This is a genomic window from Enterococcus hirae ATCC 9790 (assembly GCF_000271405.2).
GTDB classification, from domain to species: Bacteria; Bacillota; Bacilli; order Lactobacillales; family Enterococcaceae; genus Enterococcus_B; species Enterococcus_B hirae.
The window spans coordinates 57,672-115,342 of the sequence record NC_018081.1; the positions used below are offsets into that span (position 1 = coordinate 57,672).

Annotated in this window: 52 protein-coding genes, 1 tRNA gene, 3 pseudogenes and 1 other annotated feature (2 of these 57 cut by a window edge); of the genes and pseudogenes, 7 read left to right on the forward strand and 49 right to left on the reverse strand. The window is 37.0% G+C overall.

Annotation, left to right across the window (positions count from 1 at the left end):
• From EHR_RS00290 to sfsA, 4 genes and pseudogenes are all read right to left on the reverse strand, one after another.
• A protein-coding gene (locus tag EHR_RS00290; RefSeq protein ID WP_042969798.1) for a sigma-54-dependent transcriptional regulator crosses the window boundary here: on the reverse strand, window positions 1-2,367 show its 5' portion. It extends 336 nt beyond the left edge of the window; the window shows 2,367 of its 2,703 coding nt (coding positions 1-2,367); it begins with the start codon at window positions 2,365-2,367; its stop codon lies beyond the left edge, outside the window.
• 64 nt (window positions 2,368-2,431) lie between these two features.
• A pseudogene (locus EHR_RS00295) lies at window positions 2,432-3,722 on the reverse strand (DEAD/DEAH box helicase).
• Window position 3,723: 1 nt separating this feature from the next.
• Window positions 3,724-4,737, reverse strand: a complete 1,014-nt coding sequence (locus EHR_RS00300; RefSeq protein ID WP_010738192.1) for a Gfo/Idh/MocA family protein — start codon at window positions 4,735-4,737, stop codon at window positions 3,724-3,726.
• 16 nt (window positions 4,738-4,753) lie between these two features.
• Window positions 4,754-5,482 carry a DNA/RNA nuclease SfsA gene (sfsA, locus tag EHR_RS00305; RefSeq protein WP_010738193.1) on the reverse strand — a complete coding sequence of 243 codons (729 nt, stop codon included), beginning with the start codon at window positions 5,480-5,482 and terminating at the stop codon, window positions 4,754-4,756.
• Between the two features lie 161 nt (window positions 5,483-5,643).
• On the opposite strand from sfsA, the gene EHR_RS00310 reads away from it, so the two are divergent.
• From EHR_RS00310 to zwf, 3 genes are all read left to right on the forward strand, one after another.
• Entirely contained in the window at window positions 5,644-6,036 is a 393-nt protein-coding gene (locus EHR_RS00310; RefSeq protein ID WP_010738194.1) for a DUF4828 domain-containing protein, read from the forward strand.
• Between the two features lie 246 nt (window positions 6,037-6,282).
• Window positions 6,283-6,930 carry a transcriptional regulator EfaR gene (gene efaR / locus EHR_RS00315; RefSeq protein ID WP_010719768.1) on the forward strand — a complete coding sequence of 216 codons (648 nt, stop codon included), beginning with the start codon at window positions 6,283-6,285 and terminating at the stop codon, window positions 6,928-6,930.
• Between the two features lie 14 nt (window positions 6,931-6,944).
• Window positions 6,945-8,474 carry a glucose-6-phosphate dehydrogenase gene (gene zwf, locus EHR_RS00320; RefSeq protein ID WP_010738195.1) on the forward strand — a complete coding sequence of 510 codons (1,530 nt, stop codon included), beginning with the start codon at window positions 6,945-6,947 and terminating at the stop codon, window positions 8,472-8,474.
• Between the two features lie 219 nt (window positions 8,475-8,693).
• On the opposite strand, the gene ileS is transcribed toward zwf, so the two are convergent.
• The 17 genes and pseudogenes from ileS to EHR_RS00405 form a co-directional block, all read right to left on the reverse strand.
• Window positions 8,694-11,486 carry an isoleucine--tRNA ligase gene (gene ileS / locus EHR_RS00325; protein WP_010738196.1) on the reverse strand — a complete coding sequence of 931 codons (2,793 nt, stop codon included), beginning with the start codon at window positions 11,484-11,486 and terminating at the stop codon, window positions 8,694-8,696.
• A 57-nt stretch (window positions 11,487-11,543) separates the two neighbouring features.
• Window positions 11,544-11,761: a binding site (T-box leader), on the reverse strand.
• Window positions 11,745-12,449: a DivIVA domain-containing protein gene (locus EHR_RS00330; RefSeq protein ID WP_010719771.1), complete on the reverse strand. Its 705-nt coding sequence runs from the start codon at window positions 12,447-12,449 to the stop codon at window positions 11,745-11,747. Its footprint overlaps the feature before it by 17 nt.
• Before the next feature lie 20 nt (window positions 12,450-12,469).
• Window positions 12,470-13,251: pseudogene (locus tag EHR_RS00335) on the reverse strand (YlmH family RNA-binding protein).
• A 35-nt stretch (window positions 13,252-13,286) separates the two neighbouring features.
• Window positions 13,287-13,556 (reverse strand): YggT family protein, encoded by a 270-nt coding sequence (locus EHR_RS00340; protein WP_034686156.1) that lies wholly within the window; start codon window positions 13,554-13,556, stop codon window positions 13,287-13,289.
• Window positions 13,557-13,585: 29 nt separating this feature from the next.
• Window positions 13,586-14,182 (reverse strand): cell division protein SepF, encoded by a 597-nt coding sequence (locus EHR_RS00345; RefSeq protein WP_010719773.1) that lies wholly within the window; start codon window positions 14,180-14,182, stop codon window positions 13,586-13,588.
• Window positions 14,182-14,868: a YggS family pyridoxal phosphate-dependent enzyme gene (locus EHR_RS00350; RefSeq protein WP_010719774.1), complete on the reverse strand. Its 687-nt coding sequence runs from the start codon at window positions 14,866-14,868 to the stop codon at window positions 14,182-14,184. The genes EHR_RS00345 and EHR_RS00350 overlap by 1 nt, the downstream gene beginning before the upstream one ends.
• Window positions 14,869-14,882: 14 nt before the next feature.
• Complete coding sequence (gene ftsZ, locus EHR_RS00355; protein WP_010719775.1) at window positions 14,883-16,127, reverse strand: cell division protein FtsZ; 1,245 nt, start codon at window positions 16,125-16,127, stop codon at window positions 14,883-14,885.
• A 22-nt stretch (window positions 16,128-16,149) separates the two neighbouring features.
• Entirely contained in the window at window positions 16,150-17,478 is a 1,329-nt protein-coding gene (gene ftsA / locus EHR_RS00360) for a cell division protein FtsA (protein WP_010719776.1), read from the reverse strand.
• Between the two features lie 153 nt (window positions 17,479-17,631).
• Window positions 17,632-18,853 (reverse strand): annotated as a pseudogene (locus EHR_RS00365) (cell division protein FtsQ/DivIB).
• A 42-nt stretch (window positions 18,854-18,895) separates the two neighbouring features.
• On the reverse strand, window positions 18,896-19,978 hold the full coding sequence (gene murG / locus EHR_RS00370) for an undecaprenyldiphospho-muramoylpentapeptide beta-N-acetylglucosaminyltransferase (protein ID WP_010738199.1): 1,083 nt from the start codon (window positions 19,976-19,978) through the stop codon (window positions 18,896-18,898).
• 16 nt (window positions 19,979-19,994) lie between these two features.
• Entirely contained in the window at window positions 19,995-21,365 is a 1,371-nt protein-coding gene (murD, locus tag EHR_RS00375) for a UDP-N-acetylmuramoyl-L-alanine--D-glutamate ligase (RefSeq protein ID WP_010738200.1), read from the reverse strand.
• A gap of 13 nt (window positions 21,366-21,378) precedes the next feature.
• Entirely contained in the window at window positions 21,379-22,341 is a 963-nt protein-coding gene (gene mraY, locus EHR_RS00380; protein WP_010719780.1) for a phospho-N-acetylmuramoyl-pentapeptide-transferase, read from the reverse strand.
• A gap of 26 nt (window positions 22,342-22,367) precedes the next feature.
• On the reverse strand, window positions 22,368-24,560 hold the full coding sequence (locus EHR_RS00385; protein WP_010738201.1) for a penicillin-binding transpeptidase domain-containing protein: 2,193 nt from the start codon (window positions 24,558-24,560) through the stop codon (window positions 22,368-22,370).
• On the reverse strand, window positions 24,561-24,956 hold the full coding sequence (ftsL, locus tag EHR_RS00390) for a cell division protein FtsL (protein WP_010719782.1): 396 nt from the start codon (window positions 24,954-24,956) through the stop codon (window positions 24,561-24,563).
• 4 nt (window positions 24,957-24,960) lie between these two features.
• The gene (gene rsmH / locus EHR_RS00395) at window positions 24,961-25,920 is read right to left on the reverse strand and encodes a 16S rRNA (cytosine(1402)-N(4))-methyltransferase RsmH (protein WP_010738202.1); all 960 of its coding nucleotides are present in this window, start codon (window positions 25,918-25,920) and stop codon (window positions 24,961-24,963) included.
• Between the two features lie 20 nt (window positions 25,921-25,940).
• Complete coding sequence (mraZ, locus tag EHR_RS00400; RefSeq protein WP_014834189.1) at window positions 25,941-26,372, reverse strand: division/cell wall cluster transcriptional repressor MraZ; 432 nt, start codon at window positions 26,370-26,372, stop codon at window positions 25,941-25,943.
• Between the two features lie 171 nt (window positions 26,373-26,543).
• On the reverse strand, window positions 26,544-26,912 hold the full coding sequence (locus tag EHR_RS00405; RefSeq protein WP_010719785.1) for a DUF3397 domain-containing protein: 369 nt from the start codon (window positions 26,910-26,912) through the stop codon (window positions 26,544-26,546).
• Window positions 26,913-27,167: 255 nt separating this feature from the next.
• On the opposite strand from EHR_RS00405, the gene EHR_RS00410 reads away from it, so the two are divergent.
• Together EHR_RS00410 and EHR_RS13585 are read left to right on the forward strand one after the other, a co-directional pair.
• Window positions 27,168-28,124, forward strand: coding sequence for a magnesium transporter CorA family protein (locus tag EHR_RS00410; protein ID WP_010738203.1), 957 nt, complete (start codon window positions 27,168-27,170; stop codon window positions 28,122-28,124).
• Window positions 28,125-28,193: 69 nt separating this feature from the next.
• Window positions 28,194-28,310: a DUF4044 domain-containing protein gene (locus EHR_RS13585; RefSeq protein ID WP_010719787.1), complete on the forward strand. Its 117-nt coding sequence runs from the start codon at window positions 28,194-28,196 to the stop codon at window positions 28,308-28,310.
• Window positions 28,311-28,532: 222 nt separating this feature from the next.
• Here EHR_RS13585 and recN read toward each other — a convergent pair whose 3' ends face one another.
• The 18 genes from recN to EHR_RS00500 all read right to left on the reverse strand — a co-directional run bounded on the left by recN (window position 28,533) and on the right by EHR_RS00500 (window position 46,195).
• Window positions 28,533-30,212, reverse strand: a complete 1,680-nt coding sequence (recN, locus tag EHR_RS00415; RefSeq protein WP_010719788.1) for a DNA repair protein RecN — start codon at window positions 30,210-30,212, stop codon at window positions 28,533-28,535.
• Between the two features lie 17 nt (window positions 30,213-30,229).
• Entirely contained in the window at window positions 30,230-30,679 is a 450-nt protein-coding gene (argR, locus tag EHR_RS00420) for an arginine repressor (RefSeq protein WP_010719789.1), read from the reverse strand.
• 99 nt (window positions 30,680-30,778) lie between these two features.
• Complete coding sequence (locus EHR_RS00425; RefSeq protein WP_010738204.1) at window positions 30,779-31,597, reverse strand: TlyA family RNA methyltransferase; 819 nt, start codon at window positions 31,595-31,597, stop codon at window positions 30,779-30,781.
• A 14-nt stretch (window positions 31,598-31,611) separates the two neighbouring features.
• Window positions 31,612-32,496: a polyprenyl synthetase family protein gene (locus tag EHR_RS00430; protein ID WP_010719791.1), complete on the reverse strand. Its 885-nt coding sequence runs from the start codon at window positions 32,494-32,496 to the stop codon at window positions 31,612-31,614.
• On the reverse strand, window positions 32,496-32,720 hold the full coding sequence (locus tag EHR_RS00435; protein ID WP_010719792.1) for an exodeoxyribonuclease VII small subunit: 225 nt from the start codon (window positions 32,718-32,720) through the stop codon (window positions 32,496-32,498). Before EHR_RS00435 ends, EHR_RS00430 begins: the two co-directional genes overlap by 1 nt.
• Before the next feature lie 5 nt (window positions 32,721-32,725).
• Window positions 32,726-34,066, reverse strand: coding sequence for an exodeoxyribonuclease VII large subunit (xseA, locus tag EHR_RS00440; protein WP_010738205.1), 1,341 nt, complete (start codon window positions 34,064-34,066; stop codon window positions 32,726-32,728).
• A complete protein-coding gene (locus tag EHR_RS00445) occupies window positions 34,067-34,912 on the reverse strand; it encodes a bifunctional methylenetetrahydrofolate dehydrogenase/methenyltetrahydrofolate cyclohydrolase (RefSeq protein WP_010738206.1) in 846 nt (281 codons plus the stop codon).
• A 94-nt stretch (window positions 34,913-35,006) separates the two neighbouring features.
• Entirely contained in the window at window positions 35,007-35,456 is a 450-nt protein-coding gene (nusB, locus tag EHR_RS00450; protein ID WP_010719795.1) for a transcription antitermination factor NusB, read from the reverse strand.
• Complete coding sequence (locus EHR_RS00455; RefSeq protein WP_010719796.1) at window positions 35,449-35,874, reverse strand: Asp23/Gls24 family envelope stress response protein; 426 nt, start codon at window positions 35,872-35,874, stop codon at window positions 35,449-35,451. The genes nusB and EHR_RS00455 overlap by 8 nt, the downstream gene beginning before the upstream one ends.
• 235 nt (window positions 35,875-36,109) lie before the next feature.
• The gene (locus tag EHR_RS00460; protein WP_010719797.1) at window positions 36,110-37,174 is read right to left on the reverse strand and encodes a M24 family metallopeptidase; all 1,065 of its coding nucleotides are present in this window, start codon (window positions 37,172-37,174) and stop codon (window positions 36,110-36,112) included.
• Window positions 37,175-37,363: 189 nt separating this feature from the next.
• Window positions 37,364-37,609 (reverse strand): GlsB/YeaQ/YmgE family stress response membrane protein, encoded by a 246-nt coding sequence (locus tag EHR_RS00465; RefSeq protein ID WP_010719798.1) that lies wholly within the window; start codon window positions 37,607-37,609, stop codon window positions 37,364-37,366.
• Window positions 37,610-37,781: 172 nt separating this feature from the next.
• Window positions 37,782-38,156, reverse strand: coding sequence for a DUF956 family protein (locus EHR_RS00470; RefSeq protein ID WP_010719799.1), 375 nt, complete (start codon window positions 38,154-38,156; stop codon window positions 37,782-37,784).
• 116 nt (window positions 38,157-38,272) lie between these two features.
• The gene (locus EHR_RS00475; protein ID WP_010738207.1) at window positions 38,273-39,187 is read right to left on the reverse strand and encodes a PTS system mannose/fructose/sorbose family transporter subunit IID; all 915 of its coding nucleotides are present in this window, start codon (window positions 39,185-39,187) and stop codon (window positions 38,273-38,275) included.
• A 21-nt stretch (window positions 39,188-39,208) separates the two neighbouring features.
• Complete coding sequence (locus tag EHR_RS00480) at window positions 39,209-40,012, reverse strand: PTS mannose/fructose/sorbose transporter subunit IIC (protein WP_010719801.1); 804 nt, start codon at window positions 40,010-40,012, stop codon at window positions 39,209-39,211.
• A 32-nt stretch (window positions 40,013-40,044) separates the two neighbouring features.
• Window positions 40,045-41,034 (reverse strand): mannose/fructose/sorbose PTS transporter subunit IIA, encoded by a 990-nt coding sequence (locus tag EHR_RS00485; protein ID WP_010719802.1) that lies wholly within the window; start codon window positions 41,032-41,034, stop codon window positions 40,045-40,047.
• Window positions 41,035-41,132: 98 nt separating this feature from the next.
• Window positions 41,133-41,624, reverse strand: coding sequence for a mannose/fructose/sorbose PTS transporter subunit IIB (locus EHR_RS00490; protein ID WP_010738208.1), 492 nt, complete (start codon window positions 41,622-41,624; stop codon window positions 41,133-41,135).
• Window positions 41,625-41,818: 194 nt separating this feature from the next.
• On the reverse strand, window positions 41,819-44,644 hold the full coding sequence (locus tag EHR_RS00495; protein ID WP_010719804.1) for a sigma-54-dependent transcriptional regulator: 2,826 nt from the start codon (window positions 44,642-44,644) through the stop codon (window positions 41,819-41,821).
• Between the two features lie 441 nt (window positions 44,645-45,085).
• The gene (locus tag EHR_RS00500; protein ID WP_014834192.1) at window positions 45,086-46,195 is read right to left on the reverse strand and encodes an acyltransferase family protein; all 1,110 of its coding nucleotides are present in this window, start codon (window positions 46,193-46,195) and stop codon (window positions 45,086-45,088) included.
• 1,266 nt (window positions 46,196-47,461) lie between these two features.
• On the opposite strand from EHR_RS00500, the gene EHR_RS00505 reads away from it, so the two are divergent.
• A complete protein-coding gene (locus EHR_RS00505) occupies window positions 47,462-47,641 on the forward strand; it encodes a hypothetical protein (protein WP_010738465.1) in 180 nt (59 codons plus the stop codon).
• Window positions 47,642-47,655: 14 nt separating this feature from the next.
• Window positions 47,656-48,213 carry a GNAT family N-acetyltransferase gene (locus EHR_RS00510; protein ID WP_014834193.1) on the forward strand — a complete coding sequence of 186 codons (558 nt, stop codon included), beginning with the start codon at window positions 47,656-47,658 and terminating at the stop codon, window positions 48,211-48,213.
• A gap of 122 nt (window positions 48,214-48,335) precedes the next feature.
• Here the strand turns inward: EHR_RS00510 and EHR_RS00515 are convergent, their stop codons facing one another.
• The 10 genes from EHR_RS00515 to EHR_RS00555 all read right to left on the reverse strand — a co-directional run.
• On the reverse strand, window positions 48,336-48,533 hold the full coding sequence (locus tag EHR_RS00515) for a cold-shock protein (RefSeq protein WP_010718754.1): 198 nt from the start codon (window positions 48,531-48,533) through the stop codon (window positions 48,336-48,338).
• A gap of 344 nt (window positions 48,534-48,877) precedes the next feature.
• Window positions 48,878-49,027, reverse strand: coding sequence for a hypothetical protein (locus EHR_RS14150; protein WP_010718753.1), 150 nt, complete (start codon window positions 49,025-49,027; stop codon window positions 48,878-48,880).
• Between the two features lie 567 nt (window positions 49,028-49,594).
• The gene (locus EHR_RS00520) at window positions 49,595-50,092 is read right to left on the reverse strand and encodes a restriction endonuclease subunit S (protein WP_010738211.1); all 498 of its coding nucleotides are present in this window, start codon (window positions 50,090-50,092) and stop codon (window positions 49,595-49,597) included.
• 19 nt (window positions 50,093-50,111) lie between these two features.
• Window positions 50,112-52,850 carry an N-6 DNA methylase gene (locus EHR_RS00525; RefSeq protein WP_010738212.1) on the reverse strand — a complete coding sequence of 913 codons (2,739 nt, stop codon included), beginning with the start codon at window positions 52,848-52,850 and terminating at the stop codon, window positions 50,112-50,114.
• A 49-nt stretch (window positions 52,851-52,899) separates the two neighbouring features.
• Window positions 52,900-52,973, reverse strand: a tRNA-Ile gene (locus EHR_RS00530).
• Between the two features lie 233 nt (window positions 52,974-53,206).
• Window positions 53,207-54,244, reverse strand: a complete 1,038-nt coding sequence (locus EHR_RS00535; RefSeq protein ID WP_010738213.1) for a GH25 family lysozyme — start codon at window positions 54,242-54,244, stop codon at window positions 53,207-53,209.
• Entirely contained in the window at window positions 54,241-54,531 is a 291-nt protein-coding gene (locus tag EHR_RS00540; protein WP_010738214.1) for a holin, read from the reverse strand. The genes EHR_RS00535 and EHR_RS00540 overlap by 4 nt, the downstream gene beginning before the upstream one ends.
• Window positions 54,524-54,874 (reverse strand): hypothetical protein, encoded by a 351-nt coding sequence (locus EHR_RS00545; protein ID WP_010738215.1) that lies wholly within the window; start codon window positions 54,872-54,874, stop codon window positions 54,524-54,526. The genes EHR_RS00540 and EHR_RS00545 overlap by 8 nt, the downstream gene beginning before the upstream one ends.
• A 52-nt stretch (window positions 54,875-54,926) precedes the next feature.
• Window positions 54,927-57,359 carry an SGNH/GDSL hydrolase family protein gene (locus EHR_RS00550; protein ID WP_010738216.1) on the reverse strand — a complete coding sequence of 811 codons (2,433 nt, stop codon included), beginning with the start codon at window positions 57,357-57,359 and terminating at the stop codon, window positions 54,927-54,929.
• A protein-coding gene (locus EHR_RS00555) for a hypothetical protein (RefSeq protein WP_010738217.1) crosses the window boundary here: on the reverse strand, window positions 57,359-57,671 show its final stretch. It continues 737 nt past the right edge of the window; the window shows 313 of its 1,050 coding nt (coding positions 738-1,050); its start codon lies off the right edge, out of view — the gene reads right to left on this strand; the stop codon is at window positions 57,359-57,361. The genes EHR_RS00550 and EHR_RS00555 overlap by 1 nt, the downstream gene beginning before the upstream one ends.

Sequence of the window (57,671 nt, forward strand, 5' to 3'; positions counted from 1 at the left end):
TAATGAATCAACGATTTTGGCAGTTGGAACTTCATCATCAGCGATCCGCTTGAGCATATTCAATTTCTCATCGTTGAAGACATCATACGCTGAGAAAAACGGAATATTTTGGTAATCCACATCTACCGTGCCCGCAATGGCTTTGATCTCATATTCTTCTAATAATGCATCAATGTGTCGCTTAAATGATTCTCGTTCTAAAAACTGCATTTGGATCACTTCGACCTTTTTCTGGTCGATTACAGGAACAATCCGTTGGTATAATTTAGCTGCTACACCTTCCCCAGTAAAACAAGTAACGATCACCGCTTTTTTACGTTCATAGGTCTCAGTTTGTTCTTCTTTGAATTGGTCCTTGACGATCGTTTCAAAGGAAATCTGGATACTTTGATAGATATCTTCCAAGCTCCGCCCAACATTCGCCATCCGTAATGCCTCAATCACGATCATCGTACTACTCATTGTAATTGCTTTCGTTTTGATTCCAGTCTCTTCAAAAATCAAGTCAGCAAAGGTATTTAAAGAACCCATATCCGTCAGTAAGATCAATCCATTCGTCAGACTTGCCTGACGATTTTGAACATAAGCCAGCACTTCTTCATACATCGTTTGGACTTCCATGGCTAACGGCATATTAAATGCTGTACCTAATTTCGTTCCTAATAATTCTTGCGCCATTTCCAACATACTTGAGGCGGTTTGTCTGCCGTGCATCAAAACTAAGACCTCAACTTTATTTTCTTTTACTGGTTCACTTTCGCCAAGATTAATGGAAAGAAACATACTGATAAAACCAATTTCGTCAAACGGAATTTCAATTTGTTGTTCTTCTTCAATGATCGTAGATAAATCAATGGCTACTTGAAATTCCTTTTTAAAATTTTTGCGTACGTTGTTGAGATCAGGATGAACAATCATGTGTCCTTCTTTGACCCGATCCAATGTACTTTGCAAATGAAGGGCAAAGGCAAATCGAGCTTTTTCATTGTAGATTCGATCCAACCTAGCTTCTGCAACATCGTATAACTCGTTGGTTAATCGCCAAATGTCATCTGGCAACAGATCTTTTGGAATCGTACTCTTTGTCAACTCTTTGACATAAGTTTGGAAATAAGCATCCACATCTTTCGAGATCAAAATTTCTAAATCAATACTTTCGACACCCGTTTCTGATAAAGAAAGCATTTTTTCTTCGATATCATTATAGACCTGCATGTTTCGTTCTGGATCTTGTGACCAAACAACATCAGCAAAACCAGGCTCAAAAGTCAGGTATTGACTCTTACTATCCATAAAGCGATCCAAACGTTCAGGTACTTCTTTGATTTTCAACAACCCTTTTTGTACTTGGAGAGACAGTTCTTCTTTACGAATAATCAGTTTTTCTTCATTATGTGTCCGATAATGTAAAAATGACTTCGCACATACTAATTTCAAATCACGCTTGACTTGTCCGATATTTCCTTCTGCATCATAAAGCATAAATGCCAAAATGGCTTCTTTTTCGATATCTATACGTTGATTCAAACGATTGGCTTCTTGTTTGATAAATAAAGAAATGATTTCATAACGTTCATCTAATGAACGAGAAGCCAGATTTGGTAATGTGATTGCCATAGGAATTCGGCGATTAAAGGTTGTCAAAAAACTTTCGGATGACTCGGTGGTTGCTCCAATGATCTGAACAGATGCTTCATGGACGTGGGCGCTTTCTCCCAACGGACGATAGACCCCTTTATCAATAAAAGTAAACAACATTTCTTGTCCTTCTGGTGGTAAACGATGAATTTCATCAAGAAACAGGATCCCACCATTCGCTTTCGCAATCAACCCTTGACTATCTTGCGATGCCCCAGTATAAGCTCCTTTTTTGATTCCAAAAATATGTCCAAACAGTAACTGTGGATTCTGCGCATAATCCGCACAGTTAAATGAAACAAAAGGGGCATCTTCTGAGAGCATTTCAGAATCAATCGCAAAATGATACATACATTCTGCAAACATCGATTTACCCGTTCCTGTCTCACCAAAAATGATTGTATGCAATCCTCGAGGAGGATATAATATGGCTGCCTTAGCTTGCTGGATGCTTACTTTCAAAGAATCATTTTCACCAACTAGTGTATCAAACGTCACTTGGGTCGATGCATCAACGTGAACTTTGTCAGAGGCTGTTTTTTGCGGAGGCAATGAATAGACGACTGGTCTGCCGGAACTTTTGATAATATAGCGGTCTTTATAGAGATCGCTGAGATATCGACTTGCATTACTTCGATCGATTTTTAGATGTTTTGCCACATCACTTGCCGTCAATCCTTGCTGTTTCTCATGCAATAGATCCAATATTTCTTCTTGTCTTTCGTTCATACAATCCCCCACTATCCTCAAATAACGCTGATTGCGTTTTCAATATAATAACACAAAAAGGCGCTTATTTGCGCCTTGCTCCTTTATTTTTCTGTCTTTTTTTGTTTGTTTTTAAGCTTTTTCTTTGGCGTACTATTTTTTTCAACTTGTTCTTTTTTCGAAGGACCAAATGGAGCAGTTTTTTTTGTGTTTTTGTCATTGGCTTCTTCTTTTTGTGAGAGTTCTTTTTGTGGCAATTCTTTGACTAATTGTCCACCATGAAGAAAAATCTCTTCCATATCAATCGCCATATGACGTGTTAATTTTTTCAACTCTTTAACTGTATGATCTTGCACAAACGTGATCACGGTTCCGTCTTTCCCCATCCGTCCGGTTCGCCCTGAACGATGCAGATAAGCTTCTTCCGTTAAGGGAATTTCGGCATTCACAACATAAGGTAATTGTTCGATATCTAATCCTCTGGCTGCTACGTCAGTCGTGAACAACATCGTGATTTTCTTATCCTTGAATTGATCAAGTGCTGCTTTACGTAACAATTTATTTTGATCGGAAGCTAAGCTGCCAACTGAAACACCACGAAATTGTAATTTTTCTTCCATTGTCCCTAATTCATTGAGTTGGTTGAAAAAGACTAGTCCATGAAAATCTGTGACATAAGCAAGCCGTCTCAAATACTCTTCTTTTTTACGAGGTGGTATCCTTAAATAGTAATGTTGCTGACCTTTTCTAGAGTCATCGTCTTTTGTGACATCAACAACTGGGATGGAAGCATTTGTGATTTCTTCAATTTTACTGATTGAGCGATCAGCTGTTGCTGAGAAGAATACTAATTGATAGTCCACAGGGGCTTGTCGCAAAATTTGTTCCACTAATGAACGATTCCCCTCATCAAACAATTGATCTGCTTCATCAAAAACAATCGTTTGCAACTGATGAGCTTTTAATTTTTTGGTCTTCATCAATTCCAGCACCCGTCCAGGAGTCCCTACTAAGACTTCTGGTCGTTTTTTCAAACCTTCGATCTGCCTTTTGACGTTAGCTCCGCCCACAAGTGATTGGACTTTTAATGCCAATCCTTTTGACCACTCACGAGCCACTTCTGCGACTTGAATTGCTAATTCTTGTGAAGAAACAAGGATTAGTAAAGTACTTCCCCCCTCTTTAGGGACATTCAGCAGCAAAGGTAAAAGATAAGCTAATGTTTTGCCTGAGCCGGTTGGTGAAATACCAATAATTGATTCTTTTTCTTTAAGCGGTTGAAAAACAGCCTGTTGGATCAGAGAGGGTGTTTGAAATCCCTTTTCCTGCCATTTTTCTTGCCAAGCTTGTGGAAAGTTTTTTACAAATTCATTCATTTTAAAAATCGTCCTCATTATCGGCATCAAATTTGATGCCACCATTTATTCTAAGATCGTAAACTACTTGGTTCACATTGCGAGCAAGTTCGATCCATTCTTCATATCGTAATCCCCAAGCTGGATCGTTTGGATGATTGATCACATTGGCAAAATCAGCTGCCTCTTCTGCCATGGGATTTTCAGCTGCGGTAATTGCTAATGCATCAATTTCCTGATGTTCTCGATCATGGAACTCTGCTTTTTCAATCGCATTGACCCCGTTCATGACTAATGTTCCTGAATTAAAGTAGATTTCTGAAGGTAAGTAAGAATCCCCGATTTTACCAGGTTGAATCGTGACATCAAAGGTCTCATAACGCAAGATCCCCCAACCTAATCCATCAACACCAGTTGAGATCTTTCGTGGGAAATAGTGAACTTCTGAAGGCATCCCAAACCATCCTATCGTAGCATAAACGAGATAAACGCCCAGATCCATCAGCGCACCACCAGAAAAACGGGTAGAGAAAATATTTGGTACTTCTCCTGCTAGTACTTGATCGTAACGAGAAGAATATTTCATATAACTAAAGTTGGCACCGAGGATCTCATCTTTCAATGGAAGATAATCAGCAATTTTTTTGAATCCTGCTTCATGGATGTTTCGTGCAGCTTCAAAAAAATAAACATTTTTCTCATTCGCTAGATGAATGATCTCATCCATTTCTTTAGGCGTACTAAATGCCGGTTTTTCAACAATGACATTTTTCCCTGCTAAAATGCCTTGTTTTGCTTGTTGAAAATGCAGGCTGTTAGGCGAAGCAATGTATACCGTATCAAGATGTTCCAGACCAAAAAAAGTTTCTAAATCTGTCGCATAGGCAATATCTCCCTCATACTTGGCGCCAAATTCTTGTGCTTTTTCTAAATGTCTCGAATAAACTGCTGTTAATTCATATTGTTTCGTGCTTAATGCTGCTTGCACAAATTGATGGGTGATCCAGTTGGTACCAATAATTCCTAAATTGATCATTTCATTTACCTTCTTTCTATTTATTCGGGTCTTCAAACGATGCCTCTACATCAAATGGTATGGCTTGTTTCAAATTGACACAATCCGCTGTTACCTGACAATTATAGGCTAAAACATTCACGCCGTTTAACTGTCCGTAGCGTATGATATTGGCTAACTCCGGTTGCATTGCTTCGTTGATTGTTGCCAGATGAAGGTGTTCAAACTGTGCGATAAACAACACGTAAGTTTCATAGCCTTCCTGTCGCGCTTCCACTAATTCTTTCACATGTTTTAAACCTCGTAACGTTGGCGCATCAGGAAACGCCCCAATTCCTTTATTTTCTAAAGTCATTCCCTTTACTTCGACGAACACTTTTTGTCCTGAATCTGTTTCTAAATAAATATCAAATATGGACTGTCGATAGCGGACTTCACGCTTGAACTTAACGATTTTTCCGATCAACGATGGCAACTGGATTGTTCCAGATAAAATTCCTTCTAATGCCAAACGGTTGGGAAGTTGACTATCGATATTGAACCAGTTATCCCCTTTTTTCACAGCAATTAAATCATAATCTGTTTTCCGTTTTATACTAGGTGTATATGCAACCGCTACTTTCGCTCCTGGAAGCAGGACTTCTTTACCTCTTCCAGTGTTTTTCACATGGGCTACGATCACTTCTCCTTGTTGGTTCAAGCAATGAGCGATGAAACGATTCGGTCGTTCAATAAAAAAAGCGATTTCTACTTGCTGGTACTTCAAAAACGGTCACCTTTCTTCCTACTATGTATCCTACCATAATTTCACAAAAAACTCTTGAAAAACCAGTCGAAAGTCCTAGAGAAATCTTTATTTTTTTTAGGTACAATGAAACTGACAGAAAATGATCGTTGGAATTAAAAGAGGTTAGGAGTGACAATCGTATGATACGTAAAAAAACACTTTATGGAATCCTTGCATTTTTTGCTATTTTATTTGGAAAATTCTTTCTGAAAAAGAAACAGCCAACCACCAAAGACTTTGATCCAACGCAATATCATGGAACCTGGACCTTTATAGATAAAAATCAACAAAAACAACAACTACTGGTCACAGAAACGTTTGATTTATCTATCAACGGTCACTCCTTAGTAACGGAATTGGTCGAACTAACTCCACAGCAACTCGTCTTGCGAGATCAATATGGTTTTTATTTGATCCTATCATACAGTGATACGACCTTTTATGATGAATCATCCGATACTTCTTATACGTTGACAAAACAAAATAGTTCCTCAAAAGAGGGTGTGACAAGAGCGGCTAACTCTGAGAAATAAGTCGAAGAATTTCCAAAAATCTCCTCCTGTTTTTGGAATTCTTCGACTTATTTTTGATAGAGCCACTTCTTGAACGACTTTTAGAGCAAGTCCTGTATCCCAAACTCTTTTCATTCCCTTCATCATTGATTTACCTTTCTGTATTTCTTCGTTTATTTTACGTTTTTTGTCTAGAAAAATAGTCATTTGATGTTTTTTTGATAAACTTACTAATGATGGTTTCATACCATGAAAGGATGATTAAACATGACACCAAATCGAGAAGATTACTTGAAAATCATTTTGGAATTAGGCGGAGACACGACAAAAGTAAATAATAAACAAATCGTTTCCAGTCTTGCTGTGTCCCCAGCTTCTGTTAGCGAAATGATTTCCAAACTTGTGAAAGAACAACTCGTTGAGCATTCTCCTTATCAAGGAGTTCAACTTACGGAGACTGGCTTACAAAAGGCAAGTAGTTTGATTCGCAAACATCGTTTATGGGAAGTTTTTTTAGTCGAACATTTAGATTATAGCTGGAACGAAGTCCATGATGATGCTGAAGTGTTGGAACATGTGACTTCAGAACAACTTGCTGACCATTTAGAAGACTATTTGAATCATCCTATGCACTGTCCACATGGTGGAATTATTCCTAAAAAAGAACAAGTGGTTCATGAAGAACGTAGACAAACATTAGAGTCTTATCCAGTTGGTTCTAAAGTTCGCATCGCTCGAGTGTTGGATGAAAAAGAACTATTGGACTATCTTGTGACGATTGACTTAAACATTGATGAAGAATACGAGATTGTAGATGTTGCCGCTTATGAAGGACCGATCACAATCCAAAATCAACAAAAGAAAATCCCTGTCAGCTTTAAAGCAGCCAGTACGATTTTTGTCGACAAATTATAAAGGAGTACACCCATATGGCTAATGAAAAAAATGTCTTATTTACAATCTTTGGTGGTACAGGTGATTTAGCACAACGCAAATTGTATCCTTCCTTGTTCCGCCTTTATAAAAAAGGAAATCTAGGAAAACATTTTGCAGTAATCGGTACTGCTCGTAGACCTTGGAGCGATGAGCATTATCGTGAAGTGGTCGCTTCGACGATCCAGTCCTTGAATCCGACTGAAGAAGAAGCAAAAGAATTTGCTAGTCATTTCTACTATCAATCACATGATGTAAATGATTCTACCCACTACAATACTTTAAAAGACCTAGCTGACCGCTTAGATGAAACCTACCAATTAGCTGGCAATCGCATCTATTATTTAGCCATGTCTCCAGAATTTTTCGGTACGATCGTTTCTCATCTTAAATCGCAACATATCGTTACTGAAAATGGTTATAATCGCTTGATCATCGAAAAACCATTTGGTTCAGATTATCAATCTGCATTCGAGCTGAATGAAAAGATCCGTCAAGTCTTCCCTGAACAAGATATCTTTAGGATTGATCATTATTTAGGTAAAGAAATGATCCAAAATATCTCAGCAATTCGTTTTGCTAATAACATTTTTGAATCACAATGGAACAATCGCTATATCGATAATATTCAGATTACATTCGGTGAAGCTTTAGGTGTTGAAGATCGTGGTGGCTACTATGATCACAGTGGTGCTTTAAAAGATATGGTCCAAAACCACATTCTACAAGTACTAGCACTTTTAGCGATGGAACCTCCTGTCGCCTTTTCTGAAAAAGAAATTCGTGCAGAAAAAATCAAGGCACTGAAAGCTGTGCGAATCTATGAAAAATCTGAAGCATTAAAAAACTTTATCCGTGGGCAATATGCACCTGGTGAGTTAGATGGTAATACATTTAAAGGCTATCGTGAAGAAGATAAAGTAGATCCTGAATCTACTACCGAAACTTTTGTAGCTGGGAAGTTTGTCATTGACAATTTCCGCTGGTCAGGTGTTCCCTTTTATGTGCGCACTGGGAAACGTTTGACAGAAAAAGGAACTCGGATCAATATCGTCTTTAAACAAGTCCCAGTCAATGTTTTTAAAACTTCGGTCGAAGATGAACCTTGTGAAGATAGGACATTACCACCAAATGTTTTAACGATTTATATCCAACCAACGGAAGGTTTCTCTTTAACATTAAATGGAAAAGAGGTTGGACAAGGGTTTAACACTGAATTTAGAAGATTAGAGTACCGCAATAGCGCTGAAATGGTTGAAAACAGTCCTGAAGCTTATGAGAAGCTGCTTTTAGATGCTTTAAAAGGTGATGGTACAAACTTTTCACATTGGGAAGAAGTTGCTCAATCTTGGCATATCGTCGATGTCATTCGTAAAGCTTGGGATCAAGTGGAACCTGACTTCCCTAATTATAAAGCTGGAACAATGGGACCAGAAGGTGCATTTGAATTGCTGGAAAAAGATGGGTTTGAATGGATCTGGCAACCAGATGACTGGTACCGTGATCGTGGAAAGCTAGAAGACTAGCTGTGTAGAACGTTTAAAAGTAAAAATTTACTAATATTAAGAGTCTGGGATATTAATCAGTTATGTTCTGATTAATATCCCAGACTTTTTGGCTCCTCTCGGCTCTATATGGATAATGAAATCACTCTATTAAAACGAAAAACATCAAAGCTAGTAACTCTTACTAACTTTGATGTTTTTTAGATAACTTTCCTTTAGTCACCAAACATGACCAAATTTTTATTCAAATCCTTCTGCCACTGCTTCTGGATAGTTTTCTTCAACGATGTGCGCACAGCGTCCACATAAGTGTGGTAATTTTTCATCAACGCCTACGTCTTTGCGGATTTGACGACAACGATCGCATGTTTGTCCGTCAGCTTTTTCTACTAAAATGGCTACGTCATCAAATTTCACCGCAGCTTCTGGTACTTCTGCGTTAGCTGACATCACTTCATAGTAATCTGGTGACACGATCAACAATTGTGGAATATCCGCATCCACAGCTGTCAGCAATCCACGAACTTGTTCATTTGGATAGATCGTTAACTTCGCTTCCAAAGATTTACCGATCAATTTATTGTTTCGTGCTTCTTCTAAAGCTTTTAACACTTTATCACGGAAGTCCATAAATGCTGCCCAAGTATCCATCAATTCTTCTTGATTTGGATACTCTTGGTAACCTGGAAGTTCACTTAATTGAACAAACTCTTCTTCTTCTTTTAAGAAAGACCAAATTTCTTCTGCAGTATGTGGAATAATCGGTGTTAATAATTTTGTTAAAGCTACTGCTGTTTGATAAAACACAGTTTGCATACAACGGCGTTGGTAATCATTTTCTGATTCGATATAAACAACATCTTTAGCAAAATCCAGATAGAACGCAGATAGATCTACTGTTAAAAAGTTCATTACGGTACGATAGATGTGCATGAAGTTATATTTCTCATATCCTTCTTCACGAATTTCTTTAATCACTTCGTTCAATCGGATAGTCATATATTTATCTACAGAACGTAATTCTTCAAATGAAATCGTATCTTTTTGTGGATCGAAGTCTTCAGTATTTGCAATCAAGAAGCGCATCGTATTTCTGATTTTGCGGTAAACTTCTGCTACTTGGCTTAAAATATCCATGGATACACGTACATCTGCTTCATAATCCACACTAGCTACCCACAAACGTAAGATATCCGCGCCAAATTGTTTGATCACTTTATCTGGCAAGATCGTGTTACCTAACGACTTACTCATCTTACGCCCTTCGCCATCCAGAGTGAACCCTTGAGAAAGGACAGATTTATACGGTGCAACCCCATTGATTGCCACACTTGTAGTAATACTTGAATTGAACCAGCCACGGTATTGATCAGAACCTTCTAAATACATATCAGCTGGGAATGATAGTTCTGGACGTTGACGCAAGACTGCTTCGTGAGAAGAACCTGAATCAAACCAAACATCCATGATATCTGTTTCTTTCGTAAACTGTCCATTCGGTGATCCTGGATGCGTAAAGCCTTCTGGAAGAAGATCTTTCGCTTCTTTCTCAAACCAAATGATTGAACCATGTTCAGCAAACAATTGCGCTACGTGTTCAATCGTTTCCGGCGTAATGATTGCTTCCCCATTTTCAGCGTAAAAGATTGGCAATGGCACACCCCATGCACGTTGACGTGAAATAACCCAGTCGCCACGATCACGGATCATATTATAAAGACGTGTTTTCCCCCAAGGAATAATCCAATCTACTTTCTCTACTTCCTCTAAAATATTTTGTCGGAAATCGTCGATTGATGCAAACCATTGTGGTGTAGCACGATAAATCACAGGTTTTTTCGTACGCCAGTCATGAGGATAACTATGCGTAAAGAAGTCAAGTTTTAATAAAGCACCTTTTTCTTGTAACAAATCAGTAATCATTGGATTCGCTTTGTCGTAAAAGACCCCTTCAAATCCTGGTGCTTCTTCTGTATAAACCCCTTTTGAATCCACTGGAGAAACTACTGGCAATTTATATCTGTTTCCTGCAATATAGTCATCTTCCCCGTGACCTGGTGCTGTATGGACTAATCCAGTACCAGCGTCTAAAGTTACATGGTCACCTAAGATGACTAATGATTCCCGCTCATAAAACGGATGCCAAGCAGTCATGTATTCCATTTCCTGACCAGCAATCTCTTTCAACACCTGAACATCAGACCAACCGATTTCAGTTTGAACCTTTTCTAATAAATCTTTTGCAACGACAAATTTACGTCCATCTGCTTCGATTAAAACGTACGTATAAGTTGGATTTACTGCAATCCCTTGGTTTGCTGGTAATGTCCATGGCGTAGTTGTCCAAATAACGAAAGCTGTATCTTCATCTAACAACCCTTTGCCATCTTTCACATTGAAAGCCACAAAGATAGAAGGAGACTTCACATCTTTATATTCGATTTCTGCTTCAGCAAGTGAAGATTCACTTGACGGAGACCAATAGATTGGTTTCAATCCTTTATAGATATAGCCTTTTTCAGCCATTTTACCGAAAACACGGATTTGTGCCGCTTCGTAAGAAGGATCCAACGTGACATATGGATGCTCCCAATCGCCTGCCACTCCTAGTCGTTTGAAATCTTCTCGTTGTTTGTCGACTTGTGAAAGGGCATATTCACGACATTTTTCTAAGTACTCTGACATTGTCATTTCTTTTCGTTTGATCCCTTTATTGGCTAATACTTGTTCAATCGGTAAACCGTGAGTATCCCAACCTGGAACATAAGGTGCACGAAATCCTGACATTGATTTTGAACGGATAATGATATCTTTACTGATTTTATTTAATGAATGTCCTAAATGGATATTTCCATTTGCATAAGGAGGTCCATCATGTAAGATGAAACTTGGCTTTCCTTCATTTAATTCTTGTCTTTTTTGATAAATTTTATTTTCTTCCCATTCTTTTTGCCAATCCGCTTCACGATTAGGCAAATTACCACGCATTGGGAATTTTGTTTTACCTAGTTGTAAGGTTTCTTTCATTTTCATAAACCAGTTACGCTCCTTCTTTCATCATTTTAAAGAACACAAAAAAGCATGTTCATCCAAAGGGACGAACATGCCGTGGTACCACCCAAATTCAGTTACATGATCATGTAACTCTTAAAAACCAATAACGAGGTCAACCGTTGTTTCTTACTCCTATTTCAGAAACAATTTTCGTAGAGGATCTTTCACTTTGCAGGGTCTTGCCGAACTTCCACTATCATCGGCTCGCTGAAAAGAATGACAAAATGCTTTTCTGTTCTACTCTTCGTCATCACCAGGAATGATCGAAATATCGATCGCCTGTGTATCAAATGCAGTCATTGGTGCTTCCATGATGCCTGTGTCTGAGTTTACATCAGTTTGATTTTCATTGTCAAGTTGTTTTGCTAAAACTTCTTTGATCACTTCATGACTATCTGACACATAGCTTGAGAAAGGTTGTAAAATTTCATCCCATTCTGGACTTTTTACTTGTTCTAATTGAGATTCTAACATCAAGCTGATTCGTTGGTGGAAAACTCGTGTTTTTTTCTTTAAGTCTTCTGTTTCAACTGCTAGCTGTTTTGCTTTTTCAGTTGCATCTGTTAGGATTTGTCTTGCTTTTTCTTCCGCATCTGTCGTTAATTGGTGCGCACGTTTTTCAGCCGTAGCCACTAATTCATCCGCTTTGTTTTGAGCAGATGTCACGATTACTTCGGACTCTTTACTTGCACTTGTTTTAACTTTATCCGCTGTGTCTTGTGCCACGATGATTGACTGATTCAATGCATCTTTTAGTTCATTGAAATATTCTAATTTTTCTTCTGAATGTTTCACTGCTTTTTCAAGTTCACGGTTTCGTTGCGTGATTTCTTCATAGTCACGAACAACTAAATCTAAGAAATCATCTACTTCGTCTTGATTGTATCCCCGCATTTTTGTGGGGAATGTTTTGTTTTGGATATCTAATGGAGTTAAAGCCATGTGTAAACCACCTTTTTGTTTTATTTACGTAATACACCAAATAATACCCTGTATTTTTCTTTTTAGTTTTTCCTTCAAGTTCTTGAATTTGGATTCGACCAAATCCTCTGATCGAAACGATATCTAATAACTCAAGTAAAAAATCAGGGCGTGTATTTTCTGTCCAATTTACTTTTACTTTTCCAGACTCAATCAGCTGCTTCGAACGCTGTCTAGAAATATTATAAATCTCCGAGATCACGCTGTCTAGTCTCAATGAAGTCACTGTACCTCTTTCTTGTGTCCAACCATCTTTTGGCACAAGTAATTCCGTATACTTGATTGGCTCCATCCGAACAGAGACTTTGCCGATTTTTGTTACTTGCGTTGCTACAAACTGTTCAACTTCTCTTGCAATGAACACTTGCCAACGATCACCATCAGAAATGATATCACCAAAGTAAGCTCGTTTGATACCTGTACCAACCAATGTACCTAATACTTTTCCATGAGTCAAACTAGCAAACTTACTCGGATAATGGATTTCATAAAGTGACACCTCAAAATCTTCGTCAGTAGGCTCATAATAGTCAGGAAAAATCAAACATCGCTTCCGTTCTGCTTGCTCATAACCGCCATAAAATGAAAAGTGTAATTCACTATCTTGACGGATCAGCGTCTCTAGTATATAGGATTGTCTTGGATCAAGAAAGTCAGTAAGATAAGGTGCATATTGCCCTTGTACCTGTTCGATCCAATCACCTACTGAATCGATGAAAGAACGTTCATCTGCACGGAAATGCTGATAAACATTTGCGTCCATATTTTCCCCTCCTATCAGCTACTCCTTTGATCGTTTTAATAAATTGCCATGACTATCCATAAAACGATATGTTGAAGACCTTGTACTGCTAAGTTTAAAATCAAGATCGCAGCTAGAATCGTAAAATCAATTCCACCAAATCGAAGTGGAAGCCGATCAAATAACTGGATATACGGTTCACAGATTTTTGCTAAAAAGCGACCAATCCCTGATTGATATCCTCCTGGAAACCAGGATAAAAGTGCATAAACCATTAACAAAAGACTGTAAAAGTAGGCTGCTCGTCCCAGCAGATTAAGTAATATAAAAATAATATAAATTGTCGTTCCTCCTCTTATAGGTCAAATAGGTTCACGTCTGCAAAAGATTGTGCTGTTGAACTATCGATTTCCATTCCAGTTGGCGTGCATAGAAAAATCTCGTCACCTACTCGCTTAATGTCACCATCTAATGCATAGACAGTGCCAGTTAAAAAATCAACGATTCTTCTCGCTTGTTTTTCTTCTACTAAATGGAAATTTACTAATGTTGCTTCACCAGCAATGATTCGTTTAGCAATAGCCATTGCTTCAGAATAAGCTCGTGGTTCCATGACCGTAATTTTTCCAGCTAAATTTGTTTTAGGTGTAAAAGAAGTTTTTGCTGTTTCTTCTTTACGTGTTTTTTTAGCTGGTGTTTGATGTAATTCAATCACTTTTTTTGTTTCATTTGCCGCTACACTTTCACGAGCAACAGGACGTGTTGTTTGTTGCGCACGTGGCTTTGAGACAGCTCTTGGCTGGCTCATTTGAGATTGTGTTGGCTGTATTGGTTTCTTTTTTGTTGTAGGCTGTGCTACAGCCGGCTTAGATGTTTCAGGATACTCCTCGTACTCTTCCTCATCAGCTAATCCGAAAAAATTAGCAATCGCACCTCTATTTAAAAGTGGCATTATTGTTCCTCCTCGTCTTTGAATAGCGCTGTTCCTACACGGATGAATGTGGCACCTTCTTCGATTGCCAGTTGAAAGTCCTGACTCATTCCCATGCTTAATTCCGTACATGGTGCATGCGAAAAACCTTTCGAATGAACAAGATCACGCAATTCTTTCAGCGTTCCAAATACTTTGCGAATTTGTTTAGCAGAAGCCTCTTTAGGTGCCATCGTCATTAAACCAACAACCTTTATTTTAGACAAAGCAACTAAAGATTCGATAAAAGGAACCAGCTCTTCTGGCGAAAAACCATGTTTGGATGCTTCACCAGATACATTCACTTCCACAAAACAATCGAGGGGTTTTGTTGCCCTTTTTTGTATTTCTTCTGCTAATTTCAAACTGTCTAATGCGTGAAAGCAATCAATTTCATTTATAATCAATTTTACCTTTCTACGCTGCAAATTACCAATTAAATGCCACTTTACATCAGGATAATTAACTAAATCTTGTTTTTTTTGTAACAATTTATCTACGCGGTTTTCTGCGCAGTTTTTTACACCCTGTTCAATCAATTTTTCTGCCGTAGCAGAATCCACTGATTTGGTGACAGCGACTAGTGTGACTTCTTTCGGATCACGATGAACAAGAGCACACGAGTCCTGAATCTCTTGCTCGATTTTTAGCAAGTTGTCAGCAATCATGTGCTCTTCCTCCTTTATTTTTTACGACGGAAAAATGGTGGTGTACTTAATTCATCGTCACCTTTTGCTTTTGTTTCTTCACGATTGAATGTATCAAATTCTTTTTTTTCGATAGGTTCAAAATTCGTTTCTTCAACTCTAGGACGGACATTTTGTTCACGTCTGATGTCCCAGTCACCAAAACTGCTATTTTCTTCTTCAGCAGAGATTGGTTTTGCTTGATCCATATCTAAAACTGTTTTTTGAGTAGATGATTGCATTTGTGTTTGTCTAGCCGGACGACTAGACTTGCGTTCCTTTTTTGATTCGTCGATACCCGTTGCAATAACCGTTACACGGATTTCATCGCCCATTTCTTCATTGATTGATGTACCTAGAATGATGTTAACATCGCCTGTAGCAGCATTTGCTACGATATCTGAAGCATCTTGAGCTTCAAATAAAGTCATGTCTAATCCACCAGTGATGTTAAGCAAGACTTGCTCAGCTCCATCGATTGATGTTTCAAGAAGTGGAGAAGAAATAGCTTTCTTCGTCGCTTCGATCACACGTTCTTCACCGCTTGCTACACCGATACCCATTAACGCTGTTCCTTGGTTTTCCATAACAGTTTTCACATCAGCAAAGTCAAGGTTAACGTAACCTGGGGCTGTAATCAAATCTGAGATCCCTTGAACCCCTTGACGTAATACATTATCAGCTTCACGGAAAGCTTCTAACATTGGTGTTTTCTTGTCAACTACTTCAAGAAGACGGTTGTTTGAGATAATCAATAATGTATCGACGTTTTCTTTCAAACGTGCGATACCTTCAGCAGCAAATCTGCCACGTTTTGGTCCTTCAAAAGTGAATGGTCGAGTTACGACACCGACAGTCAAAGCACCAAGTTCTTTAGCAATTCCTGCTACGATTGGAGCAGCACCTGTACCAGTTCCGCCTCCCATACCTGCAGTAATGAAAATCATGTCAGCGCCATCTAAGGCTTCGCGTAAAGCTTGTTCACTTTCTTCGGCAGCTTTTTGACCAACTTCTGGTTGAGAGCCTGCGCCTAGTCCGCGTGTATATTTAGGTCCTAATTGGATAACTGTTTCAGCTTTTGAATTTTTCAATGCTTGGACATCTGTGTTGGCAGTGATGAACTCAACACCTTTTACATTTTCTTCAATCATACGGTTAACAGCATTTCCACCGCCGCCACCGACACCGATGACTTTGATTACTGCGCCGTCATTGATATTATTATCAATTGAGAATTCCATATTTTATTCCTCCCAGGATGAATTAATCAAAAATTTTTGAAAAGAAACCTTTAATTTTAGTTGTTACATCTTCGTCTGATTTCTTTTGTTCAGGTTCGTCGTAGACCGTTTCTTCTGGAACATCATAGCTATCATTATCATATGATGTCACTTCTTGTTCTACAGTTGTGTGATGCGCGACCACTGTTTCACCTGTCACAGCAATTTTAGCCAATTGATAGACTTCACTCAAGTTAGCTGAGTAATCCACGATGCTGATCACATTAGTAAAGACTGGATTACGAAGTCCCATTTGGTTAGGTACATATAGCTTAACATTCACACCAAAAATCTCTTGTGCCAGATCAACAACACCTGGAAGGCTTGCAGCACCACCAGTTAGTACGATACCACCAGGTAACTCTAGTGCTTCGATTTGGTCTAACGCTTCTTTGGCTTTATTGAAAATCTGTTCCATACGGGCTGAAATCACTTCTGATAAATAGCGTTCATCCACTTTGACAGGTTCAGATTGACCGATCACATCTACTGGAAACTCTTCATTTGCAGAAGTACGTTCTGGATAAGCATCCCCATAATTGATTTTTAACGCTTCAGCATTATTGAATGACGTATTCAACACAATCGAGATATCTTTTGTGACGAACTCGCCACCTTCTTGATCTAGACTAGTGAACTTCAATTGTTTGTCATGCATAACAGCTGTTGTCGTTTGTCCACCGCCCATATCAATCACGATCGTTCCAAAATCTTTTTCTCCATCTGAAAGGATTGTTTCTGTTAAAGCTAATGGTGTAATGACTAATTCATTGACAACCAATCCTGCATTTTCTACACATTTACGGATATTATGAACAATCGTCTTTGGCCCAGTAAATAACAAGCCATACATTTCTAATCTGACACCGATCATTCCACGAGGATCTTTGATTCCTTCGAATCCATCAACGGTAAAGTCTTGTGGCAAAATTGATACGATTTGACGTTCAGGAGGAATTGAACGAACAAGGGCAGCTGAAGCCACGTTTCTGACATCTTCATCGGTGATTTCTTTCGAATCCCCGTTTACTGCAATCATTCCTTGGCAATTTTCCACTTCAAGCAAGTTTGCTGGTAGACCAACACTAACCCCTTTGATCTGTATCCCTGCTTTTTCTTCTGCTTGTCTTACTGCTCGTTGTATCGCTTGGACCGTTTTATCGATATCAACGATAATGCCGCGGTTAATCCCTTCTGATTTTGCGTTTCCTACTCCAATAATATTCATTTGGCTGTCGATATATTCAGCCACGACAACTTTGACAGATGTCGTTCCAATATCAAGGCCTACATACATTCCTGTTTTTGCCATGAACGGGATTCCCTCCTACTTACTATTCCATATACAAGCGAACAACTAACGTCCGTTTTTAAATATACTTTAATAGATATATTCACTGCCTTCAATTCTACCATAAATTACCGGTTTTTAGAAAGTAGATTATCACTTTTTAAAACTGTTTTATTAATTTTCGGTTAAATCTGAAGACGATGAACTTGAATTGTCATCGATTTGGCTAGATTCACTTGTATTCTCTGACTGACCTGCTTGATTTGACTCAACTGATTCCGAAGATTGGTCTGACTGATCACTTGATGCTCCCGATTGTCCTGTGAGATTTTCGGTAGAACTTGTCTGCACAGATGAATCTGTTGCTCCGCCATTCTCCTTCTTGCTTTCACTGTAAGGATAAGAGAAAATCCCTACCTCCATATCAATGACGCCCTTTTCCTTCATCTCTTTAGCGACTTGTGGATAATATTTCATTTGACTGGCTAGATTTTGAATATTGACGATCACTTGGTTCCCATCATTCATATTTAGTTGGATCAAATTTTTATTGCTCTCTTTTGGTGTATATTTGATTTCTGAAATTGCTTTTTGTAATTCTGAAGTTAATTGATTATATTCTTTAACCAATTGACTAATTTTGGCGTTATCTGTGAAATTCTCTAGAATTGGTAAATTCTTAGTCGGATTTGCTACTTTTTCCTTTAAGACTTTTCCATTTTCGATTACAGGAAAATATTCGCCGTCCTTCATCACTAAAGCAATCTCTTTGTATTCTTTGATAGCCAACTCAAAAGTATTGATTGACTTAAAATGCAATTGTGCGCTCTCTACTCTTGGTTGTTCTTTTTTCAATGTATCAAGATATTGGTTTTTATGGAAATACTGACTCCAAACATTTCCATCAATTGCCAAATGAGAGTCGGCAATGGCTATTTGACTCGTAATCATTTGGTTCCCTGAAACTGTTATCCCTTGCAGTCGACTATAAGGGGAAACATAATAAATCAAAAAAATCAGTGGGATCGTTAGGATTGAAATAATAAAAGTCAGTCTTCGATAAAGAACTTTATTTCGTTGATTTTTCAGATTCGGTAGCCGATTTAAAAAAGAGCCATTATAAGGACTACCAATTTTTGGTTGTTCAATTTTTTCAAATGGCTCAGAGTCCCCTTTTTTCATTGGATCAGAAGCGGTTGCTTCTTGCTTCTCACCTTCCGCTGAGTCTGCTTCTTTAGTAGCGGAAGTGGATGCTGCCGGCTCATTTGTATTTTCTATTTTTTTCTTCTTTTTGCTCTTCTTTTTGTTCTTCCTTTTTTTCGTGTTCTGCCAAATATTTCCGGTTGGCCTTTTGCCAAGGAGTTAGATTTTGTTCACCCTCAGATTCATTTGGCAGCTTGTCTGGCTTTTTTTCTTACTCACTAAGACCACACCACCTTTATTTTTGAATTAATGATTTTACTAGCTCGTACATTCTTTCTGATGCGTCTGGGATTCCTTGCTGTTTAGAAGCTAAAGACATTTGTTTTTGTAATTGATCATTAGTCATGATCTCTTCAATCGCTTGTTTTAGGGAACGTCCATCTAATTCGTCATCTTTGATCATCTTCGCTGCATTGTTTTTGACTAAGCTCATTGCATTTTTTGTCTGATGGTCATTCGTCACATAAGGACTTGGAATTAGAATAGCTGGCAAACCTAAAGCTGTTAATTCAGCAATCGAAGTCGCACCTGCTCTACCAACCAATAGATCGCTTGATGCCATTACTTCTGCCATTTTATTGATATAAGGCTGTATGCTGACATTGGCACAAGCAGGAACTTTCGTTTGGATATCTTTATAATAGCGTTCGCCTGAGGCATACAGAACCTGGTATTCCTGATCGAACGACATTAAAAATTCTGTTACTGCCTGATTGATTTTTAAAGCCCCTTGACTACCACCAAAAATCAAGACTGTTTTTTTCTCTGGATCAAGTCCATAAGTGGCTAAAATTTTCGATTTATCCATATCCGCAACTTCTTGCGCCCGAGGATTACCGATCAAAGACGATTTTTCTGCAGGAAAAAATGGAGCAGCATCTTCAAAAGAAAGTGCGATTCGATCCACATAGCGACTTAAAAATTTATTGGTGATGCCAGGCACACTATTTTGTTCATGGATGATCGTAGGAATCGCTAACTTAGATGCCGCATAGACTACTGCACCCGACACGTAGCCCCCAGTCCCAATCACCACATCTGGTTTAAATTCTTTTAAAATTTTTTTTGCTTCTCGAATACTTTTTAAAAAAAGTTGGATAGTCTTCAGATTATGTAGCGAAAGTTTCCGCTGAAATCCTTGTATTTCTAGCGTACGAAAAGGCATCCCGGTCTCAGGAACAATTTTATTTTCTAAGCCTCTTTGCGCTCCAACGTACATAAACTCAGTATTCGGCTCTTTTGTTTTTACATAATTGACGAAGGCTAGTGCTGGATAAATATGCCCGCCAGTTCCGCCACCAGTAACCAAAATTTTCATTCATTCTCGCTCGTTTCTACTTTTGTATAGTTAGTTTATTGACAGCTTCCATAAACCGTTCGCCTCTAATTTCAAAATTAGGGTATTGATCCCAACTTGCATTTGCTGGGGACAATAAGATCGAATCACCCTCTTCACTCAATTCAAGGGCGATCGGTACAGCGGCTTCTGCGTTTTCAGCTGCCTTGATCACAGGGATACCTGCTTTCTTGCCGGCATCCGCTAATCTATTTTGAGTTTCCCCAAAAGTGATCAACGCTTTGATGCCTTTTAAAGCTGGTATCAACTCATCAAATGAATTTCCCCGATCCAGACCTCCAGCGATTAATACTAATTGATCTAACTGAAAACCACTTAATGCCATTTTAGTAGCTAAAATATTAGTGGCTTTTGAATCGTTATAAAACTTCCTTCCTTGAAATTCCCCCACATACTGTGTACGATGCGGTACTCCATGGAAATGGTGTAAAGCATTTTTGATCGCTTCATTTGAGATACCATATAATTTAGCAACTGAGATGGCAGCTAGTGCGTTCTCAACATTGTGTGAACCAGGAACACCCAATTCTGTAATATCCATGATTTTTTCTTGGTTATAGTAGATACTACCATCTAAAGAATAGGCACCTTTAGGTAGTTTTTGTTCCGTCGCAAAAGGTAACACCGTTGCTTTAGTCTTTTTGCTGAGTTCTCTTAGCTCTTCTTGATTCCAATTCAAAATCAAATAATCTTTCTCTGTCATATTCTGTTGTAAATGCCATTTTGCTTTTACATATTCTTTTCTCGTTTTGTGGTAATCGATATGAGCCTCATAAATATTGGTTACTACTGCTACATGGGGACGAAAATCAGTGATTCCCATCAATTGGAAACTAGATAGTTCCATAACGATTTTATCGTCAGCTGTTGCTTCTTGCGCCACACTACTAGCTGGATAACCGATATTCCCGGCTAGGCGAGCTGTTCCTGGCAAATCACCAGCGTTCAATAACAAGCCTGTCATAGTTGTTGTTGTTGTTTTACCATTTGTTCCTGTAATCCCAATAATCGGACATTCCGCTACCTCGTAAGCTAATTCCACTTCCGTAATTACTGGAATACCCAGTTCTTGTGCTTTTTGAACAAATGGATGACTATACGGAATCCCCGGATTTTTCACCATCAAAGAAAATTCTTCATCCAATAATTCAATCGGATGGCTTCCAGCAATCACTTTGACTCCCAGTGATAGCAACTCTTGTGCTTCTGGATTTTCATCAAACGGCTTTCCGTCATTAACAGTGACAAGTGCGCCCAACTCATGTAACAGTTTGGCCGCACTAAATCCACTTTTCGCTAATCCAAGAACAAGGACTTTTTTGTTTTCATATATTGAAATTTTTTTCATTTCCTGTCATCTCCTACCAAATGAACCATAGTGTTATTAAAGAAGTTACAATACTTACTAACCAAAAAATGATGTCGATCTTCCATTCTGACCAACCACACATTTCAAAATGATGATGGATAGGAGACATTTTGAAGATACGTTTTCCTGTTAATTTGAAAGAAGTAACTTGAAGCATTACACTTGCTGTCTCCATAACATAAATCAAACCAACTAATAACAATGTCCACTCTTGGTTTAGCATAATAGAAATTGCTGCCAATAATCCACCTAATGCCAGAGAACCAACATCGCCCATGAATATTTTGGCTGGTTTACGATTATAAGCAAAAAAGCCAAGTAACCCACCAAGCACACTTAAACAAATAACTAAGACATCATATTGTTGCTGATGCCAAGCAATGATTCCGTACGTTGCAAAAGAGATCGTTCCTAGTCCAGCAACTAATCCGTCAATCCCATCTGTCAGATTAACCGCGTTTGAAAAACCAACAAGCCAGAAAATAGCAAATACCCCATAGAATAGTCCAAGTGGCAACTCTATTCCAAAGAAATTTAACGTACCAGGATAGCCTTCTGAACGATAGACAAGATAAAAAATGATCCCGCCAATGATCTGCCCTAGCAGTTTTTGTTTAGAGTTTAGCCCCATGTTTCGTTTTTTAAAGATTTTAATGAAATCATCTAAAAATCCGATCACACCATATAAAGCTAAAACAAATAGTAGGATGAAAAGAGTAGGCGTCAACTGATTTTGCCAAGCGCCAACCCAAATTCCGGTTAATATTGCTGCAACTAAAAACACCAATCCACCCATCGTTGGAGTTCCGGCTTTTACATTATGCCATTTTGGTCCTTCTTCACGAATCGCCTGCCCTTGTTTTTTCATTTGAAAATACCCAATAAATAGTGGCATTGCTGCAATAGTCATTGCACAACTACTAACGATAGGAATCAATGCTTGTGTCCACTCCATACTCTTTTTCTCTCCCAATTCTATTCTTATTCTTCTAATGTAAAACTTAATTTTTTATCAGTGATTTTTTCATAGGGTGCTAAACTTTGCTCCTTACAGTAACCATCGCCATGGAAGGTGACTTCAACCCCTAAGATTTTCCCTAACTTCATAATATCTGCTTTGGACCAATCGGTGACATCAGGCATTAGCTTTTCTCCGCCTGTATACAAGATCAGTTTTTCGCCAGAAATCAATTGATCACCATTTGCAGTAGATTGTTTCTTCACTTTTTCCCCATCACCTACAACGATAGGTTGCAATCCACTTTTCTGTGCATCTGCTGCGGCAACGTCAGCACTTAGATTACGGTAATCTGCTACAGTGATTTTTTCTGTTTTTGCTTCTGGTGAATTTTCTTCTTCACTTTCTTGGAAGTCCATCGCACGTTTCATCAATGGATTAGCGATTTTAGCTAAAGCCATTCGATCGTAAGTCTTAGGATGTTTCATCGTAATGTATAAAACATACTCTGGATCTTCAGATGGAACCATTTCGACGATGGAATATAAGTATGCTGTATCACCAGTTTGGTACCCACCTTTATCAGAAGCAATCTGTGCCGTACCAGTTTTAGCTGAAACATTATAACCCGGCACACTATATACCCCATATGCACTACCATAATTTTCGCTTTCAACTACGTCACGCATATATTCTCGTACTTTTTCGGTCGTTTCTTTTGAAAATGGTTGCCCTAATACTTCCGTTTGCGTTGTACGCTCTTCATTCGTTGCAGGATCTACAACTTTACTGATGTAGCGTGGTTGGATCATCGTTCCATTATTTGCGACGGAAGTGAAAGCTTTCATCATTTGGAAATTTGTAACACCAATCGCTTGTCCATAAGAACTCATTGCGCGGTCAACGATATTTTCCGTTGGCAAAGCACCATTTACTTCATCATCTAGACCTGAATGAGTACTTTGACCAAAACCTAATTTTTGTAGGTAGTTGTACCAAGTACCGCCCATTCGTTGCTCTAGCATTACCATCCCAACATTACTTGACCAAGATAACGCTTGTCGCATCGTAAGAACTCCTTTTGCTCCAAAATCGTGGTCGTTGATCGTCGCATCAGCAACTTTTATTTTCCCAGATTGGTACGTTTCATTCTCATTGAATTTCCCTTCTTGGATCGCTGCTGCAGTCGTGAAGACTTTCATAGTTGAACCAGGCTCATAGCTATCTTGCACTAAGAAATTACGCCAAACAGCATCCTTGCCGGTTAAGCCTTCCATCGTTTCAGGATTAAAAGTAGGTCGTTGACCCATTGCTAGAATTTCTCCAGTTTTCGCTTTCATCAACATGGCTGTTAATTCTTCTGGTTGGTATTCTTCATTCACTTGATCCATAAGCGTTTCAAGATAACTTTGTAAACGACTATCCAACGTCGTATAGATATCTTGTCCGTCAACTGCTTTCACTTCTTCTGCCACTGTTCCTGGTAGAGGATTTTGGTAGTTGTCTTTTTGGTAAACGATCTTCCCATTTTTACCACTTAAAATATCATTATAAGCAGCTTCTAGTCCGAGCTTTCCAACTAAGCCATTTTCATTTTTATCTGGAACAGCATAGCCGATAAAGTGGGAAGCAAATTCGCCGTTAGGATACATCCGTGCGGGATGATCTTCAAAATACAGACCGACTACTCCTGCTTTCTTCATATCGTCTTCTATATTCTGTTTGGTCTCTTGACTGATATTTTTTCCATAAGAACCAAATTCAACTTGATATAGATTATTTTTGGCGCCATCTTTTAAGATTTGTAAGGCATCGTTCTTTTCTATAGAGAGATTTTTATTTAGTATCTCGGCGATTTTGTCAAAGTTCTTTTCTTCGGCATACAATTTTTTGTCACCAGAAGTATAAGTTTTTGAAAGGATTGCTTTGATTGAGTAAGAAGTGGCATCTTCTGCCAAAGCGACCCCATTCCGATCATAGATCGTTCCTCGTTTTGCTTTTACGACCTCGCTCCCTTTGTAAAGTTGTTCGGTCTTTTCTGCCAAAGAGGTTCCTGCCACGTGACCACCGATCACGATATAAGAAAAACGAACGGCAAATAAAAAGAACAATCCAATACTCGTAGCAAATAAAATGATACCTACTTTTTTGCGATTGTTCGTCGGATTTAGATTTTTCTTTTCCATAAACCGCCGGAATTTATTTTTAAGACTCATTTACTTCACTTTCCTTAAATTGTCGTCATTGATTGACAACCCTTTTTCTTCTGCGATTTTTTTGATTCGTTCAGTACGTGATAATTCATTTTTTTCCTGTACTAAACTAGTTTTTTCTTGATTTTTTTGAGTGATCTCTGTTTGAATCGTTGTGATTGCTTTTTCGACACCACTAATATTTGTTCGTAACATGACTGTTAAGACACATAGTGCGATCACTGAAAAAATAATACTTACTACTGCTAATTTTTCTAAAACAGAAATATGTTTTAGGCGTTTAGCCGGTGATTGAGGGCGTACGATTTCTTGATTTGAATCTGGCAATTGTTGTTCTGGTTGATCAACCACTTCTGGTAAATCATATGGATATTCTTGGACTTTTTTTAATTCTGCCATTACGCTACTCCTCTTTCACTCGTATTTTTTCAGCAATCCGTAATTTTGCACTACGTGATCGATTATTTTCACTTAGTTCTTCTTCTGATGGAAGAATCGGTTTTCGATTAATCAACTTCAGCTCTGGCTGAAATTCTTCAGGAACAACCGGTAATCCGGGTGGTAAATCTTGAACGGTACTGTATTCTTTGAACATACTTTTGACAATCCGATCTTCTAATGAATGGAAGGTGATCACACTGATTCTTCCATTGATTTTTAATAGCCGAATCGCCTGTTCTAATGAAGCTTCTTCTGCACCTAATTCATCATTTACTGCAATTCTTATTGCTTGGAAAATTCGTTTAGCTGGGTGTCCACCTTTTCTTCTTGCTGGTGCAGGAATCACATCTTTAATGATTTCTACTAATTCACCAGTTGTTTGGATCGGATGGATTTTTCTTACTCGTTCAATTTCTCGAGCAATTTGTTTAGAAAATTTTTCTTCGCCATAACGAAAGAAGATTTTTACTAATTCATTATAGGAATACTCATTAACAACGTCATACGCTGACAGAGGTGCTGATTGATCCATACGCATATCCAAAAGAGCATCCTGATGATAACTAAAACCTCTTTCAGCTTCATCTAATTGTGGAGAAGATACGCCTAAATCATACAAAATACCATCGACTTGAGGAACATGCTCTTTTATCTTTGCTTCTAATTCACGAAAATTCGCTTTGATAAAAGTAACCATACCTTTTTCAATGTATGGGGCTAACCGTACTTTTGCATGATCAATGGCTTTTTGATCCTGATCGAATGCATAAAGGTGCCCGTTTGTATTTAATTGGCTCAAAAGATATTCACTATGTCCGGCACCGCCTAGTGTACAGTCTACATAAATGCCATCTGGTTTGATGTTCAAGCCATCTACCGTTTCTTTCAACATGACTGTATAGTGTTGAAATGTCTCAGTCATTAGTCAGCCTCTTCCTATTCTTATAGTCCAAAATCAATCATATTTTCAGCAATTTCATCAAAGTTTTCTGCTGCCACTTCAGAAAATTCTTGCCATCGTGCCTCATCCCAAATCTCGATTCGATTGGATACACCAATGACAACACATTCTTTCGTTAAAGCAGCGTAGTTTCTTAATGTACTGGGAATGTTGATCCGTCCTTGTTTGTCTAATTCACATTCAGTGGCCGCCGAGTAAAAAAAACGCACAAAAGTTCGAGCATCTTTTTTCGCTAAAGGCATGTCGTTCAGTTTTGTTTCTAAATTCGCCCACTCTTTCATTGGATAGCCAAAAAGACAGCCATCTAATCCACGCGTGAGAACGAATTGTTCACCTAACTCTTCACGAAGTTTTGAAGGTACGATCATACGACCTTTTGTATCAATATTATGCCGAAATTCGCCCATGAACATTGAAACTACCCCCATCTCTCCACTAACTAAAATTAGTCTACCACAATCCCCCACTTTCTACCACCTTTTATGGGAAATCAGAGAATAACTTTTTTATTAGTAAAAAAAATTTTAAGAATCAAGCTGTAAAAAGTCTTTAAAAAGTCTTTTTACAGCTTGATTGGCTTTTTATCAAAGATACGAGAGAAGATTTAAGACGATTAAAACGACATAAAAACCACTTGTTAACAAGAAAGCAAGACGCCAAGTCATTTTAAGATAACGTGAATAGATAATTTCATCATAGTAATACGCCTGGAATACAGCGATACAAATCGCCATCAACAAAAGTGAAATCATAAAGAAAGGAAGGAAGGAAACTGTCGCAGAATTGCGTGACAATGCATGCATCCCTCCCCATAAAAAAGGAACGGCAAGATCAGGCGCTTTGATTTTAAAACGACGATCTAATGAAAAAATTTTCACTAAAAAATTACAGCCAAACAACACGATGGCTGGAAAGATATACCAAAATAAAACAAGTGGCGTAAAAGTGCCCATCTAACAAAACTCCCTTTCATAGTTGGTTCAAGTATACCTGATGTATTTTACACAACTATTTCATTTATTTTAAATTTATAAAGTTTTCTACTATTTTTACTTCTTAGATAAAAATCTAATCCAAATTGTATGAGTCCACTCCTTTAATACTACCTTTTTCCTGTTCCTAGCAAATCCCATTTTCCAAGCTCTTTCACTGTGTTCTATTCTGATATTCGTTATAATAGATGAAAGAGCGTATTAGGAGGTTCAAAAATGATCAAGTATTTTTCTATCGAGGATCGACAATTGGTCAATACTCAAAAAGAAACAGCAGATACGATTTGGTATTGCGTCGAACGTCCAAGTGAAGATGAAATCCAACAAATCACACACCAATTTCAAATTCCGTCTGATTACATTACTTCTATTTTAGACGATGCTGAAAATTCACGAGAAGAAGAATTTAATCAGACCAAATTAACAAAACCAGCGTTATTATTATTGCAATACCCGTTTCCAAAAACAAGCCCAAGCGGCTATTTTCAAGTAGATACTTACCCTTTTTCTATTATTGTGACACCTAAAAAAAAGCTTATCACAATTACGAATCATGAACCACTCTTTTTGAAAAAAGTATTTAGTCAAGCTTTTGCTGAAAATGATTTACCAGCCAACTTAAATATCTTCATGCAATTATTGTGGCAAATTACTTTTTCCTACAATACTTATCTCAGCACCTTACAATCGCAATGCGATGTTTTGGAAAAACAATTGCGTGTCTCAACAGAAAATAGTCAACTGTATCAAATCATGGATATCCAAAAAAGCTTGGTTTATTTCAAAGAAGCAACCACGGCTAACTTGACCACTTTAAAAACCTTAGTAAAAAACAAAACGATTCAAGAAAACCACGCTTTAAAAAATCATCTCCATGATGTGATTATTGAAACCGAACAATCACGCACTACCGCTCGAATTCAATTAAAACTAGTTGAACAAATGAATCAAACCTTTTCAGCGATTGTTTCTAATAATCTAAATAATATTATGAAAATTTTAACTTCTCTAACGATCATCTTAACGATCCCGACCATCATTGGTAGTCTATATGGAATGAATATCAAGCTTCCTATTGCAGGAAGGGACGATGCGTTTTTATGGATTATTCTACTGATGATTTTTATCAGTATCGCTACTGCTTATTATTTAAAAAAGGGAAAGTTTTTGTAACCGTCCCCTTGTGAAGAAAAGTAAAAGGAGTTAAACTAAAGACAACTAAAAAATTTCGAGGTAAAAATTATGCGCGAGAATAAACAAACAAGTACTTTTTCAAAAATCACTAAATTCGTTGTTTGGACCATGTTGATCTTAACGATTGGTTCAGTTGTCTTGACTGCAGTTATGAGTGTCATGTAAGAATGGCTTAAAAACCAACAAGTCCCGCACTTCCCAAAAAGAAGTGCGGGACTTGTTTTTTACCTTGCTAGGAAAGAATGTTCGCTTGCTAATGGTTCGTTTTTTATAAGAAAGCCAAGTGTCGTTTTAGTTGCTGCCATACAAGTAGCATCTCTGAGTCAAATAACTGTTCATTCTAAGATATCCTCTTCTCTTAGACTGCTCAGGCTTCTACCTATTTTTCTATTTACTTGCTAAGCGTAATAATTCTTTGGCATGCTCGACTGTTAGTGGGGTAATTTCACTTCCAGCTAACATTCGGGCAATTTCGGTTTCTCGTTGTGTGGGTTGTAGTTCGGTAACCGATGTTTGGGTACGCCCATCAATGACTTCTTTTTGAATATAGTATTGAAAATCGGCAACTGCAGCGACTTGTGGTAAATGGGTGATACACAAAACTTGTGAGTGACATGAGATCTGTGAGATCTTATCTGCAATCGCTTGGGCAACTCGGCCGCTTACTCCTGTATCCACTTCATCAAAAATGATACTAGTCACACCTTGTTCTGAAGAAAAAATAGTTTTTAACGCCAACAACATACGTGATAGTTCCCCACCCGAGGCAACTTTTACTAATGGCTTCAATGGTTCTCCAGGATTTGTGGTTATGTAAAATTCCACTTGGTCCAATCCATTAGCATCTAATTGTCCATTTTTTTCAGATGAAAAACGGACTTCAAACTCAGTGTTTTCCATATATAGACTTTTTAATTCCGTTAAGATTGATTTTTCTAGTTCTTTAGCAATTTTTTTTCTTGTTTTATGCAGTGCTAATGCTTGTTCTTGCAAGAACGTTTCTTTTTTAGTTAATTCCAGTTGCATTTTTTCTAGTTGACCTTCTGAGAAATCAGAAGAATCCAGTTCTTTAGTGATTTCTTCGTAATAATCAAGGATTGCTTCCACTGACTCCCCATATTTGCGTTTCAACTGACGAATCAATTCAAGCCGTTGATTGACTTCTTCTAATCGGTTTTCATCCAATTCCAACAGATCGATTTGGCGACTCATGTCACCAATGGCATCTTGAAGTAAATAATAAGCACTTTGAACATTCTCAACGATTGCTTCATATTCATTATCTAGATGAGCAATGCTTTGTAGTTCAGAAACAGCTAAACCAACGTTATCCACACTACTGGGTTCTCCCGCACTCAATGCACTATAACCACTAGCAAAACTATCCACGATCTTTTGATAATTGCTTAATTTTTCTCTTTCCTCGCTTAACTGTTCCTCTTCGCCAACTTGTAAATCAGCTGCTGCGATTTCTTCTTGTTGAAAATGAAGCATGTCGATCCGTTGAACAAATGATTTTTCATTTTGTTGGACTTTCCGCATTTTTCGTTCGAGCTCACGATAGATAGCATACTCTTTTTGATATTTTTTCTTTTGTTGTTGAAAAGTACGATCACCAAAACGATCCAATAAATTTAAATGGGCTTCTGGTTGTAATAGCTCCTGGTGTTCATTTTGTCCTTGAATATCAACTAGATAACTTCCGATCCTTCTAAGGTTTGCCAGCGTAACAATATGTCCATTGACTCGGCAGACATTTTTACCCGTTAATGCCATATCACGACGAACAATCAAGTTATCACCATCTGATTCGATGCCCAGTTCTTCCATCAATTCAGTAAATCCTTCTTGACTTGGCCATTCAAACAACCCTTCTAAGATACACTTATCGGCTCCTTGGCGAATATAATCACTGGAGCCTCTACCACCAGCCAGTAATCCAAGGGCATCAATGATAATCGATTTACCTGCCCCGGTCTCGCCAGTTAGAGCTGTCATTCCTTTATGGAAAGACAAATGCAATTCCGGAATAATCGCAAAATTAGTAATACTGATCTCTTGTAACAAGGCAACCACTCCTCAACTCAAAGGTAATGTAAAAAATCCATTTTCAATGCAACTGCATCTTCTTCTGTTCGTGTGATCATCAACACATTATCGTCATCATTAATGATGGAAAACAATTCTTTTTTATATCGTTTATCAATTAAATTAGCCGCAGCAGAAGCGTTGCCTGGTAAAGTTTTTAAAATGACAAATTTTTCCATTTGATCAACAGCCACAAATGCATCTTTCAATAACTTTTCTAATTTTGTACTAACGTCTTCAGTAGTTTCTGCAGGAAGACTATAGCGATAACCTCCATCAGCTGCAGGAACTTTGATGAGTTTGAGTTCTTTGATATCTCTGGAAATCGTTGCCTGCGTCACTGAAATCCCTTTGTTTTTCAGGATCTCCACAAATTCTTCTTGTTTTCTGATATCATTTTCATTTAGTAGCCGGGTAATCAAACGATGCCGATCTTTTTTTCGCATACGTTCTTCGCTCCTTTACGTATTCTTCCTTACTATGATAGCTCAATTCAAACGCTTAATAAAGAAGAATCCGCTGTCTTCTTTATTGCTTGCCCGTCATTATTTGTGGTTAAACTGGTTGTGGGCTTCTTGGACGATCTTTTCGGGTGCCACATCTGGTGATAACGTTCCTTGATCAGAAACTTTTTTCAAATGGGCTAAAAATTCAATGTTCCCTTCTCCACCGGTTATTGGCGAATAACTTAAATCTAATACATCATACCCATGCATCGCAGCAAAGTGTAAAATATCCTCAATCACTTGTACATGCGTTTGAGGGTCACGAACGATCCCATTCTTGCCAACTGCTTCTTTCCCCGCTTCAAATTGTGGTTTGATCAAAGCAATCACTTCGCCACCGTCAACTAAAATTTCGTGTAATGGTACTAACATCAAACGTAAAGAAATGAATGATACATCGATGACGGCAATCTCTGGGGTTCCTTCTTGAAAATCTTCTGGTTTGGCATAACGAAAATTCGCTCTTTCCATTACTACAACTCGTTCATCTTGTCTGATTTTCCAAGCTAATTGATTATACCCAACATCCAGAGCATAACTCATTTTTGCACCATTTTGTAAAGCCGCATCGGTAAAACCACCCGTTGATGCTCCAATATCCAATAATATTTTACCTTCTACAGATAAATCAAAGACCTTTAGTGCCTTTTCTAATTTCAATCCTCCACGAGAAACATAAGGTAATTTTTTGCCTTTGATCTGTAATTCACTACTTACAGGGATTTTTTCCCCTGGCTTATCGAAACGTTCATTTTTTTCGTTATAGATCAAACCAGCCATAACTGAACGTTTGGCTTGCTCTCTCGTTTCAAACAAGCCTTGTTTGACTGCTAAAACGTCTACGCGTTCTTTTTCCATTTTTTTCTCCATTTCTATACACTGAATTGCTGAACTAATTGACGTAAAAGTTGTCCATCGAATGAACATACCGTTTGTTCTAACTGATCAATCATTCGATTCGCCGCATCAATCTCATTTTCAAGTGCGCTTTTTGTTTCTTCGATACCTAATAAACCTGGATAAGTCGTTTTTTCCATTTTAGCATCTTTACCAGCTGTTTTACCTAATACTTCAGTCGTGCTAACCACATCGAGCAGATCATCACGAATTTGAAAAGCAAGGCCTAGATGACTGGCTAATTTTTGTAGGCTAGCTAAAACTTCCTCCGGTTGGTTTGCTAATACTCCTCCCGCTAATAAAGCGTAGTGCATCAAGCGACCAGTTTTTCTTTCGTGGATAAACATTAATTCCTCTAATGTTAATTGTTTTGTTTCTCCCTCGATATCCGCTGCTTGACCAGCAACCATCCCTTGGGTTCCCGCATTGATTGCTAATTGTTGCAGCAGTAAAAGTTTTGGTGAGTTTGCTAAATGAGCCATACTGATGAGTTGAAAGGCACCTGTCAATAACCCATCTCCTGCTAAAATAGCCAGTGCTTCCCCGTAGACTTTATGGTTTGTTGGTTTCCCGCGGCGTAGATCATCATTGTCCATTGCCGGAAGATCATCGTGAATCAACGAATACGTGTGGATCATTTCCAAAGCAGCTGCTACTTGATAAGTTGTTGTATTGATCGATTCGCCAAACGCAGCTACTGTACTAAGTAAAAGCAAAGGACGAATCCGTTTGCCTCCAGCGCGAACGGAATAAAGCATACTTTCTTTCAACTGTTCATCAGAAGTGTAGTCATTTAGAAAAGAAACAATTTCTTCTTCTACAGAAGATAGATGGATCGTTGAAAAATCAGCCAACTTCATTATGCTTCCTCATTTCCTTCAAAAGTAACTTCTTCATTTGCCTCTGACATCATTTTCGTCAAAGTTTTTTCAGCTTTAGTTAAAGTATCTTGGCAATGCTTACTTAATTCCATTCCTCGTTTAAAAGCATCTAAAGCAGATTCTAAAGGTACATCACCTTGTTCTAATTCCATGACAATTTTTTCTAATTCTTGTAATGATTCCTCAAATGTCGGATTTTCCATATTGATCATTCTCCTTCTTCTACTTCTTGTACCGTAGCAATTACTTGTCCGTCTTGGTAATGGATCGTGATCGTATCCTCAGGCTTCATCTCTGTCACACTTTTCACGACACGACCTTCGATTGTTGTGTAATTGTATCCTCGCCCCATGATTTTCAACGGACTAAGTAAATCTAATGATTGAATCGCTTGTTGGAAACGTTGCTGCTGGCTCTGCATATATTGTTCCATTTTTTCAGCTAACCGCTTCTCTAAGTAGTCTGTTTCTTGCTTGGCAGATTTCACTCGATAAGTCGGTGCAACTTGTGCCAACTGATGGTTCAAGCGAACCGTTTGTTTTTCTTTCAAATGATAAATTTGTTGTGTCGCTTGGAACAAGCGCTGTTTGAACTGATCAAGCTTAATTGTTTGTCCTTCATACAGACGTTCCGGTTGACGGAAAACATATGATTGTTTTGCTCGTTCAAAACGTTCTTGTTTGCGTTGAATTTGACGCAAAAAGGCCTGTTCAAGCCTTGCTTGCCGTTCTTTCAGCTTCAACAATACTTCAGATAAAACAGGAACAGCTAATTCAGCTGCCGCCGTCGGTGTGGCTGCTCGTACATCTGCTGCTAAATCAGCAATAGTAGTATCCGTCTCATGCCCAACTGAAGAAATCACAGGTGTTCGTGCCTCAAAAATGGCACGTGCTACTCTTTCTTCATTAAATGGCCACAAGTCTTCAATCGATCCGCCGCCACGTCCAATGATCATCGTGTCGAAATCTCCCAGTTCTTCAACACGACGGATATTTTCAACGATATTGTCAGCTGCTTGATTTCCTTGCACCACCGTTGGGAATAGGACGAGTTGGGCGATGGGGTAACGTCTTTTGACAGTTGTGATGATATCTCGGATAACTGCACCACTTGGACTGGTCAAAACTGCAATTCTTTTTGGAAAACGTGGAAGAGCTTGCTTATGTTCCGGCTTAAAAAGACCTTCTTTTCGCAATTTTTCTTTTCGTTCTTCTAATTCTTGATATAGCGCTCCTACACCATCAGGTTCCATGTGTTCAACGTAAATCTGATAAGAACCAGAAGCTTCATAAAGAGAGATCCGTCCGACAACTAATACTTTCATCCCTTCTTTAGGTTGAAAACGTAATTTTTGAAATGCACCTTTGAACATGATTGCTGAGATTTTTGCATGGTCATCTTTTAAACTAAAATATTGATGTGCATTTGCTCTCAAACGAAAATTCGAGATTTCACCTGTTAAATAGACCCTTTCAAGATAAGGGTCTACATCAAATTTCCTTTTTAAATACTTGGTTAATGTGGTTACTGTTAAATATTCTTGTGTCATCTACTCACCTGCTTCAGCAGCCAGCACGGTTTGATACATCAGCATCGTAATCGTCATAGGTCCTACTCCTTTAGGCACTGGAGTGATATAGCTTGCTAAAGGTTCTACTTCATCAAATTTTACATCACCGATCAATTTCCCATGCTCATCACGATTCATACCAACATCGATCACCACTGCGCCTGGTTTGATAAATTCCTTAGTAACAAAATGGCCTCGCCCAATCGCTACGACTAAAATATCAGCTTCTTTTGCAAGTTCAGCAAGGTTAGCCGTTTTTGAATGAGCAATCGTTACTGTAGCATCTGCCATCAATAATAATTGTGCCATTGGTTTCCCTACAATATTGCTACGTCCGATCACCAGCGCCCGCTTCCCTGCCAAATTGATATCATAAGCTGCGAACATTTTCATGATGCCATATGGCGTACAAGGAATCTTATCGGGGTTACCAGCTAATAATCGTCCTAAATTCATTGGATGAAAACCATCTACATCTTTTTTAGGATCAATTGCTAATAAGACTTTTTCTTCATCAATGTGTTTTGGCAATGGCAACTGAACAAGAATCCCGTGAAAATTTGGGTCTTGATTATATTTTTCGATTTCAGCTAACAACGTTTCTTCAGAGATCGTGCTTGGGTAACGTTCAACTTTTGAATGGATCCCGATTGATTTTGCGGAACGTTCTTTATTACGTACATAAACCTGACTGGCTGGATTTTCTCCTACTAATAAAACGACCAATCCGGGGGAGATCGATTTTGTTTTTAATTCGCTCACTTTTATCGCAATCTCTGCTTGCATTTTTTCAGCTAGTTCTTTTCCATTAATCAATTCTGCCATACGATCACTCCCAGATTTTTTTGTGCTTTCATTCTACCATAGATAAACAAGCTTTTAGAACCTGTTTCCTTGTTTTCATAGAAAAAAGCTGGGACTATGCCCCAGCTTCAATCTCTTTTAAAACATTAGATAATACACCGTTGACAAACTTACGTGATTGATCATCACTAAAAGTTTTGGCTAATTCAATGGCTTCATTCAATGCGACTGCGGATGGTACATCTTCAATGTACTTCATTTCAAAGATGGCGATACGCAAGATGATCAAATCCATCTTAGAGATACGATTGATGCGCCAGTTTCCTTTGAGGTGCTTCTCAATGGTTTGGTCTAATTCGCCTTTTTTCGCACACACACCGCCAACCAATGTATCTAAATAAACAGGAACAAACTCTGACTCCTCTTCATTGATCATTTCTTTGTGATCCAACTCAATTGCATGGAAAATTGCGTCTTCTTTGGTCAAATCAGCATTAAAATCTAATGGAAATAATGCTTGTAAAGCCATTTCACGAATTTCGTGTCTTGATAATTCTTTATTCATTTTCTTCCTCTTCGTCTTCAAAAAGTTCTTCAATTGCTGGTTGTTCTAGTTTTTCCGGTACGACTGCTACCACATGAACATTGACTTCTGCTAAAGCAATGTCTGTCATGAAAAGAACTTGCTGATTCACGCGTTCTTGCATTTCCATCGCTACTCTGGGAACAGAAACCCCATATTCTAAATAGCAATAAAGATCTACTTTTAACCCATCTTCATCATTTACTAAATAGACACCTTTACCATGCGCTGCACGCCCTAATAATTCCGTTACGTTGCTGGCAAATGTTCCACGCATCCCATAAACGCCTTCTACTTTTGAAGCAGCGATACCAATAATCACTTCAATGACTTCTGGCGCAATGACAATTTCACCAAGCTCTTGAGTCGCATTCAAAACTAAATTTTTGTCCTCTGCCATTTTATCTATTCCTCCTTTTGCCTCTACACAGATTGTTGCCTACGAATGAACCGTTCTTTCACTTATTCTTCATTCGAAACGTATAAAGGTAAACTGTTCACTTGCCTATTTGAGAGTCTTTTTCTCAAACAAATTACGCTTTGTTTTCAAAGCTTGCTGTCTTCTATAGTGTATCATTAAATCAAGTGATTTTCTATAACAAAGTCTGAGTGAATGATGCTTTAGGCTACGCTCATCATAAAATAATCAACTCTTTTGGTGAATGCGTCAACACGCGATTTCCATCAGAAGTAATCAATAAATCATCTTCGATTCTAACGCCACCGATACCTGGTAAGTAAATGCCTGGTTCGTCGGTAATAATATTTCCTGGAACAAATTGTTTCTCAGCTCGAACTGAAACATTGGGTCCTTCATGGATCTCTAAGCCAATTCCATGTCCTGTTGAGTGTCCAAAAGCTTCGCCATAACCATGTTTCGTAATGTAATCTCTAGCTACAGCATCTAGTTGCTTACCGGTAACTCCTGGTTTAGCTACTTCCAGAACTGCTAGTTGGGCTTCAAGAACGATTTGATAAATTTCTTTTAATTGTTCTCCTGGGTCACCAATCGCAAATGTTCGTGTCATATCAGAAACATAACCTTCATAGTAGCATCCAAAATCTATTGTGATCAAATCGCCTTGTTCAATGATTTTTTTGCTAGCAACTCCATGTGGCATAGCTGAGCGTAAACCACTAGCAACGATTGTTTCAAAAGAAACACCTGACGCTCCAAGTGAACGCATATAAAAATCTAATTGGTTGGCAACTTCGATCTCTGTCATTCCCGGTTGAATCATCTTGAGAATATGGTCATATGCCAAATCTGCAATACTACAAGCTTTTTCAATAATCGCAATTTCTTCTTCGTCTTTGATTTCTCGAAGTTCTTCAATCATGCCCGAAATAGGAATCAGTTGCGCATCAATGATCTCTTCTAATACCGAATATTCTAAGAAGGAAACAGTTGTTTCTTCAAAACCAAGTTCACGTAGTCCTTCTTTTTGAACTAAGTCAGCTACTTCTTCAAAAATCGGTCCTACATTTTTGATGATCTCAAATCCTTGAGCTTGAGCTGCTGCTTGCTCGGTATAACGAAAGTCAGTAATAAAAAAGGCTTTTTCCAATGTGATGACCGCTAAGCCTGTCGTACCAGTAAAATTAGTCAAATAACGAAGATTGTATGGACTAGTGATCAAAAATGAATCTAAATTTTCTTCTTGCATCTTTTTACGCAATTTTTCTACTCGTAGCATCATAAATGAAATTCCTTCTTTCTTTGCTCTCTTTTTTCTATTATAGCAAATTTTCTTTCTGACACAGCAGATAAAACAAATTTTCTTAATAAACTTAGTAAAACAAAAATAGTTAAGACAAATCAGTTTCAGATCTGCCTTAACTATTTACTTCTATCTGCAAAACTATTGGCTAAGCGTTAATCTATTTGATTATGATCGTTTCCCAAAAAAGAATGAAACAACTGCCACTAAAATAACTGCGCCTAAAATTGATGGAATAAGTGCCATACCAGCTGCATGTGGTCCCCAGTTACCAAAAATTGCTTGACCGATACTTGAACCAATCAATCCAGCAATGATATTTGTGATACAACCCATAGAATTTCCTTTACTGGTAATTGCTCCAGCAATGGCTCCGATGACTGCACCAACGATTAAAGTCCATATCCAACCCATACTAATAACCTCCTTCTTTACAGTTTCATTCTAGCATAGGAAAATTATTAGGAGCAAATGATTGAACCAGCGTTGAAGCTGACCTAGATAATGACACCGCACACAAAAGAAAAAGCGAAACACAAAACAAAACACGAATGACATGCTGCGAAGAGCATCCATTCGTGTTTTTCTACTTGCGTTTGAAGATACTTTTGACACCACGTTTCACTACATCAAAAAAGCTCAAGGATTGAACCATACGACTAGGATCTACGTATTTTCTGATAGCGCGAAGTACTTTTTTGGGTTCTTTAGAAGAAAATGTATATGTACCATTTTTCTTTGTTTGAATGGCATAGCGCGGAATCCATTTTCCTTTGAACATAACGGATGCGATGACGTAATCAATCTCTTCCCAAGGGATTTGAACAAATTTCCGAGTGTCTCTTGCATGATAAAATTCGAATCCTCGGTCTCCAATCATGATTTTCCCATAATCAGTCAAACCAGTAAACGCAGTGGCATCAATTACCAAATCAACTTTTGTATTGATTGATTGAACCATTTAATCACTCCTATTATTTTATCTATCTAGTATACTATCGTTTCAATGTTGAAATCTCAAGCAGCATCCACTTTTTGATAAAAAAAGCTCGGGGCTACGCCCGAGCTAGATTCTTATTATAAAAGACCAACAACATGGCCAACTACACCGACAACGAATAGACCTAAGATAATGACAATTGGAGAAACTTTTTTCTTCAATAACCACATGCATAGTAATGTCAATGCTAAAGCAGCTAACCCTGGGATCAATTGATCTAAGTTATCTTGTAAAGTTGTTACTTTTTCAGGACTAAGTGCTAGACCACTGTTTACTTGTTCAAAAGCACTCTTGATTCCTTCGCCACCAGCAGGTAATTTATCCCACTCAATGTAAGCACCTTTATCTAACTTAACAGTTGATACAACTGGCAAGAATTTAATCGATACCCACCGCTGTACTAAGGCGGCTAATACGAACATCCCTAAGATAGATGCACCTTTTGTTACGTCTTGCAATAATCCACCAGATAAATCATCTGTGATTTTAGAACCAGCTTTGTAACCAAATTCTTGTGTATACCACATGAATGACCAACGAATAATGTTCCAACCTAAGAAGAAGATGATTGGTCCAAGAATATTACCACCCATTGCTAGAGAAGCACCAAGAGCTCCTAACATCGGACGAACAGTAAACCAGAATACTGGGTCACCAACACCAGCAAGAGGTCCCATCATACCAACTTTAACCCCTTGGATCGCTACATCGTCAACAGGAGCGCCATTTGCGCGTTCTTCTTCTAATGCTAGCGTAACACCCAAGATAGGTGAAGCAATATATGGATGTGTGTTGAAAAATTCTAAGTGACGTTTAAGAGCTGCTGTGCGCTCTTCTTTCGTTTTGTATAATTTTTTGATTGCTGGGATCATTGAGAAAGCCCAACCACCATTTTGCATACGTTCATAGTTCCATGAACCTTGAATGAAGGTAGAACGCCATGCAACAGCTAAACGGTCTCTTTTAGATAAAGTAATTTTTTCTTCTGCCATTTTTATTTTCCTCCTTCAAGATTAATAGTCATTCAAAATGTCGCCTAGAGGGTCACCTGAGTTGCTTCCTCCGCCACCATTTGAAGAGCCTCCCATTTTAGAAAGGTTCAAGTAGATAAGAGCTAAAGCAACACCTAAAGCACCTAGGGCAATCAATGTTAATTGAGTAATTGCAGCTACAACAAAACCGATAACGAAGAATGGCCATACTTCTTTAGTTGCCATCATATTGATTACTAATGCGTAACCTACAGCAACAACCATTCCCCCACCAATAGCCATACCGTCTGTTAACCATGCAGGCATTGATTCTAAGAAAGATTGAACAGTTTGAGCTGGGATGAATAATAATGCTCCAGCAGGAATTGCAATACGGATACCTTGTAAACATACTGCAATGATGTGCCACATTTCAACTTTGCGGATGTTACCTTCTTCAGCAGCAGCATCCATCAAGTGAACGATAGGAACAGCGATTGTACGTACGATCATTGTTAAGAACAAACCAGCAACAGCAAGTGGTACTGCGATAGCAATAGCTGATGGAACGCCTCGAACACCTTGACCACCTAATACTAAAATAATTGCAGATGCAACTGATGCCAATGCAGCATCTGGTGCTACAGCAGCTCCGATATTTGCCCAGCCAAGAGCGATCATTTGAAGAGTACCACCTAATACGATACCTGCTTCAAGGTTACCTGTTACTAAACCTATTAATGTACATGCCACTAGAGGTTGATGAAATTGGAATTCATCCAGAATCCCTTCCATCCCTGCTAGAAAGGCAACGAATACGACTAAAATCATTGAAATAATAGACATGATAAGCCTCCTATAAATATTAGTTTTTTGAATTATGCTTTAGATAATTCAGACTTAGCTTTTTTAAGAATTTCGTCCATATTGTCGCGAGAGTCATTTGGTACTTTACGTACATCAAATTTAACTCCTTTGCTTTCTAGTTTTTCAAACGCCTCTACGTCTTCAGGGCCCATTGATAAAACTTTACTTACGACAACTTTCCCAACTGAGTGGGCCATTGAACCTACGTTTAATTCTTGGATGTCAACGCCGCCTTCAACAGCTGTCAACACGTCTTCAGGATTTTCAAACAATAGCAAAGCTTTTGTATTCCCAAATCTTGGATCTTTAGCAACTTCGATCATTTTAGAAATTGGGATAACGTTTGCTTTAACCCCTGGAGGAGCAGCTTGTTCGATCAATTTCTTACGTAAATCATCTTTTGATACAGCATCTGAAACAACGATGATCCGATTTGGTTGAACAGCTTTTGTCCATGCAGTAGCAACTTGACCATGTAATAAACGTGAGTCAACACGTGCTAAAACATATTTAATCTTACCGTCGCCAACTACTGTTCCTTCAGGTAATGCACCTTTAGGTTGTCCATCAGAAACTTCTGCTTTTGGTGCTTCTTGTGGTTCAAGCTCTTCTGGCTTCACTTTCACACCATCTTTTGCTGTTTCAATGATATGTGCTGCAATTTCTTGAGCAGATTCCATTGAAAAACGTGACGCATAAGCTTCGATCAACATAGGCAAGTTCAAACCACTAACAATTGCCCATTTGTCTTTGTGTTCTTCAAACAATGTGTTTGATTGATTGAACGGTGTTCCGCCCCATAAATCAACTAAGAACAATACTTCGTCTTGATTATCAAAAGAAGCAACAGCCTCTTCTAATTTGGCTCTCAAGTCATCTGGACCTTCGCTTGGTTTTAAAATGACTGCTTTGACGTTTTCTTGTTCGCCAAAAATCATTGAACCTGATTGCAAGATACCTTCAGCAAATTGTCCATGACTTGCAAGGATAATCCCTACCATATTTATACCTCCTACTTCTTTTTGTTGTAACAAATCAAATATTAAAATAATTGCTAACCATTACAACAGATGAATTTGACCATTTTCCAACAACAATATTATGCCTTTTTGGCTTTTGCTAGTAATTCCATCAAAAGGATCTTTCTATCTGCGGGTACTTTGCGAATTTCTAATTCTACACCTTGCTGATTCAAGAATTGGAACGATGCAATATCTTTATGGTCGACTGACACAAAATTTGTAATCATCGTCTTCCCCTCAGAAAAACTCATCCCACCGATATTCAATGAATCCAGCTGTACACCACTTAAGACAATTTTCTCAACGTCTTGAGGATTAGTGAATAAAAGCATCACTTTCGTCGTTGCTAGTAAACCGCTTTGATAAACTTGAATCATTTTTTTCACCGTGATCACATTTGCGATGATCCCCGGTGGAGCAGCTTCTTTTAAAAGAAACTTTCTCAATTTATCTTGGGCTACTGAATCACTAATAACAATGATGCGTTCCACGCCGGTCAATTTTGACCAGACCGTTGCAACTTGTCCATGGATCAAACGATCATCTATACGCGCTAACCGAATATCCATCAGCAAATCTCCTTTTGTTAAACTACTTCACAGAAACCCCTCTCATTTTCTGTGTGTATAACCATCTATTGGCACATTTATATAAAAGCAAGAACCGTGCCAACTTTTTATCAATACACTAAAGGGTTTTAAGGCGTTTCGAAGCAATACACAAAAAAGATACACTAATAACAGTGTATCTTTTTGTGTATTTTTCATTTAGTGTATTCATTTTTTGCCAATTCATTACGAATCAGCTTTAATGAATAATAAACTTCAGATGAAGGTGTTTCAAATCTGATGGTCTTTTCCAACGGGGATAACAATTGTTGGATAGACGAAAACAATGGATCTTCCATCGCTTTTTCCAGTTCGTCTGATTCAACATTCAATGGCTCGTTTAATAAAATCCGTTCAATCATCCCCACTGTGTGTAAAACTAAATTGATTTTAAAACTATATCCATGATTCTCAATCGATAGCTTCTCAGACACTTGATCACTAAAATTCCATAAAGGATCAATCAATTTGGTTCCATTGATAAATGTAAAATTTTGTTCAATAAATTTCACACAAGTCTGTTTTGCAGTTTCTTCACTCAATGGCACTTCTTCTGTTTCATCTAATTCTGCCTCAAGCAATAATTGATCTAAAATCAACTCGATATTTTGATCGATAAACCGCTCCAATGGAATAAACGGCGCAGCAATCTGTGGATCTGTAATTCCAGTAGTCGCAATGACTTGGTAATTTTCAATTAATTTAGGCAATTCTTTTTCCAATTCTAAAACAGAGAGTGCCAAAACAGTCAACTCGACATCTTGCCGTTTACTTACAGAACGTTCGATCAATTCTTTGATTCGTTGTGCGGTTCCTTCACCAGATGCACAAATAGCTAAGATGGCTTTTTTTCTGAGTGCGGTCGGTTCAGGTGTTTTTTCCATCGAAATTTCTGCATAACCACGGAAATTTTTCAAGGAATCGTATAACATATCTAAATCCGTACCTAACACAGAAACTTTGCGAACCGTCTCTAATACCAAAGAGGTCGTCACCATGTCAACTGTCCGCACAGGAATTCCTGTATCTCGCTGAATCTGAGAATTAAATGAAGCAAGCGAACCCATATCCACTAATAAGATCGTTCCACTGCCTTCATCCACCTCTTGCACCATTCGTTCGATCCGACTAAGCGCCGTTTTAGGATCCATATCCAATGGCATATCGACCGCTCGTACATTGTCTGCATCTAATAATTGTTGGACCACTTGAACCATGCTGCTTGCTGTACTATTACCATGTGCTGCCACGACTACCCCAATACGACCGCTTGCTTGATTTGCCCTTAGCGACACAAGCAAGACAGTGAGATAGTAATCTTCGCTATCTGGAATCGTTACTTGGAAATACTCCTCAATATACTTTCTAACTTCTTTCGCTACTTCATATTCCACTGGAAAATCAATTGCCATTTCACGTATATTATCATTCGTATGGCGCTCTTCACCGATATTGATTCTTTTTAAAAAAGAACTGATATGCAGACTCATTGCGTAGATAAAATTTTGCTGAAACTCATATGGCAAGGCATTTTTTACCATTATATATATTTGATTGGTGACTTCGATGATTTTAGGATCAACAAACTCAGCTAGTTTATTATCGGCATTGAATGAGAATCCATGATCCTTGTAAAAAGATTTCAAATGGATGTTGATATCCGTTGAAATAAAATGATTGATGGCTTCTTGATCTAATCCGTCAGACTTTAATAGCGCTGCTTTGTCCCCAATAATGTCATAAAGATTATAGGGTAGTTCATAAGAATCAGATTGAATCTTCATGATTGTGTCGTTAGGGTACACCGTAATTTTGGGCTCCAATAGCTTCGATAGTTCGGACATCGCTACTCGATTACTTGCTAATTGGATCAATCCACTTCTAATCCCTTCCGTCAAATCATCGATCGTAATCGAAATTTCAGGAGAATTGATATGATTTAAAAAACCACGAGCGCAAATCAATTGGATATTCGATTTTAACTGACCGATGTTCCCATAGGTTACACTACCGATCAACGCTTTAACAACATCTTCAGTTAGCGAAATTTGCCGCTGGATACGGTTAGCTTCATGGGCGATCATAATTTTAACCAGGTCGATTTTTTCATTTGCAGGGCGTTTTTCAAAAGATGGCAACTTGATATTGATCGGTATTCTTCGAACAAATGTCTCTAATAGAGAAGAACCAGGGTCCTCAGTTGTCGCTCCCACGATCCGAACATTTGCTTCATGAGATTTTGTTGTTTCTCCTAATCGACTATAGGTACCATGATCCATGAAGTAAAAGATCATTTCTTGCCCTTCAGGTGGTAACCGGTGAATTTCATCTAGGAACAACATTCCTCCATCTGCTTGGTCAATGATTCCGGTTTTTTCCTCTTCTGCTCCAGTAAAAGCACCTTTGACATACCCAAACAAGTGACTCATCAATAATTCCGGGTTATTAGCGTAGTCGGCACAGTTAAAGACGATCAACTCGTTGTCTTCACTAATGACGTGATTGGCTTTGGCAAAATGAAACATCGCATGTGCAAAGTAGGTTTTCCCCGATCCAGTTGGTCCAGTGATCAAACAATTCAGACCTCTCGGCGGATATAAAATGGCGGCTTTCGCTTGCTCAACCGAGTTTTTCATACTCCCATTTGCGCCAATGATCTTAGCAAAAATATCTTTCGTATCAATCTGAATCCTTGCTTTTTCTACTGGTACTCTTTCTTCTTTATAGCTTATGACATGTTTGGCGGTCGGTTGTTCATAGGCAACATTTTTTTGATATATGTAACGTACAGGTCGTCCATCGGTTTTCAACAATTTTCCTTCACGTACCAACTGATTCAAATCTTTACTACTATTGGTCCGTTGGATTCCTAAAACCTCAGCTATCTCTTTCGTTGTGACCCCTTGATCATATTCAATCGGTTTTAGATGAGCCGTTTTTTCTTTGACATACGTATAAATTCGATCAATGCGCTTCGCCATTTGGTTTCGCCCCTTTTTCATTAACTGGCTTCAAAACATAATACTATAAATTTAATTCCATTTCGTCAACTATTTACAGTAAATATCTCTTATTAAAAGAAGTATTGACTGGATCAGCTACTCTTTGTCTCATTAGAATTATCCAAAAACGTCCCCTTCAACTTAAAGCTTTTCTTTAAAATGATCGGATCGAAGTGCTTGCGCCGATAAACCATTTTATCTATTGTAATGAAACACAGAAAAAAAAGCTCTCCTCTTAATCAACGAGAGAGAACTTTTTTCATTGAGTTTAGTTCATTGTTTATTCAATTTATTCTGTTTATTGAGTGCTCGGATAAACAATCACTTCCAATTCAATATTTTCTAGTGAACTTTTATTAACTCCGATCGTATAACCTAAACACTTGTCTTCTATAATAATACGCTCATCATACCATCTAATTATTCTTCATTTTTACTATCAAGTATGGTCAAAGTACGGTCATAAAAAAAGCTTTTAAAATACCCATTTCCTTTTACCGAATTATCTGTTTTTTCAGGAACATTAAAATAGAGAATTTTGTTTAACGGCTTATGAACCCACTCCATTCTGCACAAAAAGAAAATACATATAGTTACTATTAGAATCGTAATACTCTGCGGTACACCAAAACTTTTAATAAACAAATCCAAATGAAGTTTATCATTCACTATTCTGACGATAGGTATATGCAACATATATATGATCAAGGATAATTCTCCAAAACTCGTAATAAACAGTCGTTTATTACTTATCAAAGCAACCAAACTACTGATTATAAGGAAGACTGCAATATAGTAAATAAATCGGAAAAAACCACCATAAAGACCTACTAATTCGCTTACATTCGCATAAGCATTTCTACCGGTCAAAAATCCCATCGTCAGTGAGGTGCCATATAACTTAAAATAAACGACAAAAAAACTTCCTGACAAAAGGAACAACGCGCACAACTTGATCTTAAAATTGTTTAGATAATTTGACATTTTTTGATAATCAATTAAGTATCCAGCATAAAAAAATGGAAAGAAAGTTAAGATTCTTGAAGAACATAGAAAATCTCCCAAATTTGCATCATATCCTGCCAAACAACCAATTACAACAGCTATGCCTAGCACCCAGTATTTGTCATATCCATCAATAACCATGCTGATTAATTGAAAAGCAAAAATAGCAAAACAGTACCATGGCAGTCCGCTTTCTGTTAAAAAGGAAAAGCTTAAAGAACCTGAAGAGAGAAAAGTGCTAATCAAAAATATAATTTTTAAAATGAAAAACCATTTGAGATATCTAAAACTTTTTCGGAAATCTTTGTTGCGAATTGTATTCTTGCTGAATAGACCAGAAACAAAGATGAATGCTGGCATATGAAACATATATATCCAATAGTTAATTTTCATTAACAAGTCGCTCTTTTGATTCGCCCGATCAATTAAATGACCTACTACAACCAGGAAAATTAATAAAGCCTTTAAATTGTCCCATTTGTACAAACGCTTTGAAACGTTATTTAAATTCATTTTTTCATTCATCACTCCTTTTTTAATCCTAGTATACAATACCACATTCACAAATAGTAGTGATTTTTTCCACTCATATATTGTTATACTTCAAACGGGAAACGTTTTTTATTTTTTAACCGATCATTTAGAATGACGTTCGTTTTTTAATATGTAATTTCCATTTTAACTAATGATAAGCACAGGATTTTGAATAAAAAGTAAAAAATGGTATTGATTTTTATGTTTAAGCACCTTTTTTGTCAACCGTTTTCATTAAAAGTCATAAAAAAAGCTCTATCCTTTACGTAATAAGGGATAGAGCTAACTGTTCATTAAGCTTCTTGAGCTACTGGATAAACAGACACTTCTAGTTTTACATTTCTTGACTAATTCTAGTTAACACTGTTTGCCTTAATAGCAACGTTTATATAGTTTTTCAGTCACTAATATTTTCTATGTTTTTCTAAAAAGTATGGTCAAAGTATGGTCATTTTTCATTACGTTTGACACATTTTATTTATCAAGTATAATGATAGTTGAAAGTGAATTTAAACAAATATACACCATAAACACAACGTACCTGCGAATACGTTGTGTTTTTTCTTTTTCAAAAAAAGACGCTTACTGCTGCGAAACAGTAAGCGCCATGTCGGCTCTAATGTTTATCTAGCCAATGACTAAATAAAGCCAAAGTTAAACCAATTAACAATGGCAAGAGCACGTGCTCTAAAGTGAATTCAAACAAATTATACACCTCCTTCCACCACGAAATCTGTGGAAGCGACGAACCGACATTTTATTATAGCATTATTGAATTTTATTTTTTACAACTTTTATACAATAATCTATAAATTTTCACAACCAAGTTATTTGCAAATAATCTAAAAAAAAGCTACTCTTTCGAGTAGCCTTGAACGGATGTCATCATCTTGTGGGTTTCAGAAAAAATTCATTTTTTATAGATTGTGTAAAATGATGACACTGTCATTTTTACCACGATTGAAATTATTGTTTTATTACTTTTTTGACGTACAGATAAAAATAAAAAATACCACCCGAAGGTTGGGGGTATGGTGGTATGAGTTGGTTTACGGGAGTGTTGTAGTATTTGTATGTAAAAATTAAATTTATCTCTTGTCAAGTATTTTGTATTTACCAATCAAAATTATTTTGATAAACTATATATACAACAATATATATTAAATGATATCTAACTATATATTTTTTTAGATATATAAATAGATATTTATGTATGTATTATATTTCGCACGCAATATATATAGGAGGGGGMATCTCATGGCTACTACTATGGTAAATACAGAATTAAAGTTTAATTCTTCTAAAGAGTGTAGTGAGTTTTTAAATAATATTTATTCTAAAAAAACAAAACCTTCAAATCCTAATATAGCTAGAACTCTAGCTGGAATGAAAAAAATTAAAACTATGAATATTGATGGAAAAAAATATAACATCTAAAAATTGGTGATAAAATGTTATTAGAAGATGAAGTTATCTTTAAAAAAATTTCTAATATTACTCCACAAGAAAAAGCCTTGGTCAAGGCTTTTTCTTGTGGAAAAGATCATATTGACTCCTATCTAAAAAATGAAGCATTAGAAGAAATAAAATATGGTATTTCAAAAACTTTTCTAATGTTTATAAAACAGAAAAAAAATCCTCTCTTCCTACTTGGATTTTTTTCTCTAACTACAGATAGAGTTCAAATAATTAAAACTTCTAAGTTAACTAATGAGTTAAAAATTTGGGGTAATCCTATTATGCCACAATCTATACCAGCAATTAGGATTCATTATTTTGCTATTCATAAAGACAAACAACGTAAAAAATTAGGTAGTGAAATGATGTTCTATACATTCCAATATATAAAAAATTTTATTTTACCACATATTGGAGCTTGTTTAATTACTTTACAAAGCGAAAAAGACGTTGTTAAATTTTATGAAGAAATCGGTTTTTGTAAAACTGGTCAAACAAGAGATAAAAACATTAGCATGGCTGTTTTAACAAATGAGTTTTTTATAGAATAATTTATTTAGGCTTTCAATTCTTGAAAGTCTTTTTATGTACCCTGCAGGACTCGAACCTACGACCGGACGGTTATGAGCCATTATATAAAAAACTACCTCGATGAGGTGGTTAAAGTTCAACATTATTTTACGATATTTACTGCTTGAGGACCACGTTGTCCTTCTTCAATATCATAAGAAACAGCTTGACCTTCATCTAATGTTTTGAATCCATCGCCTTGGATAGCTGAGAAGTGTGCAAATACGTCATTTCCATCTTCACCAGTGATAAATCCAAAACCTTTATCTGAGTTAAACCATTTTACTGTACCGTTATTCATATATATTTCCTCCTAATACGTATATAATACGTGTTTTGTTGCAATTAATATTAATTAGTAAAAGGAGTTTTTATAGTGTGAATATATCGCTCAGATTACGTTTCAAATTAGATTACTTATTTACTATAACACGGAAGTAATGGTAACACAAAGATAATTGTTTGATACGTTTTTTATTACAAAAATTTAGACTAAGCATTTAAAATGATTAATTAAAGGACGAAAAAATTGAAATTGAAAATAAATGACTAACGCTACTAATATAATATTACATCGTTTACTTAAAACTTTAATAAATTTTACTTTTCTAMAATATTGTCAATTGCTTTTCCACAAATTAGTTCTTATTCTAAAACTGATTTTATTTGCAATGCACATTCTTTTGAAAATGGTTCAGCCTCTTTCCATGATCCTAATAGTGGATAATTATTGATTACACTTTTGACATATTGCCTGTTTTTTACTCCTCGTGTTTGTACTTCTACATAATACATAGTGATACCTTCTTTATTATTTTTTATGTAAAGACTACTCTTATGAGTAGTCTTATAGATAATAAATCGCAGTAAAACACAGGAGATCTTTGTGAAGTTGATCGTAGTTTACTACGAATTTTATTTTGTGCTACGTAGTTTAAACTGAATAATGCGAATACAACATGGAATATCTTGTAGCACATTATAATTATAATATATGAAATCAAGTTTTTTTATTTGTTTTTGTTATATCTAATATAAAAAATACCGCCTAATAAGAAAAACATTATATTTAATCAAAAACGTCAGAATAGAAATACAATCTATTTTTTATAAAATATATTAATCTAAAGAAACTAGAAAGAGCTACTCTTTCAAGTAGCTCTGAATAGATGTCACCATAAATGGAAACGGGGTTAAGATTGTGTAATATGATGACRTTATCATTTTAACATAATTAGAACTATTATTTTCTTATTTTTTTCACATAAATGTAAAAATAGAAAAGACCACCCGAAGGTGGAAAGAAATAGTGTTTTCTTATAAATTCAAGAATAATTTTACCAATCTTGTTTTATATTTCCTTCATAATTTTACTAAACTTCTCGTTACTTTTATTTTTTTATCTGCCCAATCAACTACATCTTTAATCACTAGTTTTTGAGTAGCTGAAATCAACACCTCAATAAACTTATAGTCGATTTCTCCATTTTGATTAGTTGGAAGCAAAAATGTATCTTTCTGTATTTTACGATTTGAAATACTGTCTCCCCAACTATATAAATGCGATAAAGACTTATAAATTGATGTTGCAAAAAAAATCTGATGTATTTTTGTTCTTTTTGTACTATCTTTATAATAAAGTGCTAGATTATGACTATCATTAGAAAAATAATCTTCTGGTTGATAAGTAACAACAAAAGTTTTACCACCAATAAAAATGCTATTTCCTTCTTCGAGCAATTTCTCGTTGTAACTAATATAGGTTCCAACTGAGTTATTAAATGTGCTTGCTGTCAAATATGGAATCTTGCCTGAATCTAAGACTATATCTCGAGACAAAATATTGTGGGTATTCTTCACAAAAAACTTATCTATAATTTTAAATGATTTCCATATTATTCCTGTCTGTCTGTCTGTCTGTCTGTCTGTCTGTCTGTCTGTCTGTCTGTCTGTCTGTCTGTCTGTCTGTCAAATTATCAGACATTCGGTGAAACGTGTCAAGTGTTTCTACTTCTTCATTTGTCAATTTATAATCGCTTAATCCTGTTGCTACTAAATAAGCTTCCAACGTTTGGATGCGCTCAGCTTCCAACGTTTGGATATATGACTTTATAAAAGTATAACTCAGTTGACCTGTCCGCCTATCAATTGGCAAATCAACAATACTCTGCGTAAATATCTTATCAACATCTCTAACTAATTGTCCGAGTAGTTTTGGTTTTTGTGAATTCAGTAAAACTGTAAAATAAAGAATTGATTCATCTGTTTGCTCAACTTTAGAAACGATTTTACGAACATACTGACCTGCATACCAAGGTTTTCTTCTATAAAAAAAATCCATTTGCATTAGACCAAGAGACCAAGTACCTGCTGGATTAATGTTCTTTTTGTTCACAAAACCAGTAGATTGAAGAATTCCTTGATTCTGTGAAGTACGAGTCACATAATCATACTCTGATCCATCTACGAGTCGATTTTTGTTAAAACTTGGTGTAGAAACTATCTCAAACAAATCACCGAGTTTAAATTTTTGCCATTCAATGTTACTGCTGTTTTCTAAATTTTCAAGCTGTTGCTGCATTGAATGGCTATCTATTTTTCCCAAGGCATCACCTTGTAAAAGTTGTTCAACTTCCCACGCTAAATAATCCGATACTGTCTTTCTAAAATCTTCATAAGTCGGTTTTGTATCAACTTTAGCGACAAAATTCCAATCTTTTCCAACTTTCTCACCATCAAGCGCAATTTCAGCTTCATAAAATTCTTTTTTCGTAAAAATTTCTAGTTCTTTTTCACCATATCGAACCAATCGGACAACTTCATCATAACGTTCGATAGCTCGATCTACATTTCGAAGATTTGAACTTGCCTTTGCCTTCTTTCGATTGGAACGCTTATAACCATCATTTCTAAAATCAATAAAACGAACAGAATCTTTCTTTTGATGTGGTTCGGCTACTTTAAATACGTAAATAGATGTCTGAACAGATGACTTATTCCCAAATAAATCGGGTGGCATTTTAATACTAGCAAGTAGCGTATGTTTTTGAAGAATTTTTTTTCTTATTTCAATACCATTCATACCAGGAGAATCTTGAATAAGAATTGCTGCATAACCTTGTTCCATCATATTTAATGCTTTATGCACAAAAATCATTCCATTACCTTCCGCTGAATACGGAGGATTTAATACAAAAGCATCTGCAGGAAATTTTCCATCGCCCCCATATTTATAATCACCAGTAAATTCATGCAAACTATCTTCTTGAAGAATATTTGACGAACCATCTCCCATCAAAATCATATTAAGAACTGCCAACATATAAATTTCAGGAAGAATTTCAATCCCTAAAACCTGTTTGGTACGAATATCTTGTTCTTTTTGTAATAATTTATCGGGTGAAAAAATATTCTCTCTAGCATCTTCCAACATTTGATTCATTGCGGCAACTAAAAGTCCACCAGAACCAGTTGCAAAATCCCATACATAACTATCCCTATTAACTCGTGCCAACTGAGCCAACAGATTTGCAACATATCGTGGCGTCAAAACCACATCATTTTGATCATCTCCTGCAAAACTTAACCATTGAAACATAGTATTGAATAATTTTCCAGTAAAATCGATGTTCAAACCAACTTTGTAAAACTGTCCCAGATCTTCAATAACTTCAATATAAATTTCTTTTATAAGCGAAACCCCTTTCTTAGGTTTCGAATATGCCTCTACTTGAAATGTACGTGCAAGATCATTCAAAATCAGCTTTTGTTTTATAGGAGGAATATCTTTGTGTTTAAGATATGCCTTTATCTTTCTAATAACGATTTCGCCATCAGGATCTTCAAAATTTGATTTTAATTCTGAACTTTCAAGAGGTGCAACTTTACCAGGTACACCTAAATTTGCAATAATTGAACCTGCTATAAGATGAATACGACTTAATGCTGAAATATTCAATTCTTTGTTATTGTATAGTTTTTCGTTTAATCGTTGAATACCATCATCAATTTTAGTTTCCTGTTTTTGATGAATTTGTTTAATTTCTTCTTTAGATAAAAATAATTTTTCAATTTTAGCTACAAATTCATCGAAGTTTTCAGGCTTTAGAAAAGATAAATCCTCATAATTTCCTACAAATTGACCAATACCATAGTTTTCTTTAGCTACATAATAAACAGATATTTCAGTTTCCAACTCTTCATTCGAATCAAGCCAACCATTAATTCCAATTGCAATCGTTTTATCGTAACTCGAATGAGCTAAAATTGCATTAGCGTAATGAACGGCTCCATTAACTGCATATTTTTGAATATTGGTATAATTAGGCTCATTCTTCTTGGTGAAATTAGCAACATGTCCCTCTTCGTCAAGTTTGATTAGATCTCCCTTTTTCCCTTTCATTTCAATCAAGACAATATAGCTTTGAAGCTTTGAATCTTGAATTAACAATTTTGCTTCCGGACGATTAATCCCACTACCTCCTGATTTACTTGGCGCTTTTTTCATAGCACGATCAACTTCTAAATTTATTTCTCCTTGTTGAAATTTAACATCTAAACCATACTCAAGTAGCTGTTTTTGAAAATATGGTACCACAATTGAATCTTCAAAAGACATTCAAGTTATCACCTTTCGTAACAATAGTAAAACGCAATTGCATTTATTATGTACCCTGCAGGACTCGAACCTACGACCGGACGGTTATGAGCCGTCTGCTCTGACCAACTGAGCTAAGGGTACAAGGCGTCATGCAAATCTGATAGGGGACATGAAAGAGATACAAAAGAACATTCTACCAGATTTGCATGATCAGATGTTAAAGAAAGATGGAGTTGTTATAGAGACTCATTCGCTTGTATATGAGAGATAATTTAATGGTCAAAGTCTCTATAACAGTAGTTAATTTTACTTCCAACTTATCGGCAATAAATATTTTCTTTTATTATTTTTWGAGAAAAAATTAATAATACATTTTATAATGTTAAATAGATATCCTTAATCCGAACATCGTTAACCGCACCTTCACCATTTGCTTGATTACAACGGCGGAAAATGACATCGATTTTCGTGCCTTTTTTCACCCAGCTTAAATCCACAGTAACGTCCATTCCTAAGGCATCGCCACCTTTATAATTATAGGATTTCTTCACATCAGGTCGTTTGATTCCTTGTGAAGCCACACGAGTAATTTCTTCATTTGTGCCATGTTTCATGATCAAGATATAAGCAAATTTACCGATTGCACCTTCTGGTTTATCTGGCACTAGCCAACCAGCAATCCGGACTTTTCCTTTGCTTGCTCCATTGAATTTATCCAATTTCGCCCATGCGTTACCTTGATGAACAGCTTTACTTGCTGCTACTGCTTTATCGTGATCAGATGGTGTTTGGGGATTTGGTTGCTGTACTTGGATAGATTCTACTTTCACTTGATTACTTGAGGGTTGACACTTACCAGATGTGGCATAGGCTTTCCAAGTATTTTGATCACCATAAAAGATATTTTGATCATATGGTATCGAAGTATATTGCCACATTGCCGCATTAGTCCAGTGTTTAATTTTAGGGAAGTTTGATTGATAAGCTGCTACCCACAATCCATAATCTGCTTTAACAATCGTTGAGAAATCTTCTTCAAATAAAACAGAAGCGGACGTATAAACTAACGCTTTGATACCTGTTTTTTGTTGGATACGATCTAACATTTGTTTTAAAATGCCTGTTCCTTGACGTCCATACATTTCATAGTCTAAAACTAGAATTCCTTTGCCAATGTAACCTTGAGCATTTTGAATAAAGAAATCTGTTTGTGTTTGCCAGTCTGAACCATCAATAAAATGATACACACCAAAAGGTTTACCAGATTTGATAGCTTGTTGAACAAACGGATCACAATAACGATCCACAAAGTTACAACCTTCTGTTGCTTTAAACATATAAGCATCTGCTGGATAGTCCTTAATATTTTTTGAACCATTGTTATTGGATAAATCTACTACCTTTAATGTCATTTTTCATCGTCTCCTTCATTGATTTTTGTTTCTTTATAAAGTGATTTTCCATTAGCCGGCAAATCATAAAAACCACCCGCAGACATTCCTGCCAGTATTCCTGCCCAGGCATAAGTGGCTATTTCTCCATGAATGATCGTCAGTGCATAGCTAATACCAATAATCAATCCAAAAAGAACATTCAAAAACGGCAACCATTTATTATTGATTGCCGTTTGTTTAATCATTTGTGTTACACCTACAACGATTGCGCCAATAATCGATGTCGCAAGTAAGATATTATCCATCTTTTTCTTCCTCCTTCAATGGATGATGGGGTAAGGTTAAAATTTTACTGTATAGCGCTTCGCCTGTTCCATTTCCACCAAGCGCTCGATACCCTTTCCATATATATTCCAGATTTTCTAAATCATCTACTGAGATCCATCCTTGTTCTAAAAAATAGATACATTGTTGATAGATTTTATCGTGTAATAACGCTAGGTTTGCGGATTCTAAGTTCCGAAACCTTCTTTCTGTTTGTTCTCGTTGTGCTTTCAATTGTTTGAACGCTCTTACAAACAAAGAAATCACTCCGCCAGAACCTAGCGCAATGAACAAACTATTAATTTCTAAAAAACGATCAAGCATGTTATTTCATTGTTCCTCCTTTTCACAAAAATAGAATACTATCCAACGGATATTACCCGATAATCTGATTCACAAACGACACAATATAACTAGAAATCATTCGATATCCTTCATTGTTTAAGTGGTATTGATAAGGCACTTGGCTTGTATCATCAACGAATAAAACATCTTTATTGACTTCGTTGATTTGCGCCTCATCATATAGATTCAAGTAAGGAATACTATACAATTTCGCAATTTCGACTAGTTTATCCGTAAATTCACGAGGCATTAAGCCACCAAGCTGTGTATTCCACACTTTGTACGGAATAATGATTCCTATGCGTAGCGTTGGAAATCTTTTCAGTACATCTTCTAACATCGATTGATACGCCCCACAATACGTATTTTCATCAAATGAAGAACCGATCGCTTGTACTGTGCCAATTGCTCGGCTTTGCCCAAAATCATTCACACCGGCAAAGAATGTCGCTAATGAATAATCACTATAATCAAAAGCTTTAGAACGAGCGCCAATTTGTTTCGTATTCTGTCCAGAAATACCTTGATTATTTACTTCACAGCCAAATGCTGAACGAAGGTACGTTTGATAACCAATGGCTCGTGTATTAGGCATAGTCGTTTTATCTACAAATAATTGATGGTCATACCAAGTAATCGAATCATCAAAAGTAACAATTTTTTTGCCAAATAATTTTTTGGAATATGGATTAAGCCATTTTTGGTTTACGCCATATTCGGTCGCTTTCGTTAAAACATTTTCTCCTTCTGTCAAGCTAAAAAAATTTTCATTTCCTTTGCTACTTCCTGTGGTTCCAGCATAAAGATTTAAACGAACATATCGAGCATTTGACGGTGTTTTGAATTGTTTATTATTATTGTTTGAGCCTTCCGTATGTTGAATAGCACAAACTGGCTCTTTGAGTTCATTAAAGTAATAACCTTGTGTACTTAACGTAAGCGGAACACTATAAATTGTATTAGGTTTTACTGATATATAGTCTGATACAGCGAATTTCGCATTTTCAATTAATACTGCTTCGTTATTAATGAAATATCCTCTTGTAATCGTTTCAGAATCAAATAAATTTGTCTGAACTTCTGGTACGGAAAAATTGGCGACTTCGATTCCTGTCGGTTCCAGCCAACGAACAGAAGCAACTTCCTGATAAGGTAAATAACGATTTGGATAGGTCGGATAATTTGCATCAAATTCTGTAATCATCGCACTAGTCGCAGGACGTTGTGCATCTCCATTCCATATAAGATAAGCCGCATTTTCCGGTGCTTTATCCGTCATATTTGTCGTATCTGCACGGGAAATAGAACGAATAAATTTTTTCCCTCCATCAAACCATGCACCTGGAATCCCCAACCACGAACTAAACTTATAACGTTTTCCACTCGAAACGGGAATATATTCGCTATGATAAACTTGTTGATTCGCTGCTGGTAAAAAATTCCCTGTATTGTTATCTACATATTCACCATAAATAACACTCTTCCAATTAAATAAATTCGTTGAGCCTTGAATCGTCGTCTCTGCAATTTTATCTGGAGTAATCGAAGCAGCTTGGATATCAGTACTTTGGTACACTCCACCATCTTCCCAAGAAGTAGTTTCTGTTTGCCAATAGTACCAATGACCATTTTCTAATACTAAAAAAATCCCATCTGTTCCGTTGGGATATGCTGCTTGTAATTCTGAAAAAGTATTATACGTACCTTTTGGTGCACCAGAAACAATCGTTGCCAATTGGGCATCGACAAATGCTTGATCCGCTTTGGTTGTTTGTAATCGAGAAATATTTTCCTGATTTTTTTCAACTACTGTTCTTTCTCCTTTGTCAGATAACTTTGTGTCGATTTGTTTTTTGTTGTACGTATCAACTTCTTCATATAGTTCTTCTATTTTGTTTAGATTTTGTTCAACTTCAACTGCTTTCTGTTCAACGTTAGCAAGTGATTGGTTAGTCTCGGTTGCTAATTTTTCTAATTTATCGTTAGCATTCGATATTAATTCTTCTATTTTATCAATCGTTTGGCTAAATCCGTTAAAATAGAAATTCTCCAGTTCTGGAACATTCTCATCAATCGGACTTCGTTTTATCGAAAAAATAAACCGGCCAGCAGTATCTAATGCTTGCCCGTTAGGAAATTCAATATATATACTACCTTCCACCGTACCAACATATCCTAAAATATTATCATCTAATACAATGGAGACAACTCCACCAATCCGATCCTCAATCGTTGCTAAGTAATCGTGTTTTCCAAATCCTCCATCAGCTGTTTCTGAACGAAATTTTAAACGAATAGGAACCATTACTCCTTCAGGTAAACTTTGAACAATTGCACCTTTCATTAGTTTAAAGCGAAGTTTAGCCGTCCCTCTATCATATGACCAGAAAACAACGCCAGTATAAATTGGTTTCGTAGCTTCCGCTTGAATACAAATGATTGAATCGTTAGTTTTATACATCATTAACCCAACACTAGTCCTTTCTTAATGTATAGACCACAACCAGTAACTTTCGTTTGCGTATCAGCAAAGCTAGTGGGCGGCTCGCGGCGTATCAAGCCATCGTCAGATTGCGCACCAACTACATTCTGTGAGCCGACAATATCACTGATAAGAATCGTTCCCATGAATTTCGCTCTGATAGCAATGTTTTGTTTATAAAAATACGTTCCGTTGTAAACATGACACTGTGAAGTACCATTTATACATATTCCCATGGACGCAGTATTTCGATTATCATTTGCAAATTTACATTTTACAACCGACATATAACCA

Bases quoted from the DNA above. Each gene is read 5' to 3' on its own strand.
- EHR_RS00500 (WP_014834192.1), bottom strand. From the start codon at position 46,195: ATGAATGAAAAAATGAATTTAAATAACGTTTCAAAGCGTTTGTACAAA.
- xseA (WP_010738205.1), bottom strand. From the start codon at position 34,066: ATGACACAAGAATATTTAACAGTAACCACATTAACCAAGTATTTAAAA.
- EHR_RS00510 (WP_014834193.1), top strand. From the start codon at position 47,656: ATGTTATTAGAAGATGAAGTTATCTTTAAAAAAATTTCTAATATTACT.
- EHR_RS00545 (WP_010738215.1), bottom strand. From the start codon at position 54,874: ATGCTTGATCGTTTTTTAGAAATTAATAGTTTGTTCATTGCGCTAGGT.
- nusB (WP_010719795.1), bottom strand. From the start codon at position 35,456: ATGAATAAAGAATTATCAAGACACGAAATTCGTGAAATGGCTTTACAA.
- EHR_RS00535 (WP_010738213.1), bottom strand. From the start codon at position 54,244: ATGACATTAAAGGTAGTAGATTTATCCAATAACAATGGTTCAAAAAAT.
- rsmH (WP_010738202.1), bottom strand. From the start codon at position 25,920: ATGACTGAGACATTTCAACACTATACAGTCATGTTGAAAGAAACGGTA.
- EHR_RS00550 (WP_010738216.1), bottom strand. From the start codon at position 57,359: ATGATGTATAAAACTAACGATTCAATCATTTGTATTCAAGCGGAAGCT.
- EHR_RS00515 (WP_010718754.1), bottom strand. From the start codon at position 48,533: ATGAATAACGGTACAGTAAAATGGTTTAACTCAGATAAAGGTTTTGGA.
- EHR_RS00330 (WP_010719771.1), bottom strand. From the start codon at position 12,449: ATGGCTTTAACTCCATTAGATATCCAAAACAAAACATTCCCCACAAAA.
- ftsZ (WP_010719775.1), bottom strand. From the start codon at position 16,127: ATGGAATTCTCAATTGATAATAATATCAATGACGGCGCAGTAATCAAA.
- EHR_RS00470 (WP_010719799.1), bottom strand. From the start codon at position 38,156: ATGGTTCAATCAATCAATACAAAAGTTGATTTGGTAATTGATGCCACT.
- EHR_RS00345 (WP_010719773.1), bottom strand. From the start codon at position 14,182: ATGCCACTTTTAAATAGAGGTGCGATTGCTAATTTTTTCGGATTAGCT.
- mraY (WP_010719780.1), bottom strand. From the start codon at position 22,341: ATGGAGTGGACACAAGCATTGATTCCTATCGTTAGTAGTTGTGCAATG.
- EHR_RS00525 (WP_010738212.1), bottom strand. From the start codon at position 52,850: ATGTCTTTTGAAGATTCAATTGTGGTACCATATTTTCAAAAACAGCTA.
- EHR_RS13585 (WP_010719787.1), top strand. From the start codon at position 28,194: ATGCGCGAGAATAAACAAACAAGTACTTTTTCAAAAATCACTAAATTC.
- EHR_RS00455 (WP_010719796.1), bottom strand. From the start codon at position 35,874: ATGGCAGAGGACAAAAATTTAGTTTTGAATGCGACTCAAGAGCTTGGT.
- EHR_RS00540 (WP_010738214.1), bottom strand. From the start codon at position 54,531: ATGGATAATATCTTACTTGCGACATCGATTATTGGCGCAATCGTTGTA.
- EHR_RS14150 (WP_010718753.1), bottom strand. From the start codon at position 49,027: ATGTATTATGTAGAAGTACAAACACGAGGAGTAAAAAACAGGCAATAT.
- EHR_RS00310 (WP_010738194.1), top strand. From the start codon at position 5,644: ATGATACGTAAAAAAACACTTTATGGAATCCTTGCATTTTTTGCTATT.
- EHR_RS00410 (WP_010738203.1), top strand. From the start codon at position 27,168: ATGATCAAGTATTTTTCTATCGAGGATCGACAATTGGTCAATACTCAA.
- EHR_RS00300 (WP_010738192.1), bottom strand. From the start codon at position 4,737: ATGATCAATTTAGGAATTATTGGTACCAACTGGATCACCCATCAATTT.
- EHR_RS00490 (WP_010738208.1), bottom strand. From the start codon at position 41,624: ATGGATATTCGGTTAGCGCGTATAGATGATCGTTTGATCCATGGACAA.
- EHR_RS00425 (WP_010738204.1), bottom strand. From the start codon at position 31,597: ATGGAAAAAGAACGCGTAGACGTTTTAGCAGTCAAACAAGGCTTGTTT.
- EHR_RS00460 (WP_010719797.1), bottom strand. From the start codon at position 37,174: ATGATGCTACGAGTAGAAAAATTGCGTAAAAAGATGCAAGAAGAAAAT.
- EHR_RS00480 (WP_010719801.1), bottom strand. From the start codon at position 40,012: ATGTCTATTATTTCAATGATTTTAGTCGTATTCGTTGCCTTTCTAGCA.
- EHR_RS00405 (WP_010719785.1), bottom strand. From the start codon at position 26,912: ATGGGCACTTTTACGCCACTTGTTTTATTTTGGTATATCTTTCCAGCC.
- ileS (WP_010738196.1), bottom strand. From the start codon at position 11,486: ATGAAAATGAAAGAAACCTTACAACTAGGTAAAACAAAATTCCCAATG.
- EHR_RS00430 (WP_010719791.1), bottom strand. From the start codon at position 32,496: ATGAAGTTGGCTGATTTTTCAACGATCCATCTATCTTCTGTAGAAGAA.
- EHR_RS00465 (WP_010719798.1), bottom strand. From the start codon at position 37,609: ATGGGTTGGATATGGACTTTAATCGTTGGTGCAGTCATCGGAGCCATT.
- EHR_RS00385 (WP_010738201.1), bottom strand. From the start codon at position 24,560: ATGAGTCTTAAAAATAAATTCCGGCGGTTTATGGAAAAGAAAAATCTA.
- efaR (WP_010719768.1), top strand. From the start codon at position 6,283: ATGACACCAAATCGAGAAGATTACTTGAAAATCATTTTGGAATTAGGC.
- argR (WP_010719789.1), bottom strand. From the start codon at position 30,679: ATGCGAAAAAAAGATCGGCATCGTTTGATTACCCGGCTACTAAATGAA.
- murD (WP_010738200.1), bottom strand. From the start codon at position 21,365: ATGAAAAAAATTTCAATATATGAAAACAAAAAAGTCCTTGTTCTTGGA.
- EHR_RS00495 (WP_010719804.1), bottom strand. From the start codon at position 44,644: ATGGCGAAGCGCATTGATCGAATTTATACGTATGTCAAAGAAAAAACG.
- EHR_RS00475 (WP_010738207.1), bottom strand. From the start codon at position 39,187: ATGGCAGAAGAAAAAATTACTTTATCTAAAAGAGACCGTTTAGCTGTT.
- EHR_RS00350 (WP_010719774.1), bottom strand. From the start codon at position 14,868: ATGATTGCTGACAACTTGCTAAAAATCGAGCAAGAGATTCAGGACTCG.
- EHR_RS00435 (WP_010719792.1), bottom strand. From the start codon at position 32,720: ATGGAAAATCCGACATTTGAGGAATCATTACAAGAATTAGAAAAAATT.
- ftsL (WP_010719782.1), bottom strand. From the start codon at position 24,956: ATGGCAGAATTAAAAAAAGTCCAAGAATATCCATATGATTTACCAGAA.
- EHR_RS00505 (WP_010738465.1), top strand. From the start codon at position 47,462: ATGGCTACTACTATGGTAAATACAGAATTAAAGTTTAATTCTTCTAAA.
- mraZ (WP_014834189.1), bottom strand. From the start codon at position 26,372: ATGTTCATGGGCGAATTTCGGCATAATATTGATACAAAAGGTCGTATG.
- murG (WP_010738199.1), bottom strand. From the start codon at position 19,978: ATGAAAATTTTGGTTACTGGTGGCGGAACTGGCGGGCATATTTATCCA.
- EHR_RS00485 (WP_010719802.1), bottom strand. From the start codon at position 41,034: ATGGTAGGGATTATCCTTGCAAGTCATGGACAATTTGCTGAAGGTATC.
- ftsA (WP_010719776.1), bottom strand. From the start codon at position 17,478: ATGGCAAAAACAGGAATGTATGTAGGCCTTGATATTGGAACGACATCT.
- EHR_RS00445 (WP_010738206.1), bottom strand. From the start codon at position 34,912: ATGGCAGAATTGATTAATGGAAAAGAACTAGCTGAAAAAATGCAAGCA.
- zwf (WP_010738195.1), top strand. From the start codon at position 6,945: ATGGCTAATGAAAAAAATGTCTTATTTACAATCTTTGGTGGTACAGGT.